Origin of the sequence: Sphingobium quisquiliarum P25, assembly GCF_000445065.1 — a bacterium.
Taxonomy (GTDB): domain Bacteria; phylum Pseudomonadota; class Alphaproteobacteria; order Sphingomonadales; family Sphingomonadaceae; genus Sphingobium; species Sphingobium quisquiliarum.
This window is the reverse complement of record NZ_ATHO01000109.1, coordinates 57,672-98,462: the sequence shown is the minus strand read 5'-3', so window position 1 is coordinate 98,462 and position 40,791 is coordinate 57,672. Positions and strand designations below refer to the sequence as shown.

Below are 40,791 nucleotides of genomic sequence, written 5' to 3'. Positions count from 1 at the left end.
CCGATGTCCGGCAAGGCGCGCAACGCCGCGCGCAATTGATCGCGCAGGATGGGATCGTCGTGGAAAAGCTGGACCAGCCCCAGCCGCGCCTCGATCGCGGCCTGATCCATCAGCGGCGCGGATATGTCCTGCGCCAGCAGCCGCGCGCCCGCGCCCGTCACGGTGCGGTCGATCGCGCCTAGCAGGCTGCCCGCGCGCGCGCCGCTCATGGTCGCGGTGATCTCCAGACTTTCGCGCGTCGCTGCGTCGATCGCCACATGCGCGCCGCTCGCCTTGCGGACCGGCGGCGCCAGGAAGGGCAGGGTGCCCTTGCCCGCATGGTCGAGATAGCCGATCAGCCCGCCCATGGCCGACAATTCGGCCCGGCTGAACTGGCCGAAACCGTCCAGCGTCGCAACGCCGAACAGCTTTTTCAGCGCGGCTTCGGCCCGGCTGCTGGAAAAGGCGGCGCGATCGAACGGATGCGCCTCCGCCAGGCCGATCTCCAGCCCTTCGGGCACCACGATCTCGCTTGGCCGCAATCGCGCCAGTTCGGCGGGTAGGTCAGCCGCCACAAGCGTCAGCGTTTCGAACCGTCCGGTGGAAATGTCGGCAGCGGCGATGCCTACCTCACCGGATGCGTCGCCGCCGGTCCGGCACAGCGCCACCAGCATGTTGTCGCGCCGGGAATCGAGCAGCGTCTCTTCCGTCAGCGTACCCGCCGTCACGTAGCGGACGATGGCGCGGCCGACGAGCGCCTTCGACCCGCGCGCCTTGGCCTGCGCTGGCGTTTCGGTCTGTTCGGCTATGGCGACGCGGTGGCCCGCCTTGATCAGCCGGGCGAGGTAGCTTTCCGCGCTGTGCACCGGCACGCCGCACATGGGGATGGGCGCCCCGCCATGCTCCCCACGGCTGGTCAGCGCGATGTCAAGCGTCGCCGCCGCCGCCTTCGCATCGTCGAAGAACAGTTCGAAAAAATCCCCCATGCGGTAAAAGAGCAGGCAATCCTGCGCCTCCGCCTTGAGCGAAAGATATTGCGCCATCATCGGCGTGGGCTGCGAGGGGGCAAGATCCTTCGGCGCGGGCATCACTCCCAAGCCGATAGCCTTATGCACCCGATGAGGGAAGGCGCGAAAAAAGCCCTTCTCGCGCTTGCCCACAAGCACGCCATGACGCTAGGGCCGGGGAGATCAGAGAAACCGGATGGATGGGACTATGGCCGACAAGTCGAATGTGGAATTTTCAGAGCGCGAGGCGCTGTTCTTCCATTCGACCGGCCGGCCGGGCAAGATCGAGATTATCGCGTCCAAGCCCATGGCGACGCAGCGCGACCTGTCGCTGGCCTATTCCCCCGGCGTCGCCGTGCCGGTGCGCGCCATCGCCGAAGATCCGGCGACCGCCTATGACTATACGGCCAAGGGGAATCTGGTCGCGGTGATCTCCAACGGCACCGCCATTCTGGGCCTGGGCAATCTGGGCGCGCTGGCGTCCAAGCCGGTGATGGAGGGCAAGGCGGTGCTGTTCAAGCGCTTCGCCGACGTTGATTCCATCGACATCGAGCTCAAGACCGAGGATGTCGACAAGTTCATCGACGCGGTCGAACTGATGGAGCCGAGCTTCGGCGGCATCAACCTTGAGGATATCAAGGCGCCCGAATGCTTCATCATCGAACAGACGCTCAAGGAGCGGATGAACATCCCCGTCTTCCACGACGACCAGCATGGCACCGCCATCATCGCGGCGGCAGGCGTCATCAATGCCGCGATGCTGACCGGCCGCGACTTCAAGGACATGAAGGTGGTGGTGAACGGGGCGGGCGCCGCCTCCATTTCCTGCACCGAGCTGATCAAGGCGATCGGCGTGCCCCACGACAATGTCATCATGTGCGACAGCAAGGGCGTCATCTACCAGGGCCGCACCGAAGGCATGAACCAGTGGAAGTCGGCGCATGCGGTGAAGACCGGCGCGCGCACGCTGGGCGAAGCGATCAAGGGCGCGGACGTGTTCCTGGGCCTGTCCGTCGCGGGCGCGGTCAGCCAGGACATGGTGAAGGACATGGCGGACAGGCCGATCATCTTCGCCATGGCCAATCCCGACCCGGAAATCGCGCCGCCCGACGTGCTGGAGGTCCGCCCGGACGCCATCGTCGCCACTGGCCGGTCGGACTATCCCAACCAGGTCAACAATGTGCTTGGCTTCCCCTTCATCTTCCGCGGCGCGCTCGACGTGCGGGCGACCGGGATCAACGAGCCGATGAAAGTCGCCGCCGCCCATGCGATCGCCGAACTGGCGCGCGAGCAGGTGCCGGAGGAAGTGGCGAAGGCCTATGGCCGTTCGCACAGTTTCGGCCCGGACTATATCATCCCCGCGCCCTTCGACCCGCGCCTGATGGAGGTCGTTCCCGCCGCCGTCGCGCAGGCCGCGATGGAAAGCGGCGTCGCGCAAAAGCCGATCGCCGACATGGCCGCCTACCGCCAGTCGCTGAAAGCCCGGCTCAACCCCACCACATCGGTCCTGACCACCGCCTATGAAGTGGCCAAGGCCAACCCCAAGCGCGTGGTCTTCGCCGAAGCGGAGGAGGAAGTGGTGCTACGCGCCGCGATCCAGTTCCGCGACCTTGGCTATGGCACGCCCGTTCTGGTCGGGCGGCATGATGTGGTCGACAAGCTCAGGGCGCTGGGCGTCCGCGACCCGGAAAGCTTCGAACTGCACAACAGCGTCAATTCGCCGCTGGTGCCGGAGATGGTGGACACGCTTTACGCCCGGTTGCAGCGGCGCGGCTATCTGCGCCGCGATTGCGAGCGGATGGTGAACCGGGATCGCAACATCTTCGGCGCGCTGCTGGTCACCATGGGCGTCGCCGATGCGATGATCACCGGCATGACGCGCCCCTTCGCCCAGACGCTGCGCGAGGTGAAGCGGGTGATGGACCCGGCGCCCGGCCGCACGCCCTTCGGCATCCATGTCATCGTGTCCAAGGACAAGACCGTGTTCCTGGCCGACACCACCGTCAATGAACGGCCATCGGCTCACGAACTGGCCGACATCGCGGAGGGCACGGTCGCCGTCGCCCGCCGCATGGGCCATGACCCGCGCGTCGCCTTCCTGTCCTATTCCAATTTCGGCAATCCGCCCGGCGCGCATCTGGAAAATGTGCGCGACGCCATCAAGGTGCTCGACGGGCGCGATGTCGATTTCGAATATGAGGGCGAAATGACGGCCGACGCGGCGCTCAATCCCGCCGTCATGAAAAATTATCCGTTCAGCCGCCTGTCGGGCCCGGCGAACATTCTGGTCATGCCGGGGCTGCAATCGGCCAATATCTCCGCCAAGCTGTTGCGTGAGGTGGGCGGCACGACCATGATCGGCCCGATGCTGGTCGGCATGGACAAGTCCGTGCAGATCGCGACCATGGCGTCGAACGCATCGGAACTGTTGACGCTGGCGGTGCTGGCATCGGCGGGCGTGGCGCTTTAGGTCCGGGAAGACGGGAACAGGCAGGGTAGAATGACGGCAATATCGGCTATCGACAGCGGCACCTTCCGGCGTGTGCTGGGCCATTATCCGACCGGCGTGTGCATCGTGACGGCGCTTGAACCGGGCGGCGCGCCTGTCGGCATGGTGGTGGGTTCCTTCACCTCGGTTTCGCTGGACCCGCCGCTCGTCGCCTTCTTCCCGGCCAAGACATCGACCAGCTGGCCGCAGATCGAACAAGCGGGCCGATTTTGCGTCAATGTGCTGGGCAGCGACCAGCGGCCGCTCTGCCAGCAGTTTTCCGCCAAGGATGGCGACAAGTTCGCCGGAGTGACGCATCGCGCATCGGCGAACGGATCGCCGATCCTGGATGGCGTGGTGGCGTGGATCGATTGCACGCTGGAGGCGGTGCATGAGGCGGGGGATCATTATATCGTCGTCGGCCGCGTCATGGCGCTGGAGGTGGAAAGGCCGGGCAGGCCGCTGCTGTTCTTTCAGGGCGGTTATGGCGAATTCGTCCCCTTCGCCTGATCCGCGCCCGCTTCGTTCAACGGTTACAGCTCCTTAAGACCCGGAAGCTAAGCCATGGGGCATGCTGTCTTCGCCTGCCTCGACCGCCTTGCTGATCACCGTCGACACGGAACTGTCGGCGTTGCTGCACCAGCGCGGCCTAAGCCTGGACGACAATGTCCGCAGCTCCATCTGGGGAGAGGCCAAGGGCGGGGCATACGGCATCGGCTGGCAGATGGGTCAGTTGGAGCAGCATGGATTGAAGGGCGTCTTCTTCCTCGATCCCATGCCTGCCCTTGTTCACGGCCCTGAATTTCTGAAACCTGTCGTCGCCGCGATCGCCGGGCGCGGCCATGAGGTGCAGTTGCACATTCATAGCGAATGGCTGGCATTTGCGGCGCGGTCGCCTGTGGGCGGCCGGACCGGGCGCAACATCGGCGACTTCGCGCTGGATGATCAACTGATCCTTTTGGACATGGGGCGAAAGTGGCTTGAGGCTGCGGGCGCGCCCAGGATCAGCGCCTTTCGCGCGGGCAATTTCGGGGCGAATGACGACACGCTCCGCGCGCTGGCGCAATTGGGCTTCGCCTGGGACAGCAGCGTGAACCCGGCCTATCACCGCCATGGCTGCCGCATCACCGGCGCGCGCGACCTCACTGGACTGACGCGCTGCCAGGGACTGCCGCAGGCTCCGGTAAGCGGCATCAACGATCGCCCCGGCAACTTCCGCCCGGCACAGGTCTGCGCCATGTCGGCCAGCGAGATGCAGCAAGCCGTCAGGCATGCGGCAGGGGAAGGGCATAGCGCCTTCATCGCCGTCACTCACAGCTTTGAAATGCTCTCCCGCGACCGGCAGCGCCCCAACCATGCGGTGATGCGGCGCTTCACCGCGCTCTGCAAGGAAGCGGCGAACCTTCCAGCCATCTGCAGCGCCGGTTTCCACGACCTGTCCACTGAACTGGCATCCGCCGAATCCACCGCGCAGTCGCGCCTCGCCCCCAGCCACGCCCGCACCGCCTCCCGCCGCGTGCAACAGGTGCTGGCCACCTGGCGCTATGAAAGGCGGCTGTTGCCCGCTTGATCTTTTTTCAGCTCTTGAGCGGAGCGAGCGGCAGCAGACCTACAGGGCGAATCTCGCGGACAGATGTGTCTGGACTATGAGGCCGCTCCTTCCGCGGAACCAGCGGCGAAGGCTGCGACCATCATGTCGAGGAGCATGTTCAGGAATGTTTCGCGTGGCAGAAGGGTCTTCCCGGACTTGCGCTCGCTATCCAGCCTGACCATGGACGATACGAACATTCCGTTCAGCACATATAGGCGCGCAAAGGCTTCGTCCTCTCCAAGTCCGGGAACCAGCGCCTTCAGCCGGTTCCACGTCAGGACATGCCCATGGATATCCCAGCCGAAGCCGGACGATTCCGGCTTGAATTCGGGATGATGCATATATTGCAGCAGAAACGCCGCATAGCTGTGATCGCCATGGCTGTCCGTCACTTCCCAAACGGGCAGGAACAGGATCTCGATCAATGCCCTCATGTCGTCGAGACGACCCTGCGTCCCGGCGGCCGCGTACATTTGGTCGATCCTGGGTTCCATCATCTTGGACCGGCGCTGTATGATCGCCTTGGCCAGCCCTTCCTTGCTGCCGAAATGATATTGAATGGCGGTCTTGTTCTTCTGACCGGCGTCTTCGCCAATCTGCCTTAAAGATACGCTGTCGATGCCATGCTGCCCGAACAGGCGTTCAGCGGTGTCGAGGATGCGCTCGCGATTACTGGCGGCCACATTGGGTGAATTGGACACATTTACTCCCTCGACCAGGCATCAATGCAGCCGAGTAACGGCATTTACGCCATTCGCCAACCAGCTTGCCATGGCGGTTCGCGAACAGGCGCTCTGGCGATTGACAGAGATGAGGCAGATGCCTTATTAAGGCGATCACCTTAATTATAAGATATGTTTAGGGGAGAGAGAGTGATGAAATCGCAAAAGGGCAAGCTGCGCATTTGTCTGGGCGTCAGCGTTATCGGGTTGCTGTCGACGGCCGCCCATGGGCAGGAACTGGCACAAACCGATCCATCTCCAGCCATTGCCGACATCGTCGTGACGGCGAACCGGCGTGAGCAGGCGCAGCAGAAGGTGCCGACCGCGATCACGGCCTATGACGCCAACAGGCTGCGCGAACAGAGCGTTGCAACGGCGGCCGATCTGGTCGGCAAGGTGCCGTCAGTGCAGGTAAGCAGCAACGCGTCGCAACGCAGTACCGAAATCATCGTTATTCGCGGGCAAGGGCAGACCTATCTCTCGCCCATCGGCGTGGTCCAATATTTTGGCGAGGTGCCGCTGATCCAGGGCGGGATCGTCGCCGTGCAGGGCGGGCCGGGCACCTTTTTCGACCTTGAATCGCTTCAGGTTCTGAGAGGTCCGCAAGGTACGCTGTTCGGCCGCAATACCACCGGAGGCGCGGTCCTGCTGGGACCGAAAAAGCCCGGCAAGGAGTTTGGCGGCTATGTCCAGGCGCAGTTTGGAAATTACAATGATCGCGAATTTGAAGGCGCGATAGATTTGCCGGTCGTGTCCGATCGCCTGCTCGTCCGCATTGCGGGCAAGAAGGTGGATCGTGACGGCTTCACCAAGGATGTGGGACCTGCGGCCTATGGTCTTTCCGACATATGCATCTCCAACCCGGCCGGTTGCTTCGGGCCGCGTTCGCCGGGTTTTGCGGGGAAGGATTATGACGACAGGCATTATTGGCACGCGCGTATCGGCGTGACTTTCCGGCCGGTGGACGGGGTGGAAAATTATCTGGTCGGCTATTACGCCAAGTCGCACGACAATGGCACCGGCTTCGTATTCGACAATATTTCCACGGTGACGCCGCTAAACGTCACCAATATCGCGGCTAATCTCGCCTATCAGCGGCCGCTGGGAAACATTTTCGACCCCGCCATCGCGGCGCAGGTGCTGGCGGCGCAGAAGAGGCTGGGCGTCCGCAAGACGGCCATGAACACGGATCAATTCACGCGTCTCAAAAGCTGGGGGCTGATAGATACGTTGAGCGTCGATCTGACCGACAGCCTCACCTTCCGTAACATCGTCAGCTACCAACGCCTGACACAGGATTATAATTGGGACCTGGACGGTTCGCTATTGCCCATTCTTTCGCAGCAGGCGCCCACCGTTCCGGCTGGCAGCCCATGGGCGCCGGCCGGATCGAAGGCGCATATCACGAACCTCAGCCAGATCACGGAAGAAGCCCAGATTCAGGGCAAGTTCCTGGACGGCAAGTTGAACACGGTCGTGGGATTCTATTATTCCTATGTGAAGCCGGAAAGCGTGCAAGGGACGGGGTCGTTCAACTCCGCCGACTATAATCCGGGCTCCTTCTACGACATCCGCACGCGAAGCCTGGCCGGTTACGCCCAGGCATCGCTCGACCTCGGCGCCGTCACGCCGGGTCTGGATCGCCTGACGGTGACGGGCGGCATCCGCGTGACCAATGATCGCATCAAGGGATCACGCTATGCCACCAACTTCCTGCTTCTGCCCGGTGGAGCGGCAACGCTCGACACGACGGAGCCGACCTGGACGATCGGACTGGATTATCAGGCGACGTCGCGGGTGCTGCTCTATGGCAAGGTCACGCGTGGCTATAAGGCGGGCAGCTTCAACTATGCGGCGCCCAGTCAGGAATCCCTCACGTCGAAGCCGGAATTCGTGACCAATTACGAAATCGGCGCGAAAACCGATTTCCAGGTCGGCGGCGTTCCGGTGCGTGTCAACGTCAACGGCTATCATCTCGATTACAAGGGACTCCAGCGCGCCCAGGCATTCAGCGTCGCCAACGGCAATCTGGTCAATGGCGTATGCATCGGTTTCGACGGCCAGCCGAACGGCAGTTCAAGCTGCGTCGATCAGGGCGCGATCGTGGTCAACGCCCAGGCCGCCCGCATCAACGGGATCGAGGTGGAGACGGCTATCAGACCGGCTCGCGGGCTGGAGATCGCCGCCAACTATTCCTACATGGACGCCAAATATAAGCGATACGCCCTGCCGCTTGCGCCCGATCCGCTGGCGCGGGTCGTGCAAGGCTGCGGCGGCCCCGTTGCCGTTCCCTTCCCCGGCCAGCCGACGGCTTCGGTGGACCTGAGCTGCGCCCCGTTCCAGTTGGCGCCCAAACATCTGTTCAACCTTAACGGGCGTTACTCCTCGGCCCTGCCGAACAGCGCCGGTACGCTCGTGCTGGCCGCCAGCTACTCCTATGTCGGGCGCACCTATAACAGCTCAAGCACCCTGCCTTCGGACGATCCCAACGTCTGGGTGAAGGCCTATGGGCTGGTCAACGCCTCGGTCGAACTGAACGGCATTGGCGGTTCAGGCCTGGACGCGCGGCTGTTCGTCACGAACCTGACCGATAAGGTCTACCGCGTGAACGCCTATAGCGGCCTCAACACCGCGACGGGCTTCACCAACTCCACTTATGGAGAACCGCGCATGTACGGCGTGTCGCTGCGCTATCGCTTCGGAGGCTGAACGCTTTCTCCAGCCCCGGAGCAGGGACGAGCCTGCTCCGGGCCGGAGAGAAATCATGGAAGAATGCCGCCGGTGATACCGGCCTGGAACAGGATGGATAATGGAAAGCGAAGCAGGAACGATCCTTATCACAGGAGCCGCCTCAGGCATTGGCCTGGCGACACGCCGCCGTTTCGAAGCCAGAGGATGGAAGGTGATCGGTGCGGATCTGCGCGACGCTGAAATATGCGCCGATCTGGGCACGGTCGCCGGAAGGACGCAGATGGTGGAGCGCGCAACCGCTCTGGCGGTTGACGGCCTTGACGCGGTCATCGCCTGCGCTGGGCTTTCCATCCCAAGTACCGCCACATTGGCCGTGAACTATTTCGGCGCGGTCGCCACCCTTGAAGGGCTGCGCCCGCTCCTGCTCCGGTCGCCACGTCCCCGCGCCGTGCTCGTCGCGTCGAGCGTGTCGATCTACCCCGGCAACGAAGCCGTCATGGAAGCCTGCCTCGCTGGCGACGAACAGCGCGCCCTTGCCCTTGCGGAAGATGGCGACCCCTCCATTTACGTCACGTCCAAACGAGCGGTCGCCCGCTGGATGCGCCGGGCAGCGATTTCAGCCGAATGGGGCGGATCGGGCATCCTCCTCAATGGCGTCGCGCCCGGCGTCGTCGAAACGCCCATGGCCCTTTCCACCATGCAGGATCCTGCGATGCGAGAAGTCATCGCGCAGACCAACCCGCAAGTCCCCGATGGCCTTATCCCTGCGGATGAGATCGCGGAACTCATCGAATTCCTGGCTACTTTCAAAGGGCGCTTCCTGATGGGCCAGATCGTTTTCGACGATGGCGGCACGGATGCGATCAAACGGACAGACCTTTTCTAACCAGCCAGGCTTAGCCGGCAAAGGTTGACGTGAGGATTGCCGCTTAGCTCATGGCTGCCACCTGGTGGTGGTTCGTCAAGAATTTATCATCTGGGGGCGCTGATGGCCGTCAATGGAATAAATCGCATAATGATCGCCGTCCACGATCTGGAAAGCGCCAAGAAGAAATATCATGACCTGCTTGGGGCCACTTTCCTGGACGCGCATTGGACTGGCGAACCGTTCGGCATAGCCGTGTCGATCGCGTGGGACGCCGGGATCGAACTGTGCGCACCACTACCCGGCCGAGAAGACAGCAGCGCGGTCTCCGGCTTCCTTGCGGCTCACGGAGAAGGCGTGATGAATGTCTTTTTCAACGTCTCTGATGGGCAGGCCGCGATGGATCGCGCAATCAAGCACGGCTACAATAGCGTGCACTCTCTTGATTATACGCAAGGCGAGATCGACCAGCATCTGGGGGGCTTGTTCGGGCGATATCAGGAGTTCAACCTCGACACGGCCGAGCGCTGCGGATTTACAGTCAGCCTCGCCCGAATTGAAGCCAAGAAACAAATTTAACGGGAAAACGCATTTCCACGGCCGCAATTTCCGGCGGTTGCGGTAATCCGGCGCATGTTTTTCGCCGTGGCATGGTTGCGATTTCGTTGCACGATTGGAACAATGGCCTGAGATTGCGCAGGGGAGCGAGGGGAAGTTCCTTCGCGAGGAAGATCCTTGAACCGGAGCGCTTCGCTGCGGGTGCGCGGAAAGAGGTCTTCGAACCAGCCATGAGGTCGTTCATGCCGTTTACGCGAACATCCCTTGCCTACATCTGCGCCGCAGTTTCCTGCGTTTTGCTTGTGTCACCCGCCAGCCTCGCCGCGCAGGACCGATCCTTCGGCATCTGGCGAAATCCGTCCGGCAGCGTTCATGTCCGCGCTGAACCGTGCGGCGAGCGCATGTGCGGGGTGGTCGTGTGGGCGAATGACAAGGCAAAGAACGATGCCCGGCGCGGCGGCACCGATCCTCTCGTGGGGTTGCGGCTGTTCCGGGATTTCGTGCAGGAACGGCCCGGCGTCTGGCGGGGCCGGGTCTTCGTGCCCGATATCGGCAAAACCTTCTCAGGAACGGTCAGCATCATCGACGATGACACGCTGATCGGGAGGGGGTGTCTCCTCGGCCGCGTCGGATGCCGGTCGCAGCAATGGACCCGGATCGCGCAATGACATGGAAGGGTTTGCAGCCGATGGCGAACATTCCCGATCATCGAACCTGAGCCGTTCGGAAGTGGCTTGTTCGCCGGATCGCTTATCCGATGAATGCTGGACCGGATCGATCCGGGGAGGCGCGGACCTCAGGCTCGCCGGACCCGTCAGCATCATAGCAGCGCCACAAAATCAGAAGCGCCAGCAGCCCGGCCATCCCTGAGGGGAGCGCATAGGACAGCCGGACGGCTGCGCCATCGTCCATACCGGCCGCCACCCAAGAGGCCGGGAGCAGCCCGATCAGGGAGAGCGATGCGAACGCGCCGATGCCGAATGCGAATTTCAGTGTGATATTGCTGACCGCATAGAAGCTGGCGCCATTTCGCACCCCGGCATCGGCCGAGGCGCGGACCATGCCGGCCACAATGGCGCGCAGGAACAGGAAATCGATCCCCGCGAAAAGCCCGCGCAGGACCACGAAAGCCACCGCTCCGCCGAGACTGGCGGCGGGAATGGCCAAGGCTGCCAGGGCCATTGCGGCATTCCAGCCATAACCCGTCATCAGCAGCCTGCGGCGGCCGATGCGTTCGCTCACGGCGCTCCAGAAGGGAAGGGTGGCAAGCGCAAGGACGGCCTGGACGACGATCAGCGTGCTTCCCCACCCTTTGAGGCCAAGCGCGTCATCGATGAAAAAGAGGAAGACGGCGGAAGCGGCCGCCTCCGCGAAGCCGGAGCAAAGATAGAGCAAAAGGACAGGAAGCATCGCCGGCGTGCGAAGGATGCGTGCGAACAGGCGCAGGGGATTGGCGGCCTGGGCCACATCCGCGCTCTGCAACCGCGGTTCGGCTATATTGGTCAGGACCAGCAGCACCGCGAAGGGAAGGAACAGCATGATGAGGACGCCAAGCGCCGCGACCTGCCCCTCGCGTCCGATGCCGAAGCCCCGCTCCAGCAGGGCGGGCACGATCGGGACCAGGATGGCCCCGGCGATCCCGAACCATGTCTTGGCGGCGATGATGCGCAGCCGCGCGGCAGGGTCCGCGCCGAGTTCAAGCGCCCAGCCGCCATGCGGGGTCACCAGCATCATATAGCCAAGATGGGCGAGCAGCGAAAAGGCCGCCAGCGAGATGATGCTGCTCCCCGGCCAGCCAAAGAATACGCCCGGAATGCCGATCAGGACCGGCACGAGCCCTGCGGCCATCCAGGGACGCCGATGTCCGAAGCGCGTGGGAAAGCGATCGCTGGCCCATGCGATGACGGGGTCGATCACGCTGTCGAACAGCCGCAGCGCCATGATGAGAAAGCCGGTGGCGGCAAGCGAAAGCCCGTATGCCGTGGCGATATAGGCTGGCAGATAGACTCGCCAAGCGATTTCGAACGCCTGCACCCCGACCATGGGCGATGAAAAGGCGGCGAGCCTCCAGAGACTGGTGTGGATGTGCGGCTGGGCGCGCAAATGCTTGGTCCCCCTTCGCATCCCCTTTGCGACGAGGTGTTGACATCCACATGACGGCCGGGCCGGTCAGGTCCGGCCAGAGGCGAGCCGCTGGATCAGCGGCGCGAGATCGCCTGGCGATGCCCGGCCGGTGCTGTTGCATGCCTGTCCCCGGCCGCCCAGAACCGCGGAGAGGATCGCGCCGTCGACCGGCGAAATGGCCTGATCGCGGCCCAGCGCGCGTTCAAGGATGCGCGCCGAACCCCGGCCGCGCAGATAGCGCAACTGCGCTGCGAAGGGTTGGAACGCCGGATTGCGCGCGGTGGCGATGCAAAGCTCGCCCGAACCGAGCATGTCGGCGCGGCTTGGCGCGCCCTGCTCGGCCAGGGCGGCGACCTCTTCCATGGTCATCGCCGCGCTCTCGCCCAGCCGGACGGGAGAGCGCGATTGCATTCGCCGGTATATGCCGTCGAATGCGGCGCGCATAAGGTCGGCGCTCGTGCGGAATTTATAGGAGACCGTACCGAGCGTAACGTTCGCCGCGGCGGCAACGGCACGATGGGTCAGCGCTGTTACGCCGCTTTCCGCGACCACCTGCGCGGCGGCGTTGGCGATGGTTTCGGCAACGCTATCGGACGGCTCCGGCGTCGCGGCGAGCATCTGCGCGTCTCTCTGCCCCGTGTCGAACCAACCGCCCTGCGGCGCAAGCTTTCCGCCAAGCCAGGCCGCCCAGCCATTGCAGAGTTCTTCCAGCGCCGAACGATCAAGCGGACGGCGCCATCGCAGTATATGCAGCCCGCTGGCCCCGTCAAAGAACCAGGCGGTCAGCGTCGCGAATTCCGAAAGGCCCATCCCTGCGCACAACTGATCGAAAAATGCCTGCCACATCTGGTCCCACTGCCTGGCCGCCCAGCAGCGATCAGGATCGCGCAGCGCCATCAGCTGCCCCTCACGCCAAGCGAAGGCCAGACCGCGCTGCATTTCGCACCAATCATCGATGAGGCAGGCCAGCAGCGGTCCCAGCATGTCCGGCGATATGGCGGCCTTGCCGATCGCTTCCTGCTGCGCTTCGCACCATGCGCGGGCAGAAGCGATGGCATCTGCCTGCGCTGCGTCCAACAATTGTCCTAATCCACCGAAGTGATAGTGGATCGCAGACACGGGGAGGCCTGCTGCCGACGCCAGCATACGGGCGGAAATCGCTTCCGCGCCATCCCCCTCCCACGCAGACAGCACCGAACTTACCAGCCTTTCCGGCGCTTTTGCGGCTTCTCTACTGGTGTTCGGCATCTTCCTGCTCCTTCGGCTTCGACCCCATTTTGCCGCAGAAAGCGCAAGATACAAGTGTCACATCTATTACATACAAACGGCCTATTTCCGCCGCGACTCAACGGAAAGGGGCTATCGTGAAACCGAATAAACTGAAGCTGCCGCATGGATGGATGCTGACCGGGACGGCGATGGGCATGCTGCTCTGCCCGATCGCTGCCCATGCTCAGATGCAGGCCGCGCCGGACGCCAGGCTGGTCGCGGATGAAACCGGGGCTGGGGGGCTCGACGAGATCGTGGTCACTGCCGAAAAGCGGGAAACCAACCTGCAAAAGACTCCGATCTCGATCTCCGTTCTGGGCGAACAGGCGCTCGCCAACCGCCATGTCCAGAGCCTTCTCGATTTGCAGGACGGCGCTGTTCCGTCACTGCGGATCGGGCCGAACTTCACGCGCAATTCGGCGCTGTCCGTCGGCATCCGCGGCATCACCGGCGGCGATTCCAATCAGCCCAGCCGCGATGCGGGCATCGGCGTCTATATCGACGGCGTCTATCTGGGCCGCGCGCAGGGGCTGGGCATGGCGCTGATGGATATCGAACGGATCGAGGTGCTCAAGGGCCCGCAGGGCACATTGTTCGGCCGCAACTCCGTCGGCGGCGCTGTCAGCATCGTCTCGAAGAAACCATCGGGTGAATTCGGACTGCGCCAGACGCTGGGCCTTCGCAACTATAACGGCTATTCAAGCGAGACCCATCTGGATCTTCCTTCCTTCGCCAATATCGCGCTCAAGTTCGACGCGGTGTTCCTGAAGCGTGACGGCGTGGTGGAAAACAGGCTCGAAGGCGCCGACGATTTCAACCGGTTCGATCGCCGGGGCGTGCATGGCGCGGCGCTTTGGGAGCCGAGCGCCGATTTCAGCGCGCAGATCGATGCAGACTACAGCTATGACGTGACCACGCCTTATTATGTTCAACTGCTGAACCTCAGCCCCACGGCCTATCCGCTCGCGCCGCTCGTCAAGGTGCAGCCTGATCGGGCGAAGACCGCTGATATCGGCGTGCCGCAGCGGGAAAATGTCGGAGAGACCTACGGCGTCAGCCTCCATCTCAAGTGGAAGGTATCGGACGCGGCTGAACTGCGATCGATCAGCGCCTACCGGCATCTGGAGCAGGACCAGTGGGACAATGGCATCGGCGCGCATGCGGGCACCGTTTTCCAGCCCAACGCCACCTTCGCCCGTTACAGCCTCGCCTCGATGAGGCAGGAACAATATAGCCAGGAATTCCAGCTGGTGGGTGATGCCGGCCGGCTGCAATATGTGGCGGGCCTCTTTTATTATCATGAATCCGGTGACGACGACGCCTGGAGCCCCAACACCATGCGCTGGAACGCGGATGGCACCGTGGCAACGCCGTTGCCGTCGCTGGAGGCCGGAGCCAGGGCGCCATTCCCGGACCGCGCCAGCACGGCGAAAGCGGACAGCTATGCCGTTTATGGGCAGGCGAGCTGGAACCCGCCCGTGCTTGACGACATGCTGCGCCTGACGCTGGGCGGGCGTTTCACGCACGACAAGAAAAGCGGCCGCCTCTACAAGGTCAACGGCGCGGATACGCCCTACAGCTTCACCTTCTCCAAGGATCATTTCGATCCGCAGGTGACTGTGACGTTCGACCCCAGCAGGGATGTGCAGCTCTACGGCAAATGGGGGACCGCCTACCGCGCCGGTGGCGCCAACTCGCGGTCGCTGACTTACCGCGCCTATGGCCCGGAAAAGGTCTCGACCTTCGAAGCCGGTCTCAAGACCAGCTTCTGGGACCGGCGCGGACGGTTCAATATCGCCGCCTATACGACCCGCTATACCGATATCCAGATCGACTTCTATGCGCCCAATACCGGAACCAACCGCACCACCACGGAAACCCTGAACGCGCCCGGACATGGCAGGATCAAGGGTATCGAGGTTGACGCGTCGCTGGCCCCGCTTCCCGGCCTAACCCTGTCGGCAAGCTATGCCTATACCGATGCCAGGCTTCCCCAGTCCGTCAATCCGTTCCTGCCCGCAGGGTCGCCGCGCCAGACCATTTACGTGACCAGCACGCCCAAACATGCCGGCAGCGCCGCGATCGACTACACCCTGCCGCTGGCCGGAGAAACCGAACTGCGCATGCATCTCGACGCCAATGCTGCGTCGCGCTTTCACGCGGTCGCAGGGGAGGATACGCTTTCGGACAAATCCTTCATCGTCAATGGCCGCCTAGCGCTGGCCGGAATCGGCCTCAGCCGGGGCGCGAAGCTGGAACTCGCGCTCTGGTCGCGCAACCTCTTCAACGAACAGCATGTCTTTTACCGCAGCCGGGCGGCCTATTCCGTGGCGGGCGAGTATGGGATTTTCAACGAGCCGCGCACCTTCGGCATCGACGGCACGCTGCGCTTCTGACCGGGAGGATAGAGATGACCATCCGCAAACTCATCATCGCGGGCGCGCTCGCATTCACTGCATCGGGGGCTGCTCTGGCGTGGCAGGCCGCGCCCCAGTCGCCCGCCGTTCAGGAGGCGCACAGCCGCCTCCTGCCGCTCCAGGGCGGCCAGAATTTTCGTGACCTCGGCGGCTATCGCACGCGCGATGGGCGCACCGTTCGCTGGGGCGTCCTGTTCCGTTCGGGCGCGATGAATGGCCTGATGCCAACAGATTTCGCCTATCTCGGCAAGCTCGGCATCAGGACCGTCTGCGATTTCCGCAGCACGCAGGAGCGCAATGCCGCGCCAGTCCGCTGGCCCGGCAATATGACGCCCAAGATCCTCGCCGACGATTACAGGATGGACATGGCCGGGCTCGACTTCAGCAATGCGGCTGGCTGGACGGGCGAGCAGGCCCGTGCGGCCATGGCGTCAAGCTATCCGCGCATCCTGGAACAGTTCAACGGCCAGTATCGCCGCATGTTCGAACAGTTGCTGGCCGGGCACGTGCCGCTGGCGTTCAACTGTTCCGCGGGCAAGGACCGCACCGGCGTCGCCGCTGCGCTGATCCTGACGGCGCTCGATGTCCCCCGCGAAACGGTGGTGGAGGATTATCTCCTCAGCAACCGCTATTTCGATCCCAAGAAGGCGGTCGTGGGTGACGGCGCTGCAATGCAGGCATGGAGCAAGCTGCCTCCGCAAGTGCTGCAAGCGCTGACGGGCGTCGATCGCAGCTATATCGAAGCCGTGTTCCGCGTGATCGACGCCCATCCCGGCGGTGCGAAGGGCTACTTGCGGGACAGGCTGGGACTCGGACGGACCGAACTCGCCCGTCTGCGGCAGCGTTACACGGAATAGGCATGGGCGGGCGCCAATCCGATGGGATACGGCGCCCGCAAACTCTTGCGGGATTCGTCCGGGGAAGCGCGGTCGTCCGAAATCAGGTGAGGGCGCGGCTCTTGTCGCGCCTAAACTCCATCCCTGCAAAAAAGCACGTTGGGCGAGCGCCTTCGTTGTACCGAAATTCGATCAAATCGATACTTCAACGGGAAAAATGGCGGTGCTGTCAGACAAAGGCGAACCGCTCTCCACACGATGCACTTCGCATCGCGAGCGAAAAGATTCAGTTCATGAGAGACTGCCACTCCGCTAAGGCAGCCGAGCGTCTCTCCTTGTAGGTCTGTCGATCAATGAGGTGGCGTTCCAGTGAGAAGTGGTTGTGGACGTTGGCATGAACGGACGCGAATTTCTGAAGCGCTCTGATTTGCCTGAAGCGCAGCATCGCCCGCTCTCGTCGTCGAAAAGGGAGGTGACTGTTCTCGGCCCGGTTGTTCGCCCAGCGACCCACCTCCTGCTTTGCCCGATTGCCGAGCTCGCCCATTGCGGCGCCATAGGAGCGGAGGCCATCAGTGGTGATCGCTTCAGGCGATCCATGACGCTTCAGCACCTTCTTCATAAAGGCCAAGGCGGCTGTTTTGTCGCGGGATTTGGTGACATAACTCTCCAGGATCTCGCCTTCCTGATCGACGGCGCGCCAGAGGTAGACCATCTCGCCATTTACCTTCACGTACATCTCGTCAAGATGCCAGCGCCAGTGTTGGAAGCCTCGCATGCGGCTGATCCGGTGCTGCGGATGTCGGCCGCGAACAGCGGACCGAACCTGTTCCACCAGTAGCGGACAGTCTCGTAGCTGATGTCGATGCCGCGCTCGAAGAGCAGTTCCTCCACATTGCGCAGGCTAAGTGGAAAGCGCACGTACATCATCACCGCCAGCCGGATAATCGTAAGACCGTATGTCCGCTCTGTGGCGAGGGTGGCTCGCCCTACACTGTGGTGGCGAGGGTTGCTCGGAGAGGCCGAGCCGATGCGCGCTGCCCATGGTAACCTTGGCCTGCTGCCCTCGCTGGCAAGCCTGCGGACGTGCTCGTCCGCATGGCTGGTCCACCCTTCCATCACGGCAAGGGTTTGTCCGGCATCTTGAGCCAGAAACGGACGAATGGCGAATTCTGCGGACCCAAAGCGGGTCAGATCGGCAAGCGCATTCATAAATTTGTCGAAATCGCCAAGCCCATATCGCGCCAGGAACTCGGTGACAGCGACCGCCTGCAAGCCATGAGTGAGTTGTGGCGCCATGGCGCGGATGATCTCGAGCGCGTCCACATATCGGGCAGGTAGTGCGGCATGGAGGGCGTCAGCGATACGGCGCACGCGCTCCATGATCGACAGCGTATTGAGCCCATCTGACGCGGTCCCAAGAAAGCCACCGCGATCGAAGCGGGATGATACTGATGCTCCAACATCGGCGATAATGGTCAGCGTCTGCAGACCAAGAATGTCTTTAAGCAAGGCAGGTGCAGTCTTGTCCGTCATCGCGAGCCGATTCCAAAATTACCATAGAGCGATACGCCCAGCTTACCGTCATCCAGCGATCTGCCGTGCCATGCCGATCAGTGCCTTGAAAGCAGCCGATGGGTTTCGTCTGCTGGGATAGTAGAGGCACCAAGGCATCAGCGGCGGGGTCCAGTCTTCCAGAACGCGAACGAGACGCCCTGCTTCGATGTCTTCGCGTACGTCAGACTCCATGAAGTAGCCGATGCCGACATCCTCCAATACCGCGATGCGCGACAGACCGGCTTCATGGAGCGTGATCGGGCACGGTCCGCCAGCGATGTCTCGCCCAGACATACTCAGGCACATGTGGTCGCGACAACCACAGGAAACCCCGTAAAAAGCGTGGCGACGAACCCCGTCAGCGCGAGGATCGGCCCGAGCCATTCAAGCAGGGACTCCTTTGTGCGGCCGCGCCACAGTCGCAAGGTCAACCAACTCAGCAGAGCCAGGCAAAGCAGCCAAGTACCGATCAGTAACTCGCGCCCGTCGTAGCGAAGGGCGCTGGTCCAGCCTGACACCTGCGGAGAGCAGAGAAGGCCTTGGAGACCATAGATCAGCGAAAATGCGCCCGCCCAAAGGATGAGCCCTGACAGCGCACGCAGAAGCGCAATCATCGCAGCAGCGCCGGAAGCTGAGACGCCAAAGCGACGACCACTCCAACGCCTGCGGCATAGTCGCTCCACAGCCGCGCGATGCGCGGCTCGCTGCTGCGCGCAGCCGACAGGAAACCGGCGCGGTGACGGAAGCACACAAATACCAGCATCAGAAGCGCAATGGCAATGTGGAGCAAGCCGTAGCCGTTCAGCATGCCGACCAGCGCCCCGGCGGCGCTGCCGCTCGGAGCAGGCGCCTGCCATTGGCTCACGGCCAGCGTGGCTGCGAGCAACAGATGACCGGGAATCGCCCGTTCCACCCGCATGTCCGCGCTCCGAGCGAGGGCTCCGGCGAGCAGTGCTGCCGCGGCGGCTATCGCGATCACCAGCCAGGATCCGACGACCATATGATCCGATCGCCAATTCGGCGCGACGACGATCAGAAACACCTGCCCAAACAGCAGCGAGCCGAACAAGGTGGCATCAGCGAGCAGCAGGAAGCCGCTGCCGAGCCAGCCTGGCGGATCATCGGCTTCGGCATGGGTCGGCGCTGTCTCGCCGCGCCCGATGGGCAAGAGTCCGAGGTCTTCGCAGCGCCCAAGCACCCAGGCCCAGCGCCATCCCAGAAGCGCCACCAGGGCGACAGCGAACGGCGCCAGCCAGTAGAGCTTGAGCAGCAGCGCGACAAAAAAGCACCCCGTCGCCAACGCGGTGCAGATCGGCAGGCGCGTATTGCTCGGCAGCACGATGATATGCCGGATTTGGCCCTTCAAATCCACCGCCAGCGTCTCGCGCCAGCCGTTGCGGGCCGCACCGAGATATCCTTCGCCGCGCGCGAGTTCATTGGCCAGATCGGGCTCACCATATACTGGCTCGCGCGAACCGACCCGGGGCAGGCTGGCGATGTTATAGGGCGCCGGCGGCGTCATCATCGCCCATTCCAGCGTGCCTGCCCCCCACGGATTGCGCGGCGCACGGCGTGCCAGGAACAGCTGCAGCGCGATATCGATCGCAAATAGCGCGAAGCCGATTGCCATCACGAATCCGCCGACCGAGGAGATCAGGTTGATCCAGGTCCACCCCGCTGCCTCGGGATAGCTTTCGATCCGCCGTGGCTGGCCCAGCAAGCCGGCAAGGTGGAGCAGGAAGAAGGTGAGATGGAAGCCGATGAAGATGAGCCAGAACGCGGCCTCGCCCAGCCTGAAGGTGCGCTGCCGCCCGGTGAAGTGCGGCAGCCAGTAATAGGCGCCGGCGAGCATCGGAAAAACAAACCCGCCGACCAGCACATAATGAAGGTGCGCGGTGACGAACGCGGTGTCATGTGCCTGCCAGTCGAACGGCACCACGGCCACCATGACGCCCGTCAGCCCGCCCATGACGAACGTCACGAAGAAGCCGATCAGGTACAGCATCGGCAGCTTCATTTGCGGCCGGCCAGCCCATAGGGTTCCCAGCCAGGCGAAGATCTGCACACCCGTCGGCACCGCCACCAGCGTGGAGGCGGCAGAAAAGAAGGCCAGCGCCATGTGGGGTATGCCGACCGTGAACATGTGGTGGACCCACAGGCCGAAACTGAGGAACGCGAGCGCCAGCACCGACGCGACGATGATCCGATATCCCAGGATCGGCGTGCGGGCCATGACCGGCAGCACCGTCGAAACGACGCCCGCCGCCGGAATGAAGATGATGTAGACCTCTGGATGGCCGAACAGCCAGAACAGGTGCTGCCACAGCAGCGGGTCGCCGCCCCGTGCAGTGTCGAAAAAAGGCCAGCCGAACGCGCGTTCGAGCTCCAGCAGGATCGAGCCCAGGATCAGCGGCGGGAAGCCGATCAGCATCATCAGCGCGGTCGCGAGCAGGTACCACGCGAACAGCGGCATCCGGTCGAGCGACATGCCGGGTGCGCGTACGCGCAGAATCGACACACTTATCTCTACCGCTGCCGCGATCGCGGAAATTTCGACGAAGGTGATGCCGAGCAGCCAGAAGTCAGCGTTGATGCCCGGTGAATAGGGCTTGGAAGACAGCGGCGTGTACATGAACCAGCCGCTGTCGGGCGCCACGCCCAGCAGCAGCGACAGGATGAGCAGGGATCCGCCGAACAGATAGCACCACCAGCCATAAGCGGATAGGCGCGGGAAGGCGAGATCGCGCGTTCCCAGCAATTTGGGCAGCATGTACATCGCCAGCCCCTCGAACATCGGGATCGCAAACAGGAACATCATGATGCTGCCATGCATCGTGAAGAGCTGGTTGTAGATCTCCGGGCCGATGAAGGCGCTGCGGGGGGTCGCCAGCTGGGCGCGGATCAGCATCGCCAGCACGCCGCCGATGGCGAAGAAGGCGAAGGCGGCGAGGATCAGGCGGCGTCCGATATCGCTGTGGTTGACCGTGGAAATCGTGCCTCGCCAGCCCGGCGGCGCTCCCCAGATGGCGCTGAGTTCGCGGTGCAGGCGAAGCGCCTTCATGGCCTGCCTCCGGCGGCAAAGGCCCGCCATTCGGCTGGCGCATGCGCGATCACCTGGAAGCCGTGGCGAGAATGGCCGACGCCGCAATATTCGGCACACAGGCCAAAATAGGTTCCGGGCACCGACGCCTGGATGGTCAGCCGATTCACATGGCCAGGGATCGCGTCCATCTTCCCCCCCAAACGTGGGACCCAGAAACTGTGGATCACGTCTTTCGTGCTGAGCGCAACGGTCACCGGTCGTCCGGCGGGTATGTGAAGCGTTTCGTCCGTCGGCAGCGCGCCCGTGCCTGGATAGGAGAAACGCCACCGATACTGGCTGGATTCAGCCTCCACTTCCATCGCCCCGGCGCGAGCGGGAATGGAACGCTCGCCCAGGACGATGGCGGCCGCGAGGAGGGCGGTGAGCAGCGTGATGGGAAAAATGATACCGCCGCCGATCAACCACAGCCGTTCGGGGGCGGTGCGCGACCTCCGGCGGAAGGAAAGTGCCAGCAGGCCCAGCACGAGCGCCAGGATTCCCGCCGCGCCCGCCAGCATGATCCACCACAGCTCGGCGATAGCCGATGCCGTCGGCCCGGCGGGCGCGAGCGCGGACAGCGGAGCATCGCAGCCGGACAGCGCTGACGCGATGAACATCCATAAGGGGACTGTGAGGGAGCGGACGCTGCGTTTAGAGTAGCCCTGATGACTGAGAAAAAACCGGATACAGAAGCCCAGCTGATCGACCCGATCAGCGCTGCCCCGCACTTCCATCGTTCGGAATCGAAAATCGCGATCGCCGGCCATCCGCTGCATGCGATGCTGGTCGCCTTTCCGATCGCGATGAGCGTCTGCACGCTGGGTGCGGACATATTCTATTGGTGGACCGGCGACGCCTTCTGGGCACGCGCGGCGCTGTGGGCGATCGGCATGGCTTTCTTGATGGGGCTGCTCGCCGGGCTTTCCGGCACGGTAGAGCTGCTGCTCGTGCCCGGTATCCGCGCCCGCTCTGCAAGTTGGACGCACTTCATCATCGCAACCATGTTGCTGGCGCTGCTTGGCGCCAATTGGGGCTATCGGCTGAGCGGCTATGAGGAGGCGGTGCTGCCGCTCGGGATACTCATGTCGCTGCTGGGCGCGGGCTTCACCGGTTTCACCGGGTGGCATGGGGGCAAACTGGTGTTCGATTATCAATTGGGGACCTCGTCCAGCGGCAATTGACGCCCCAACGGTTGTTGCAGGAGTTCAGGCACAAGTTGCGTGTCCAGCGGCGGCTTCAGCAGCACCAGCAATAGGATCGCGGGGATCAGCAGGCACAATGCGGCGACCATGGGCCATGCCGGGGGAGGCTGCCTTTCGCCGGCTTCCTCGCCCATCTTGAGGACAATGTGGCCGACATAGGCATGGACCGTCACCAGCAGCGCGACCAGCGCCAGCTTCGCAAACAGCCAGGGCACGAACAATTCGCGCAGGAAGATCAGCGGCACGCCGGCGGCGATCGCGATCACCGCTGCCGGCGTGATCAGCCGGGTGTAACTATAATGCGTGAACTTGCGGATCCGGGCGTAGCGGAACTGATGCTCCCCCTCCTCATGGCGCGCCAGCATCAGCGGGAGCGAAAGTAGCCCCGCCGTCCACAGCAGGAGCGCCGCGATATGAAGCGCCTTCAGGAGCGTAACGGTCATGCCGGCGACAGCGCCGTGCGCCAGGCGCGGCGCGCCACCAGCCCGCCAAGCAGGAGATAGGGAAGCATCGCGGGCACCCACATGATGAGCCCGGCAAGTTGCTGATCCTGTCGCGGGGAAAGGCCGAACGCAGCGGTCGAGACGATATGTTCGGCATAAAAAGGCGTCGGTGCAAAGGTCAGGACAGCGCCGAGCAGCCCCATCTGCGCCATCGACCCGAGGATTGCCAGCAAGGCGGGCAAGGGTTCGCGTGGGGACAGGAGCACGCCCCACCAGAAGCATGTAGCGCTGATGAGCAGGCTCGCTTGCATCGTCCAATAGATCAGGGTGCTCGAGAGCGCCGCCGAATAGGCCGGCGGCCAGTGCCAGAACCACAGCAGGACGGTGGATGCGAACAGCGCCGCCACCGGGGAGCGCCCCGCGTCACTCCCGGGCGCGAGCGAGAGCGCGAAGAGCGGCGCGGCGACCAGGACCAACAGCAGGTGGTGCACGGTGCGGGCGGCGAACAGCGCGTTGGTCAATGCGCACAGCGGCGACACGAACGCGATCAGGAGCGCGCCGAAACCGGCGATCATGGCCCAGCGGCCCTCCGGCGGGCTTCTGCTCGCCCGCCACATCATCATCGCCGCGGCCGCCATGCCGACGATGAGCATGGGATCAAGGTTCCAGCTTGCCCACAGCTGGTCCGGCATCGGCGGCGCGCCGCAATAGCTGAACTGACGCGTCATAATGGGTGCCCCGCCAGGGTCGCGGCGGCCTGGATCAGCGCGAGATGGGTCAGTCCCTGCGGCAGGTTGCCAAGATATGCGCCCGTATCCGGATCCACCATTTCGGCATATATGCCTTGTCCGCGACCCAGCCGCGCGATCGCGCGGTCGAACTGTGTCCGGGCCTCCGCTTCATGACCCAGCAGGGCCTTGGCCTCGATGATCCAGAAGGTGCAGGCGAGGAAACAGCCCTCCTCGCGCTCGACGCCGGTGTAGCGATAATGGAACGCCCCGGCGCCAAGTTCGCGATCAAGCGCGCGGATTGTCTTTTCCACCCGCCCGTGCGCGCCGAACCGGAAGCGCACCGCCAGCGCGACCGACGCATCCAACATGTCGCTGCCCGGAAATGCGAGATAGGACTGTCGCTCTTCCGACCAGCAATTGTCGTCGATCCACTCGGCGATCCGTTCGCGTTCGCGTGCCCAGCGGTCGCGCGAGGTGGCGGGTATATGGCCGGTGTCCGCCAGTTCCACTGCCCGGGCGAGCGCCTGCCAGCAGCTGATCTTCGAGTTCGTGAAATGCTGCTCTTCCGGCAACTCCCAAATGCCGCTATCCTTCTGCCGCCAATGATCAGCGCACCGGCTGGCCAGCTGCGCCAGCATGTCGGCGGATTGGCGATCGAGGATGTTGCCACACTGGACGAACCGTTCGGCCGTCTCGAAAATATCGCCATAAATGGCATGCTGATGCTGACATGAGGCGACATTGCCGATCCGGACGGGTCGGCTGTTCCGCCAGCCCGGCATGTCCAGTTCGGTCTCGTCCGGCACGATGCGGCCATCGAGCGTGTACATCACGTGTGGTCCGTGCTCGCAAAGCCGGTGCATCAGCCAGGTGAGTGCCGCTTTGGCCTCTGCCTCTGCCCCGATGCGCAGGAACGCCTTGATGGTATAGCCGGCGTCCCTGATCCAGGCGTAGCGATAGTCCCAGTTCTTGGGCTCGCTGATTCCTTCAGGAAGGGATGTCGTCGCTGCCGCGGCGATTGCCCCTGTCGGCGAATAGAGCAGAAGCTTGAGGGCGAGCGCGCTCCGCAGGACAAGATCGCGGTAAGGCCCCTCATGGTGCACGCGCTCCGACCATTCAATCCATTCCTGGTGCGAAACGTCGATGCGGTGATCGATATCGGCGATCTTCGGCAGAACGAGGGGTTCATTCTGGCCGGCGACGATAGCTAGCGTCTCGCGCGCGCCTGGCTGCACCATGAAGTGGCCCTCGGTTTCGCCGTCCTCCTCCCGCGTGATCGTCACGCCACCACTATAACGTAGTGATCCGGTCACATCGCCGGCATGAAACAGGATCCCGTGCGCGTTCTGAGTGACAAAGGGCGAGACCGTGTCGGCGCGCGTTCCGATGCGCATCAGGAAGCGAAAGCGCACCGAGCCTTCCAGTCCCTCCACTCTTCGGGCGAGTTCGCACCAGGGAAGCCGCCCGGCCGTGCTGCTGTTGAGGGACTCCACCAGGCGCGCCCGGCCCCCCGGGGTCGTAAAGATGGTCTCGTGAACGTTGCTGCCGGGGAGATAGCGTTGCTCCGCTGTGAACGGGCTATCCGGCACAATGATGAAGCAGCCCCCCGTTTCCGGCGAGAGCAACCTGTCGAACAGGGGGGGCGAATCGAGATTTGGAACGCACCACCAGTCGATAGATCCATCGGCGCCCGACAGCGCGACCGATCGGCCATCACCCAGAGCCGCGTAATTCTCTAGCGGTAGGTAGCCGCCGCTTCGCCTGCCGTGGTTCCGGTCCGCCGTCCGCGCGGTACGTGGCTCTTCACCAACCTTCATGCGCAGCACCGCACGATGTCGCAGGGATCGTACTCCGAGGAGGCTCGAAGGCCCCCTGCCGTATCTAACGCGATCTTCAGCGCCGTACGCTGGCGGCTCGTCACAATACAGCCTTTGACAGAGGTGGCATCCACTTGCCACGGACCGTCGATCCGGACCGGGCCAGGTAGGGTATCAAACAGATTGCTGAGGCGATTGGCGACCGGTTTGCCGATCTGGTGGCCCGGCCGATAGGCGGGATTATCGCCCACACCCTTGCCATCGCTGTCCTGGAACGATCGGGGATAGATCTGATAGAGAGCGGCCTCGCGCCACCACCGGCTCATCGCGCTTTCCTTCCGAACAGCAGCGCGCTTCCAATTCCGGCTACGGCGCCTGCCAACCCAAGCGCCACGCGATGTTTGCTCATCCACCAGTGTGGGCTGTGCGATCGGGCGATGGCATCGAAACGCCCGTGCGCGCCGTGATCGCCCGGCACCGGCTCATAGAGGTTGTCGCGAGAACCCGGCGGGATCGCGTCTTCATCCTGCTGACCTTCGACGCCCGTTGCTCCGAGATAATAGTCCAGCGCGGGCGAGGCGAGATGGTCTCCCCATATCGCCTCCAATGCAGGCAATCCGACGATGATCTGTTTGCGTCGGTGATGCGCGGCGAAATGGATGGCGTCCGCCGCGACCTCGGGCTGGTAGGGCGGGCTGGCAGGTCGAGCCTTTTTCGGCAGGTTGGTGCGGATCCAGTCGAACTGCGGCGTGTTGACGCCGGGCAGTTGCACCATTGAGACATGCACCCCGCTCTTGGCGTGCAGCAGCTCGGCGCGGATCGAATCCTGGAAGCCCTGCACGGCGTGCTTGGCGCCGCAATAGGCGGACTGGAGCGGGATGCCACGGTAGGCGAGCGCCGAGCCGACAAGCACGATGCTTCCCCGGCCACGCGGGACCATCCGCTTCAGCGCCGCCATCGCGCCATGCACCTGACCGTGATAGGTCACCTCGGTAACGCGGCGATAGTCCTTCATGTCCATGTCGAGGAACCTCGACATCACGCCCGCGAATGCGGCGTTGATCCAAATGTCGATAGGTCCGAAGCGGGATTCGGTCGCCTCCGCGGCGGCTTCGACCGCTTGGGCGTCAGCCACGTCCAGCGGGAGCACGAGCGCCTCTCCGCCTGCCTCCTCCACTTCTCGCGCGGCGGCCGCCAATCCGTCCTTGCCTCGTGCGATGAGCGCAATGCGGGCGCCGTCCCGAGCGAAGCGGCGCACGACGGCCCTGCCGACCCCCGCCGAGGCGCCGGTGACAACAATCGTGGGCCGATGTTTCTTCTTCATAACTCTCCCCTTTTTCCCATCGCGGCGATGCGATCAGCTGTACGGCAGGCGATGGCCTGAATGGTCAGCGAGGGATTGGCTCCGCCTACCGTCGGGAAGACGGAGCCGTCGCAAATCCACAGATTGGGGATGTCCCAGCTCCGGCAATCGGCATTGACGACGCTCGTCGCCGGGTCGTCGCCCATCCGGGCGGTGCCATTGAGATGGCAGGTGTCCTCTTCCTCGCGCCAGAGCTCGTGGGCGCCAACCGCCTCCAGGGCTTGCTCCATGAACGGCAGAGCATGCGCGAGCATCGCATGTTCATTGTCACCGTAGGAGAAGCTGATGCGCGGGATGGGCAGTCCGTACGCATCGACTTCGTTGGCGAGGGTGACGCGATTGTCCGGGGACGGCATCACTTCACCCACCATCTTGAGACCGACTGAATGATTGGCGCGGTTCATCTCGTCGACGAGCGACTGGCCCCACATTCGGCGCCCGCCCGCAACCGTCTGCGCCCAGCCGATCGGCAGCGGTCCCTGGCTCATATAGCACCAGCCGCCATGATAATCCTTGCCGCGATCCTCGTAGTTCCAATGCTCGGTGAGCGCCAGGCTGGGGGGCGCCTTGTACGAGCGCACCTCCTGCTCCATCTGGCCCCAGACGGCCTGGTTGAGCTGAACCATCAGGTTGCGCCCGACCAGCCCCGATGAATTGGCGAGGCCATCGGGGAAAAGCGGGCTGGCCGAATTCAGGAGCAGCCGGGGCGTCTCGATCGCGTAACCGGCGACGACCACGTTGCGCGCCCTCTGGAAGCGCCACTCGCCCCCACGCTGATAATGAACCCCCGTTGCCATGCCGCGCGCGTCGGTTTCGACACGGCCGACCATCGCGAGATCGCGGATCTCTGCGCCAGCCGCCAACGCGCGCGGCAGCCAAGTGTTGAGCACTGACTGCTTGGCATTGGTCGAGCAGCCGATGGTGCACATGCCGCGATAGACGCAAGGGCGCGCCTTGCCGCGCGGCGACGATAATGTGGCGATGGGTGTCTCGCTCCAGCCGATGCCCAGCGCCTCGGCTCCGCGCGCCAGCAGCGCGGCCGGCGCATTGAGGGGGTGCGCCCGCCGGGGGTAGCGCGGCCGCTTTGGGCCCCAAGGGTAGGTCACCGGGCCGGCGATGGCGAGCGCCTGCTCGACCTCGGCATAGTAGGACCACATTTCGCGCCAGTCGATCGGCCAATCGGCGCCATAACCGAGCAAGCTGCGGCTCTTGAACCATTCCGGGCGAAAGCGCAGCGCGACCATGGCGTAGTGAACAGTCGAGCCGCCGACCGACTTGCCGCTGTTGTTCGCGCCCAGCTTCAGCGGGTTCGCGCCTTCGACGATGCGATCATCGTTCCAGTAGAGCTTCGACTGGTGCCGCTCGTCGGATGCGAAATCCTCTAGCGGCCGCCAATAGGCGCCCGCATCGAAAGCGACGACGGAAAAGCCGGCTTCCGCCAGACGGCAGGCCAGGGTCCCACCGCCCGCTCCCGTCCCGACGATCGCGAAATCGACAGCTTCGGTATCGCGATGTTCGCCCATCGGCGTCCAGCCGCCAGGGACGAATACATCGGGCGCGCGGCCGTCCTTCGCGCGCGGCTCAAGCGGCATGACCGCGCCGCTCGACATATTCGCTACTCTCCCAGGGGTCCCGCCGGTCCGCGTCGAGGCGCACATAGCCGCGTGGACTGGCCGGTCCGCCGAAACCCATGGCGCTCCAGGCGGAGGGGTGCGACCAATAGGCCGCGACCACATCGGGCACGAGCCGCCACGAGAAAAAGATGGCGGGCGGCATGTCGCCCCAGGCTGGGTCGGAGGCTTCACCTGCCTCCGCCAAGCGCAGCAATCGGTCCTGCGCGTCGCCATCGAGCGTGTCGAAGGCGCGACCGTGATGCGCGCAAGCCTCGGCTTCGAGAGCGTCCAGCCCTCGCGACCAGGCGGCGCGCAGCGGTGGAAGGCGATGATGCCGGAACCCTTCCCCGTCCGCGCCCGCCATCCTCTCGAGAAGCAGCGCCGTGGCATTGATCGGCGGACGGCCCGGAGGCTGCGGTGTGATGCGGTCGACGACAGCGCGAAGCGTCAGTCGTTGCCGGTCGGACAGCACGTCCCCGCGCTCCGTCAGGACGATCCGCTCTGCGACGATGCGGCGGGTGATCGCATCCCAGCTCTCGCTGTCCGCTTTGGCCAGCACATCATAACCAGGGAAGCGATCAACCACGCACGCGACCTATCAGTATGAGCGCGCCGAGCCCCGCGACAGCGAGCCCGGTGAAAGCAGCGGGTGCCGGAAGTGGAGGACCGGCAAGGATGTTTTGCCGCCAGTTGCGCCAGCCCCCCATGCGCCGCGACACGCCATAGGCGTGGAAAGCCGCGCCCGCGAACCCCAGCGCCGCGGTGACGATCAGAAGCGCGGCGGTGGTCGGCTGCGCTCGTCTGACGACGGCATTGGCTGCAAGGGCCGCAGCCGCGATCGGCGGCACGGCCACGGGAAGCCACATGGCCGGGTTCTGGAACGCGCCTCGAAAGTGAAGCAGCGCCGCCTCGGCCGCCGTGCCTACGATACCAGCGGCGCAAAGCGCGCCAACGGCTCTGCCGTCGGATATGATCGACGCATGGGCGCGATCAGCCGCCGCGCCCAGAGCGCCCGCGAGGACCAGGGCAGCCGGTGCGCCGAGCGGTGCCGCATGAAACAGATTGCCCCAACCGAACCCGCTAGGGCGCTTGCCAATATTGAACAGGTGGAAACCCATGCCGATTAGCCCCACCGCCACGGCGCCGCCTTGCCCTGCCACGCGCAAACTGGAATCCGGCGTGCTGCAGCCTGTGACCAGCCGTGTACCATCTATCGCGATGTTCACTGTTGACGTCGCGAGCGGGAGCAGCATCGCCGGATTGCGGAACGATCCCCGGTAATGTTCAAGGCCACTGTCCAGCAGCACGGCCGAGTGCACCAGTCCCGCACCCGCCGACAGCAGTCGGATCGCGGGATCAGGCCTGCGTATTGCGACGCTCCCCAACTTACTCAGTCCTTCGGCAAAATGCCGGCCAGAACCTGACGCGCGGTGTTCTTGAGCACCGACCCCTGTTCGGGATCGCCCTTGAACAGCAGGGAGGTGAATGCCTTTGCCTGATCCAGGCTGATGTGCGGCGGCAGCGGCGGCACGTTGGGATCTGTCTTCATCTCCAGAACCACCGGTCGGCGCGCGGCGAGCGCACGATCCCAGGCGGCGCCCACCTGCTCGGGATCGTCGCAGAAGATGCCTTCCAGGCCGATCAGCTCCGCAAACTTATGGTAGGGCACGTCGGGGATCCGCTGGGTGGCCTCGAACTTGGGATTGCCCTCCATGGCCCGCTGCTCCCAGGTGACCTGATTGAGATCCTCGTTGTTAAGAACCATGACGATCAGACGCGGGTCCGCCCACTTCTGCCAGTACTTCTGGATGGTGATGAGCTCGGCCATGTTGTTCATCTGCATGGCCCCGTCGCCGATCATCGCGATGACGGGGCGGTCGGGATGGGCGAATTTGCCGGCGATCGCATAGGGCACTGCCGCGCCCATGCAGGCCAGGCCGCCGGACAGCGAGGCCATCATGCCGCGCCTGATCTTGAGATCACGGGCGTACCAGTTGGCGCAGGAGCCACTGTCGCTGGTCAGGATGGCGCGCTCGGGGAGGCGCGGACTCAACTCGGTGAACACCCGCTGTGGATTGATCTTCTCGGCCTTGGCATGCGCCCGATCGATCAGGGTTTCCTGCCAGTCGCTGTTCCATTCGGCGATCGTGTCGCGCCATGCCGTATCGGTTTTTTGCTCGAGCAGTGGCAGCAGCGCTTCTATCGTGGTTTTTACGTCGCCGGTGAGGTTCACCTCCATCGGATAGCGGATCGACAGCATGCCGGGATCGATGTCGACCTGCACGCCGCGCGCCTGTCCTTCCTCGGGCAGGAATTCCGAATAGGGGAACCCCGAGCCGAGCATCAGCAGTGTGTCGCACGCCATCATCAATTCGTAGGATGGCTTCGTTCCCAGCAGGCCGATCGAACCCGTGACCCAGGGGAGGTCGTCGGGCAGCACCTGCTTGCCGAGCAGCGCCTTTGCGCAGCCCGCCTGAAGCACGTCCGCGATGGCGATGATTTCGTCGGTCGCTTCGCGGGCCCCGGCGCCGACGAGGATGGCGACCTTGCTGCCGGCATTCAGCACCTCGGCGGCGCGGCGCAGATCGTCCTGCCGCGGAACGACATGGGGCGGAGTCCAGCCGACGCCGGAGAAGACCGCGCCATGCTTGCGGGGCGGCTCCTCCATTTTCATGTCCTGGAGATCGTTGGGAAAGATGAGCGCCGTAACCCGGCGTTCCGCCATCGCAATGCGCACGGCCCGATCAGTGAGATGGCGCACCTGAGCCGGAACCGTCGCATAACCAGTGAACGCGCCAGCTACGTCCTTGAACATCGACGTGAGGTCCAGCTCCTGTTGATAGTGCGCGCCAACGGCACTGCGCGCTTGTTGCCCAACGATCGCCAGCACCGGCATATGGTCCATTCGCGCATCGTACAGGCCGGTCAGGAGGTGGGACGCCCCCGGCCCCGATGTTGCCAGGCAAACCCCGAGTTCGCCGGTGAACTTCGCATGGGCAGAAGCCATGAAGGCCGCCATCTCTTCATGGCGCACCTGCACGAACTCGAACTTGTCCGGGACCTTCTGCAAGGCGCCGAGCAGGCCATTTATACCGTCTCCGGGATAGCCGAAAATGCGGCGCACGCCCCACTGATGAAGCCGATCCCAGAAGTACTCCCCGACGGTCTGCGCCATGTGCAGCCTCCTCAGTCGTCAGTTTCGAGTGTCCTAGGGTAACCGACCGTGGGCGGGAGCGTTCCAACAGAGCGGAAAAGACATCACTATATAACAATACGTTGCTCGGTGATTGCCCGATGTTAGCCGAACGGCACGCCTTCGCGGCTATCCCGCGGTCGTGGGTGGTCGGAAGCCTTGCTGACGGGAGACAAGCAGCCTGGGCGTCAGGTCGGCTCGGTCGATCGCGCCTAACTGGCCCATCTGGTCAAGTGCCTCCTCCAGAAGCAGTTCGAGCGCGCGCGTCGCTCCGGCCGCCCCGGCAGCGCAGAGTCCGTAAAGCGGAGCGCGGCCGGCGAGCACCGCGTCTGCGCCCAAGGCCAGCGCCTTAAGCATGTCGGTGCCCCGGCGGATGCCGCCGGACATCATCAGTGCGAAGCGGTCGCCGACGATCGCGCGCGCCTGTGGCAGGAGGTCGAGGGCGGAAATGGCCCAATCGGCCTGCCGGCCGCCGTGACTTCCCAGGATCACGCCATCCACGCCGCTGTCGAGCGCACGGTGCAGGTCCTCCAAGTTGAGCAGTCCCTTGAGCAGGAATGGACCGCGCCAGCGCTGCCGGATGCGCGCGACATCGCGCCAGGACAGCGATTGCATCTGCTCGCGAATCCAGAAGGCGCTGTCGAAGAAGCTACGCCGTTCCTTGGGTAAACCATCTCGCCATAATCAATTTACGGGACGACTGCCATTGCGGACACTTCGGAACGGCAAGTGTCAGGCTTGGGCCAAGCTAAGCGGCTGTACATTCAGTCTAAAAACTCAGCCGCACCCATCGGCGTTCGGCAGAGCTGGCGTGGGCTTGGCGGATCAAGCGATTGCGGACGGTCGCGTATTGAATTTTTCTGCCATTGAAACTAGGAAATTAGCGCTTGGCGTGTGCTGCGTGCGCCCGGGTTTGGTGCCCGAATACGGAGATTGGTTAAAACCTCTTTCCGGGAGTGCGCTCTCCAATGGCATCATCGCGTCCCACATCGTCAGCAAACGGCCTGGTTTCCGCCCTTCGGCATTTCATGGAAAGCGCTTCCGCTGGCGGTATCGTACTAATGGTCGCAGCGTTGCTCGCGATGCTGATCGCCAATTCGGCCCTCGCGCAAAGTTACTTCGACACATTGCACAGCTACGTCGGAGGCCTCTCGATCCTGCACTGGATCAACGATGGTTTAATGGCGATCTTCTTCCTGTTCGTTGGGCTGGAAATCAAGCGCGAGCTTGTCGACGGGCGACTTTCGACATGGGATCAGCGGCGGCTTCCCGTTCTGGCGGCAATTGCAGGGATGGCGGCACCAGCGCTTGTCTACCTTGCCGTTATCGGGGGCGATCCTGATCTGGCAAATGGTTGGGCCATTCCGGCTGCTACCGATATCGCCTTCGCGATCGGCGTTCTCGCACTTCTTGGTCCGCGAGCCCCAACCTCGCTCAAGCTGTTTCTGGTGACGGTCGCGATCGTTGACGACATGGGCGCGGTAGCGATCATTGCGCTCTTCTATACCTCGGGTCTCGCCGTTATGCCGCTGGTCGCGGCGGTCGCCATCCTGGCGGCCATGTTCGCCCTCAATCGTTTCGGCGTCCGCGCACTTCCGATCTATCTTGCCGGCTTTGCCCTGCTCTGGTTCGCGGTCCTGCTTTCGGGCGTTCATGCGACGATCGCCGGCGTCCTCGCCGCTTTTACAATCCCGATTGTACGGACGCCTGGCAAGCCCGACGCTCCGCACTCGCCGCTACACAGGCTCGAACATGCGCTGAACCTGCCGGTGGCGTTTTTCATCGTTCCGTTGTTCGGCTTCGCCAATGCCGGCGTGGCCCTGGGTGGCCTGACGATGGATGAGATCTTCTCGCCAATGCCGATCGGAATTGCGGCGGGACTGTTTCTGGGCAAGCAGCTCGGCATCTTTTCCACCGTCTGGCTGGCGGTCCGGACCGGCTTTGCGGTCAAGCCGCGCGGCGCGACCTGGCTCCAGATTTATGCGGTTTCCATCATCTGCGGTATCGGCTTCACGATGAGCCTGTTCATCGGGGGGCTGGCGTTCAGCGACCCGCTGCTAGTCGAGGAAGCCAAGCTGGGAACGCTGGGCGGTTCCTTGCTGGCGGCCATTACCGGCTACGCGCTGCTGCGGTTCGCGCCGCTTCATTCCGAACATATCCATGAAGAGGTCGAGCACGCGCGGGAGATCGAGCAGGACGGCGACGTCGAATCCATTTCAAGCGAACCGCACTGAGCCGCGCGATAGCGCCACCTCATTCATCAAAGGAAATGATCATGCCCCCATTCGAAGTCCTGCTGGCGAGCGACTTTACCGCTCGCTCGGATCGTCCGACGGAACGCGCCATCCAGCTCGCCCGGGAAAAGCAGGGCAACCTCGTCATCGCCCATGTGTTGGAGAAGGATGTAAGTGCCGATGAACCAGCCGTTGTCGACCGGCTGCGAGCGGATCTCCCGGAAGGCGCCAGGAACGCGGAGTTGATCATCCGTAGCGGCTCCGCACCGAAGACGCTTGCAGCGATCGCGGTCGAGCGCGCCAGTGACGTGCTTGTGACGGGGGTGGCGCGGTATAACAGCATCGGTGACTATTTCCTCGGTACGGCCGTGGATCACATCATTCGCAATGCCGAGCAGCCGGTTCTGGTGGTGCGCCGCCGCGTGACGGGTGGCTATGAACGCATCCTGGTTGCGACCGACCTGTCCGAATGCTCACGCGCGGCGTTGCTCGCGGCTGCGGCGTTGTTCCCTGAGGCATCGATCGCAATCGTCCATGCCTTCCATGTCCCCTATGAAAGCTGGCTCAAATCCGACGATGTTACTGCGCATGTAAGAGCGGAGGCGCAGGAAGAACTCGACGCATTCCTGGCAAAGGTCGATCCCGCCATTCGGGCCCGGCTGGAACCCAGGCTCGAAGAAGGAGAAACAGGCACGGTCGTGGTCAATGCGCTGAGCGAAGCGAACGCCGACCTGCTGGTGCTGGGCACGCATGGGCGCAGCGGCTTTGCTCATGCAACGATCGGGAGCCAGGCAGAAGCACTTCTGTCCGCCGTGAACATGGACGTTCTGATGGTTCGCGAACGGGCTTAGCGCCTGGTGCGACGGCGTCAGGGGAAAAAGTTTGAGTGCGTATTTGTCGTGGGTCGAAGCCGCCATCCTGGGGGTCATCCAGGGGCTGACCGAGTTTCTGCCGATTTCATCCAGCGCCCATCTTCGGCTGGCCGGCGAGTTCCTGCCCTCGGGGACGGACCCGGGCGCGGCGTTTACCGCGATCACCCAGATCGGCACGGAGGCGGCCGTTCTGCTGTATTTTCCAGCCGGATCACCTCGGACGACGAGTTGAAGTAGCGAAACGGATTGTCAGGCTCGTCACCGGCTGGTGGCGCGATCACTACAACCGGGCCCGCCCCCATAGCAGCCTCGGTTATCGCCCACCGGCGCCCGAAACGATCAAGATGCCAGCCTGGCCGCTCGGCTCCGCTGCGCTCCGCCTCCCGCCCAGGCCGGCATCGGAGGAGATCTTCAACTAACTATGCAACCGGACCAGCCATCGCGGGCAGTCCATTCGTCTTCACCCCTTCTGCAGGAAATGGGAGGCTATCGCGTCCACCAGCCCGGCAGCAGGTGCAATCATGCCTTAACGCATCTCCGTCACACCCGATCTGCTGAAACAGTCAGGAAGGAAAAGATCATGCATCTGCGGAAGCCTGTACCGGCGATCCTCTGCCTTGTGGCAGCTCTTCCCGCCGAAGCGCAGACGTCGGGCTGGAAGGAGGGGAGAATCGTCAGGATCTGGGCCGATCCATCAGACAGGGTGTGGAGATGAATCTAAACGGCCCATGCGGAAGCGCCTTTTTTCATATCCAGCGTTCCGCAACGAACTTCACGGAGTTCACCGCGCTCATGATGACGGCAGCATCGTCCGGCCGTACGGTCAATCTCCTGGTCACCGGCTGCAATGGAGACCGGAATATGGTCAGTCACGGTGAGGCATACTTCTAGCGCATCTTCCTTCGGCATGCGGCCGGGAAACCGGCGCGTCAGGCTTATCTGAAGGCAGGCTCGAGAATCCTCTCGACTTCACGTCACACTGGAGCGAACAGCGCGTACATGGGTCGCGATCACGATCCATGTACGCAGCCCCGCCCGATGACGGCCGGGGCTGTGGGTGGTGGGAACGGCGCTGACGCCGTTTGCCTCGAAGGAGACCACCATGACAAAACTCAGCGACCTCCAGTATATTCTGCTGTCGGCAGCCTCCCGGCGGGACGACGGCAACCTTTACCCGCTGCCCGCGGGCGTGGATCCGCGCGGTGGGGCGAAGGCTGCCGGCGCACTTGTCCGGCGCCACCTTGCCGAAGAGCGCTCGACGGCAGGCGCTGAGCCATCTCTTCACATTACTGCCGCCGGGCTGAAGCTCATAGGGGTAGAGCCGGATGTCGAAATCGACAGTGGCGGGGCAGGGGATAGCCTGATCACTGACGCGCCTCCGATGCGCCCCAACAAGGCTGCACTGCTGCTGGCGCTGGTCCAGCGCCCCGGCGGCGCGGTAATTGCCGAACTGACGGAGGCGACCGGCTGGCTGCCTCACACCGTTCGCGCGGCTCTGACGGGTCTGCGGAAGAAGGGGCATGCGGTCGAACGTGGTACGCGCGACGGCAAAACCTGTTACCGATGCGGAGCAGCGGCCTGATGAGCCAGACGGAACGCCAGATCGCCGCTCTTGCGGCGATGTCCTCTGCAGCCCTGAAGGCCGAATGGCAGCGCCTGACCGGAACTGCTCCGCCCCGTATCAGCCCCGCCATGATGCGGCTTGCCCTTGCCTGGGAATGGCAGGCGAGGGCGCATGGAGGCCTTTCGCGGCAGACCAGCCAGAAACTTGCGCAGCTCGCTGGCACGAAAAGCCGGACGGCAGAGGCGAGAGCGGGGATGCGGCTGGTCCGCGAATGGAACGGTGCCGCTCATGTGGTCACCGTCGGGGAAGATCGGGTGATCCGCTGGAACGGCAGGGAATGGCGGTCCCTGAGCGAGGTGGCGCGCGCCATCACCGGCACCCGCTGGTCGGGGCCTGCCTTTTTCGGCCTGCGACAGAAGGCTGCAGCATGAAGAAGGTCCGCTGCGCCATTTACACCCGCAAATCGAGCGAGGAGGGGCTGGAACAGGACTTCAATTCTCTCGATGCGCAGCGCGAAGCCTGTGCCGCCTATATCCTCTCGCAGGCAGGCGAGGGATGGAGCCAGCTTGCCGAACGCTATGATGACGGTGGCATTTCGGGTGGGACGCTGGAGCGCGCCGGCCTGAAACGGCTGCTCGAGGCTGTCGCGGACGGGCGCATCGACATCATCGTCGTCTACAAGGTCGATCGCCTGACGCGCTCCCTCCTCGATTTTGCGAAGCTGGTGGAAGCGTTCGATGGGGCAGGCGTCTCGTTCGTGTCGGTGACACAGGCATTCAACACGACGACAAGCATGGGCAGACTTACGCTCAACATGCTGCTGTCCTTCGCCCAGTTCGAGCGGGAAGTGACCGCCGAGCGCATTCGGGACAAGATCGCGGCCTCGAAGGCGAAGGGAATGTGGATGGGCGGCATTCCACCGCTCGGCTATCGACCGGACGGGCGCACCCTCGCCATCGTTCCGGAACATGCCGTAATCGTCACTCACATTTTCCGGCGCTACCTGGAGCTCGGCAATGTGCGTCTGCTGGCCGAGGCACTGAAAAGAGAGGGGGTGCTCGCCCCCGAGCGTCGCACGGCGACCGGAAAGCGTATCGGCGGACGTCCCTTCACACGCGGTCAGCTTTATCTGATGCTGGGCTGCCGAACCTATCTGGGAGAGATATGCCACCACGATACCGTCCATCCGGGACTGCACAGCCCCATCATCGATCCTGGTCTCTGGGAACAGGTGCAGGCAACCCGTGCATTGATCGCGCAGGTCGCACGCGATCTGGCGGACCTGTTCTCCGGCACGGAGGCGGCGCCGGAAATCGTCACAGTGCCGCTGGACGGGGATCAGCCGCTGCCGCCGCGTGCGATATTCGTGATGACACAGGAGCGGACCCAGCTGATGCTGGCGGCGCATCCGGAGTTGAACGCCGGGATCGTCATCGTCGATGAGGCCCACAGCATTGCCGACCAGGGGCGCGGAATCCTGCTGCAGTGGGTCGTGGACGACCTGCTCCGCCGGCGCGCGGATTCGCAGCTGCTTTTCGCCAGCCCTGGCATCCGTAATCTGGACGTGTTCGGCCGCACCTTCGGCCTCGATAGCGTGGAGACGCTACCGTCGACTGAGCCGACGGTAGCGCAAAACTTCCTGATCGTGCGTGTAACCTCGTCGCGCCAAGGCGAATTCTCCGTCTCGAGCATCGAGCCGGGCGGCGAAGAGGCGCTGGTCGGCGAGTTCGCGATCGGACAGACGATCGCGTCGAAGAAGGAGCGCCTCGTCCAGATATCGGCCGCTCTCGGCAAGGGTGCGCCCACCATCGTCTATGCGAACGGTGCCGCCGAGGCGGAGGACTTGGCCATCCAGCTAACCGACCTGCTTGCGGACCGGGAGACGACGCGGCGCCGTGAAGCGGTTGCGCAGCTCATCGCTCAGTCGGTGCACCCCTCCTACGTCCTAGCGGCGGCGGTTCGCAGGGGTGTTGGCTTCCACTACTCCAACATGCCAACGCAGGTCCGGCAGGCGGTAGAGGATGCCTTCGCGGATGGCGCGATCGACTTCCTGGTGTGCACCAGTACGCTTCTACAAGGCGTGAACCTGCCGGCTCGCAACGTCTTCATGTGCAGGCCGGAGAAGGGGAGGCAGCGGCCTCTGGAGGGTACCGATTTCTGGAACCTCGCGGGTCGCGCCGGGCGGCTCCGCCGCGAGTTCCAAGGCAACATCTTCCTGATCGACTATGACGAATGGAAGGCCAAGCCGCTCGATCAGGAGAGGGACAGCGAGATCGTGCCTGCCCTGCAGGACGGTGTCACACAGCGGCTGGAGGATCTAGTCGCGACGATGGCCGACGACGATGGTTACGACAGGAAGCAGGACGGCGACCTCGAGACCCTGTTCATCCGGCTCCTAGACGATCATTCGCGCGGCGAGCTGCCGACCACGCTGTCGCGGCTGACTGCGGTGGGCGTGCCGTCGGCGTCGGCCGAACGGGTCCAGGCGGCTCTCGACGACGTGGTCGAAGTGCTGACGCTGCCCGTCGAGGTCGTGCGCCAGAGTCCGAACCTGTCACCGCACCGGCAGCAGTCGCTTCACGCCGCACTTCTCGCCAGAGCGGGTACGGACAAGGCAAGCGTGCGCGCGCTGATTCCCGCGCATCCGCGCGAGAGCGGAGCATACGCCTCCTACTCATCGCTGCTGAGGCTCTGCCATACACACCTGCTAGGGCTTCCAGAGAGCCACGGATCGCACCGGTACCATGCCCTAATGGCGGTGTTCTGGATGAGCGGCGACCCTCTCCCGAGGATCATCGATAACGCCATCAACTATGACAAGAAGAAAAGCTCCCGAGCGGTGATCCGCAACACGCTCGAGACCATCGAAAAGGTGATCAGGTTCGAGGTGGTAAGGCTGATGTCATGTTACTGCGCCGTCCTCCTCCAGGTTCTAGATGAGATCGGCTTGCCGGAGATGGCCGGCTCGGTCCCGCCGATTTCCCTCTATCTCGAAGTCGGGGCCTCCGACCGGTCGATGATCAGCTTCATGGGCCTCGGCCTCTCCCGCGTTGCCGCAGCCATTCTAAACGATGCTGCTGTCAACAAGAACATGACGATCGCGGAGGCACGAGCATGGCTCAAGGAAGCAACGCTGGACGCGTACGAGCTGTCACCGTTACTGGTCGATGAGATACGCCGCATCGCACGCTGACACCGGGCGAGTTCCAACCCAACTACCGGGGACCTCCACGACAAGATGACGACCATCGTGAAGCCAGTCACGGCTCACGCTGAAATGATCAATCTGACTGGGTCTTAGCGGCTCGAGGGGCTCGCTGAACGAACGGCCGTATCCTATCTCGCACTACCAAGAGCTGAGCGTCAGCAGACGGCCCATTAAGCAGACCATAAACGGGAGAATGGATGCAGCCAAGCGCCCGGCGGCGCTTACCCAAATTCAGCGCCCGCCCGGGCGGCCGTTGGGGCCCGTTCAATTCAGTCCGGCGAGCCGTTCCGCGGTGCGCGCGGTATCGACGAACTTCGCGAGAAAATCCTGCAGGACCGCCGATTTGTATTGGAGGATATAGCGCGGGTGTTCAACTACCAGCACATGCGAGAAGATGCCGAGCTCGTCGTTCAGAGCGTTCAGCACCTTGCTGTTCTCGCCGGATCCGATGATGACCAGCACGCCGCGATGCCCGATCTCGGCCTGCCGCCGGATCTGACCGGGGATTGACGCCATGACCTCTTCGGGAAGATCCTTGTCGTAGTAATTGCAATATTTGTCTTTTTTCAAGATCGAAAGCGGATAGGCCGCGCCAGCATAGTGCCGGGCATAAAAGGGCTCAGCTCCCCCATAGGCGTCGATGAACTGGTAGAAGAAGTCGGCAGTCAATTCCCGGCTCTTGCTAAAGTCGTTCACGATGCTGCACTTCTCGAGCAAGGCAAAGCCGTCTGTATAGGGCACTCCGGTCGAGGTCGGGCGAACCCGGCTCGGGTTGATGCCGAGCCAGAAGACACGGCTCTGGTCGTCATCATAATATGCGCTGCAGAACGCCGCCATGGCTTCGCGGCGTTGATCATCGGCAATCGGAGATAACAATGCGACTTCGGGGGTCGCCCAGCGAAAACGCTCGAGTGATTCATAGAATTCCATAACCCTGGATCCAAAGGTCGATGTCATGCCATAATCCTTGGTGTACTCGATCTTTTGCGCTAGTCGGCGCAACTATTGGCGAGGGATGCCCGCAATGGATGAGTTGGTCAAGGAAGAGCAGCGAGGCTTCTTCAGAGGCAATCGAGCTGGATGCGCCTTCGCGGCTTTCGCGGCGAAGGACCCGGTTAAATATGGGTGGCGATCGCTCGTCATCCCGGTCAGCCCCGATGCGATCGGCCTCCAGCTGCGCAATGCCATCGACAGCCCCGATACGCAGGCGCTGTCGCTGATCTTCCCGTCCGTGCAGAGCGCGAACGATGTGCTGGCGCTAGCGGGCGCCTGCCTGGAGACGGGTCTCTTCCATGACGAGGGGTTCGACCGCGAGACCCTGAAGTTCATCAGGCTGCGCGCGCATGTCGATGAGAACGTGTCGTGGGT

Annotated in this window: 36 protein-coding genes and 3 pseudogenes (1 of these 39 cut by a window edge); 18 read left to right on the top strand and 21 right to left on the bottom strand. The window is 63.5% G+C overall.

Annotated features, from left to right (window positions below):
* Positions 1-1,067, bottom strand: a 1,067-nt coding sequence (locus tag L288_RS34520) for a MutS N-terminal domain-containing protein (RefSeq protein ID WP_031304516.1), incomplete at its 3' end; no start/stop codon positions are given.
* Between the two features lie 127 nt (positions 1,068-1,194).
* Between L288_RS34520 and L288_RS34515 the strand changes: the two genes are divergently transcribed.
* From L288_RS34515 to L288_RS34505, 3 genes are all read left to right on the top strand, one after another.
* Entirely contained in the window at positions 1,195-3,456 is a 2,262-nt protein-coding gene (locus tag L288_RS34515; protein WP_021238789.1) for an NADP-dependent malic enzyme, read from the top strand.
* 30 nt (positions 3,457-3,486) lie between these two features.
* The gene (locus L288_RS34510; RefSeq protein WP_021238788.1) at positions 3,487-3,984 is read left to right on the top strand and encodes a flavin reductase family protein; all 498 of its coding nucleotides are present in this window, start codon (positions 3,487-3,489) and stop codon (positions 3,982-3,984) included.
* A 61-nt stretch (positions 3,985-4,045) separates the two neighbouring features.
* A complete protein-coding gene (locus L288_RS34505) occupies positions 4,046-5,044 on the top strand; it encodes a polysaccharide deacetylase family protein (protein WP_021238787.1) in 999 nt (332 codons plus the stop codon).
* 74 nt (positions 5,045-5,118) lie between these two features.
* Here L288_RS34505 and L288_RS42005 read toward each other — a convergent pair whose 3' ends face one another.
* Complete coding sequence (locus tag L288_RS42005) at positions 5,119-5,766, bottom strand: TetR/AcrR family transcriptional regulator (protein WP_021238786.1); 648 nt, start codon at positions 5,764-5,766, stop codon at positions 5,119-5,121.
* Positions 5,767-5,940: 174 nt separating this feature from the next.
* Here L288_RS42005 and L288_RS34500 point away from each other — a divergent pair, with 174 nt between their 5' ends.
* The 4 genes from L288_RS34500 to L288_RS34485 all read left to right on the top strand — a co-directional run bounded on the left by L288_RS34500 (position 5,941) and on the right by L288_RS34485 (position 10,569).
* Complete coding sequence (locus tag L288_RS34500; RefSeq protein ID WP_021238785.1) at positions 5,941-8,496, top strand: TonB-dependent receptor; 2,556 nt, start codon at positions 5,941-5,943, stop codon at positions 8,494-8,496.
* A 100-nt stretch (positions 8,497-8,596) separates the two neighbouring features.
* Positions 8,597-9,364 carry an SDR family oxidoreductase gene (locus tag L288_RS34495; protein WP_021238784.1) on the top strand — a complete coding sequence of 256 codons (768 nt, stop codon included), beginning with the start codon at positions 8,597-8,599 and terminating at the stop codon, positions 9,362-9,364.
* Positions 9,365-9,466: 102 nt separating this feature from the next.
* Complete coding sequence (locus L288_RS34490) at positions 9,467-9,922, top strand: VOC family protein (protein WP_021238783.1); 456 nt, start codon at positions 9,467-9,469, stop codon at positions 9,920-9,922.
* A gap of 71 nt (positions 9,923-9,993) precedes the next feature.
* Positions 9,994-10,569 (top strand): DUF2147 domain-containing protein, encoded by a 576-nt coding sequence (locus tag L288_RS34485; RefSeq protein WP_236613033.1) that lies wholly within the window; start codon positions 9,994-9,996, stop codon positions 10,567-10,569.
* 82 nt (positions 10,570-10,651) lie between these two features.
* Here the strand turns inward: L288_RS34485 and L288_RS34480 are convergent, their stop codons facing one another.
* A complete protein-coding gene (locus L288_RS34480) occupies positions 10,652-12,025 on the bottom strand; it encodes an MFS transporter (RefSeq protein WP_084465830.1) in 1,374 nt (457 codons plus the stop codon).
* A 45-nt stretch (positions 12,026-12,070) separates the two neighbouring features.
* On the bottom strand, positions 12,071-13,273 hold the full coding sequence (locus L288_RS0121745) for a TetR family transcriptional regulator (protein WP_084465827.1): 1,203 nt from the start codon (positions 13,271-13,273) through the stop codon (positions 12,071-12,073).
* A gap of 116 nt (positions 13,274-13,389) precedes the next feature.
* Here L288_RS0121745 and L288_RS34475 point away from each other — a divergent pair, with 116 nt between their 5' ends.
* Both L288_RS34475 and L288_RS34470 read left to right on the top strand, forming a co-directional pair.
* Entirely contained in the window at positions 13,390-15,690 is a 2,301-nt protein-coding gene (locus L288_RS34475; protein ID WP_021238779.1) for a TonB-dependent receptor, read from the top strand.
* 14 nt (positions 15,691-15,704) lie between these two features.
* A complete protein-coding gene (locus L288_RS34470; RefSeq protein WP_021238778.1) occupies positions 15,705-16,568 on the top strand; it encodes a tyrosine-protein phosphatase in 864 nt (287 codons plus the stop codon).
* A gap of 265 nt (positions 16,569-16,833) precedes the next feature.
* On the opposite strand, the pseudogene L288_RS34465 reads toward L288_RS34470, so the two are convergent.
* The 5 genes and pseudogenes from L288_RS34465 to coxB form a co-directional block, all read right to left on the bottom strand.
* Positions 16,834-17,474, bottom strand: a pseudogene (locus tag L288_RS34465) (IS6 family transposase).
* A gap of 654 nt (positions 17,475-18,128) precedes the next feature.
* Positions 18,129-18,362, bottom strand: a pseudogene (locus L288_RS34460) (LysR substrate-binding domain-containing protein); the annotation flags it as partial.
* 35 nt (positions 18,363-18,397) lie between these two features.
* Positions 18,398-18,715 carry a hypothetical protein gene (locus L288_RS43080; RefSeq protein WP_021238775.1) on the bottom strand — a complete coding sequence of 106 codons (318 nt, stop codon included), beginning with the start codon at positions 18,713-18,715 and terminating at the stop codon, positions 18,398-18,400.
* Positions 18,712-21,162, bottom strand: coding sequence for a cytochrome c oxidase subunit I (gene ctaD, locus L288_RS34450; RefSeq protein WP_021238774.1), 2,451 nt, complete (start codon positions 21,160-21,162; stop codon positions 18,712-18,714). The genes L288_RS43080 and ctaD overlap by 4 nt, the downstream gene beginning before the upstream one ends.
* Positions 21,159-21,959: a cytochrome c oxidase subunit II gene (gene coxB / locus L288_RS34445; RefSeq protein ID WP_084465846.1), complete on the bottom strand. Its 801-nt coding sequence runs from the start codon at positions 21,957-21,959 to the stop codon at positions 21,159-21,161. Before coxB ends, ctaD begins: the two co-directional genes overlap by 4 nt.
* A gap of 3 nt (positions 21,960-21,962) precedes the next feature.
* Between coxB and L288_RS34440 the strand changes: the two genes are divergently transcribed.
* Positions 21,963-22,364, top strand: a complete 402-nt coding sequence (locus tag L288_RS34440) for a DUF2231 domain-containing protein (RefSeq protein ID WP_223308095.1) — start codon at positions 21,963-21,965, stop codon at positions 22,362-22,364.
* Here L288_RS34440 and L288_RS34435 read toward each other — a convergent pair.
* From L288_RS34435 to L288_RS34395, 10 genes are all read right to left on the bottom strand, one after another.
* On the bottom strand, positions 22,334-22,828 hold the full coding sequence (locus tag L288_RS34435) for a CopD family protein (protein WP_021238771.1): 495 nt from the start codon (positions 22,826-22,828) through the stop codon (positions 22,334-22,336). The two genes, L288_RS34440 and L288_RS34435, sit on opposite strands and share 31 nt — an antisense overlap.
* Positions 22,825-23,520, bottom strand: a complete 696-nt coding sequence (locus L288_RS34430; RefSeq protein ID WP_236613032.1) for a cytochrome c oxidase assembly protein — start codon at positions 23,518-23,520, stop codon at positions 22,825-22,827. The genes L288_RS34435 and L288_RS34430 overlap by 4 nt, the downstream gene beginning before the upstream one ends.
* Before the next feature lie 32 nt (positions 23,521-23,552).
* Entirely contained in the window at positions 23,553-25,376 is a 1,824-nt protein-coding gene (locus L288_RS34425) for a glycoside hydrolase family 15 protein (protein ID WP_037484267.1), read from the bottom strand.
* On the bottom strand, positions 25,373-25,702 hold the full coding sequence (locus L288_RS43650) for a hypothetical protein (protein WP_031304507.1): 330 nt from the start codon (positions 25,700-25,702) through the stop codon (positions 25,373-25,375). Before L288_RS43650 ends, L288_RS34425 begins: the two co-directional genes overlap by 4 nt.
* Complete coding sequence (locus tag L288_RS34420) at positions 25,699-26,700, bottom strand: SDR family oxidoreductase (RefSeq protein WP_021238768.1); 1,002 nt, start codon at positions 26,698-26,700, stop codon at positions 25,699-25,701. Before L288_RS34420 ends, L288_RS43650 begins: the two co-directional genes overlap by 4 nt.
* Positions 26,697-28,349 (bottom strand): GMC family oxidoreductase, encoded by a 1,653-nt coding sequence (locus tag L288_RS34415; RefSeq protein ID WP_021238767.1) that lies wholly within the window; start codon positions 28,347-28,349, stop codon positions 26,697-26,699. Before L288_RS34415 ends, L288_RS34420 begins: the two co-directional genes overlap by 4 nt.
* The gene (locus L288_RS34410) at positions 28,321-28,938 is read right to left on the bottom strand and encodes a gluconate 2-dehydrogenase subunit 3 family protein (RefSeq protein WP_021238766.1); all 618 of its coding nucleotides are present in this window, start codon (positions 28,936-28,938) and stop codon (positions 28,321-28,323) included. Before L288_RS34410 ends, L288_RS34415 begins: the two co-directional genes overlap by 29 nt.
* On the bottom strand, positions 28,931-29,737 hold the full coding sequence (locus L288_RS34405; protein ID WP_021238765.1) for a hypothetical protein: 807 nt from the start codon (positions 29,735-29,737) through the stop codon (positions 28,931-28,933). Before L288_RS34405 ends, L288_RS34410 begins: the two co-directional genes overlap by 8 nt.
* Positions 29,738-29,742: 5 nt before the next feature.
* Positions 29,743-31,527, bottom strand: coding sequence for a thiamine pyrophosphate-requiring protein (locus L288_RS34400; RefSeq protein WP_021238764.1), 1,785 nt, complete (start codon positions 31,525-31,527; stop codon positions 29,743-29,745).
* A gap of 147 nt (positions 31,528-31,674) precedes the next feature.
* The gene (locus L288_RS34395; RefSeq protein ID WP_223308103.1) at positions 31,675-32,172 is read right to left on the bottom strand and encodes an alpha-hydroxy acid oxidase; all 498 of its coding nucleotides are present in this window, start codon (positions 32,170-32,172) and stop codon (positions 31,675-31,677) included.
* 341 nt (positions 32,173-32,513) lie between these two features.
* Here L288_RS34395 and nhaA point away from each other — a divergent pair, with 341 nt between their 5' ends.
* The 4 genes and pseudogenes from nhaA to L288_RS43900 form a co-directional block, all read left to right on the top strand.
* Positions 32,514-33,779: a Na+/H+ antiporter NhaA gene (nhaA, locus tag L288_RS34390; RefSeq protein ID WP_051209668.1), complete on the top strand. Its 1,266-nt coding sequence runs from the start codon at positions 32,514-32,516 to the stop codon at positions 33,777-33,779.
* A gap of 41 nt (positions 33,780-33,820) precedes the next feature.
* Positions 33,821-34,630, top strand: a complete 810-nt coding sequence (locus L288_RS34385) for a universal stress protein (protein ID WP_161625662.1) — start codon at positions 33,821-33,823, stop codon at positions 34,628-34,630.
* Positions 34,631-34,673: 43 nt separating this feature from the next.
* Positions 34,674-34,883 carry an undecaprenyl-diphosphate phosphatase gene (locus L288_RS34380; RefSeq protein WP_236613031.1) on the top strand — a complete coding sequence of 70 codons (210 nt, stop codon included), beginning with the start codon at positions 34,674-34,676 and terminating at the stop codon, positions 34,881-34,883.
* Positions 34,884-34,902: 19 nt separating this feature from the next.
* Positions 34,903-35,070: pseudogene (locus L288_RS43900) on the top strand (integrase core domain-containing protein); the annotation flags it as partial.
* Positions 35,071-35,620: 550 nt separating this feature from the next.
* Here the strand turns inward: L288_RS43900 and L288_RS44120 are convergent.
* Positions 35,621-35,755: a hypothetical protein gene (locus tag L288_RS44120; protein ID WP_269077978.1), complete on the bottom strand. Its 135-nt coding sequence runs from the start codon at positions 35,753-35,755 to the stop codon at positions 35,621-35,623.
* Here L288_RS44120 and L288_RS43895 point away from each other — a divergent pair.
* From L288_RS43895 to L288_RS42405, 3 genes are read left to right on the top strand one after another with little or no spacing between them, the layout of a single operon-like run.
* The gene (locus L288_RS43895) at positions 35,754-36,233 is read left to right on the top strand and encodes a DUF3489 domain-containing protein (RefSeq protein ID WP_021238758.1); all 480 of its coding nucleotides are present in this window, start codon (positions 35,754-35,756) and stop codon (positions 36,231-36,233) included. The two genes, L288_RS44120 and L288_RS43895, sit on opposite strands and share 2 nt — an antisense overlap.
* Positions 36,233-36,646, top strand: coding sequence for a DUF2924 domain-containing protein (locus tag L288_RS34365; RefSeq protein WP_041208357.1), 414 nt, complete (start codon positions 36,233-36,235; stop codon positions 36,644-36,646). Before L288_RS43895 ends, L288_RS34365 begins: the two co-directional genes overlap by 1 nt.
* Entirely contained in the window at positions 36,643-39,408 is a 2,766-nt protein-coding gene (locus tag L288_RS42405) for a recombinase family protein (RefSeq protein ID WP_021238756.1), read from the top strand. The genes L288_RS34365 and L288_RS42405 overlap by 4 nt, the downstream gene beginning before the upstream one ends.
* 279 nt (positions 39,409-39,687) lie before the next feature.
* Here L288_RS42405 and L288_RS34360 read toward each other — a convergent pair whose 3' ends face one another.
* A complete protein-coding gene (locus L288_RS34360) occupies positions 39,688-40,380 on the bottom strand; it encodes a uracil-DNA glycosylase family protein (protein WP_084465824.1) in 693 nt (230 codons plus the stop codon).
* A gap of 67 nt (positions 40,381-40,447) precedes the next feature.
* Between L288_RS34360 and L288_RS34355 the strand changes: the two genes are divergently transcribed.
* Positions 40,448-40,791, top strand: the 5' portion of a protein-coding gene (locus L288_RS34355; RefSeq protein WP_021238754.1) for a hypothetical protein. It continues 274 nt past the right edge of the window; 344 of the gene's 618 nt are visible here — the first part of the coding sequence; it begins with the start codon at positions 40,448-40,450; the stop codon falls past the right edge of the window.

Coding starts and splice junctions, on each gene's coding strand:
- L288_RS34510 (WP_021238788.1), top strand. CDS start 3,487: ATGACGGCAATATCGGCTATCGACAGCGGCACCTTCCGGCGTGTGCTG.
- L288_RS34440 (WP_223308095.1), top strand. CDS start 21,963: ATGCTGGTCGCCTTTCCGATCGCGATGAGCGTCTGCACGCTGGGTGCG.
- L288_RS42405 (WP_021238756.1), top strand. CDS start 36,643: ATGAAGAAGGTCCGCTGCGCCATTTACACCCGCAAATCGAGCGAGGAG.
- L288_RS34490 (WP_021238783.1), top strand. CDS start 9,467: ATGGCCGTCAATGGAATAAATCGCATAATGATCGCCGTCCACGATCTG.
- L288_RS34415 (WP_021238767.1), bottom strand. CDS start 28,349: ATGTCGAGCGGCGCGGTCATGCCGCTTGAGCCGCGCGCGAAGGACGGC.
- L288_RS34515 (WP_021238789.1), top strand. CDS start 1,195: ATGGCCGACAAGTCGAATGTGGAATTTTCAGAGCGCGAGGCGCTGTTC.
- L288_RS34480 (WP_084465830.1), bottom strand. CDS start 12,025: ATGCGAAGGGGGACCAAGCATTTGCGCGCCCAGCCGCACATCCACACC.
- L288_RS34425 (WP_037484267.1), bottom strand. CDS start 25,376: ATGAAGGTTGGTGAAGAGCCACGTACCGCGCGGACGGCGGACCGGAAC.
- L288_RS34400 (WP_021238764.1), bottom strand. CDS start 31,527: ATGGCGCAGACCGTCGGGGAGTACTTCTGGGATCGGCTTCATCAGTGG.
- L288_RS34420 (WP_021238768.1), bottom strand. CDS start 26,700: ATGAAGAAGAAACATCGGCCCACGATTGTTGTCACCGGCGCCTCGGCG.
- coxB (WP_084465846.1), bottom strand. CDS start 21,959: ATGCAGCGGATGGCCGGCGATCGCGATTTTCGATTCCGAACGATGGAA.
- L288_RS34365 (WP_041208357.1), top strand. CDS start 36,233: ATGAGCCAGACGGAACGCCAGATCGCCGCTCTTGCGGCGATGTCCTCT.
- L288_RS34495 (WP_021238784.1), top strand. CDS start 8,597: ATGGAAAGCGAAGCAGGAACGATCCTTATCACAGGAGCCGCCTCAGGC.
- L288_RS34435 (WP_021238771.1), bottom strand. CDS start 22,828: ATGACCGTTACGCTCCTGAAGGCGCTTCATATCGCGGCGCTCCTGCTG.
- L288_RS34500 (WP_021238785.1), top strand. CDS start 5,941: ATGAAATCGCAAAAGGGCAAGCTGCGCATTTGTCTGGGCGTCAGCGTT.
- L288_RS34385 (WP_161625662.1), top strand. CDS start 33,821: ATGCCCCCATTCGAAGTCCTGCTGGCGAGCGACTTTACCGCTCGCTCG.
- L288_RS43650 (WP_031304507.1), bottom strand. CDS start 25,702: ATGAGCCGGTGGTGGCGCGAGGCCGCTCTCTATCAGATCTATCCCCGA.
- L288_RS43895 (WP_021238758.1), top strand. CDS start 35,754: ATGACAAAACTCAGCGACCTCCAGTATATTCTGCTGTCGGCAGCCTCC.
- nhaA (WP_051209668.1), top strand. CDS start 32,514: ATGGCATCATCGCGTCCCACATCGTCAGCAAACGGCCTGGTTTCCGCC.
- L288_RS0121745 (WP_084465827.1), bottom strand. CDS start 13,273: ATGCCGAACACCAGTAGAGAAGCCGCAAAAGCGCCGGAAAGGCTGGTA.
- L288_RS34430 (WP_236613032.1), bottom strand. CDS start 23,520: ATGCCGGACCAGCTGTGGGCAAGCTGGAACCTTGATCCCATGCTCATC.
- L288_RS34505 (WP_021238787.1), top strand. CDS start 4,046: ATGCTGTCTTCGCCTGCCTCGACCGCCTTGCTGATCACCGTCGACACG.
- L288_RS44120 (WP_269077978.1), bottom strand. CDS start 35,755: ATGGTGGTCTCCTTCGAGGCAAACGGCGTCAGCGCCGTTCCCACCACC.
- L288_RS43080 (WP_021238775.1), bottom strand. CDS start 18,715: ATGATTGCGCTTCTGCGTGCGCTGTCAGGGCTCATCCTTTGGGCGGGC.
- L288_RS34470 (WP_021238778.1), top strand. CDS start 15,705: ATGACCATCCGCAAACTCATCATCGCGGGCGCGCTCGCATTCACTGCA.
- L288_RS34485 (WP_236613033.1), top strand. CDS start 9,994: ATGGTTGCGATTTCGTTGCACGATTGGAACAATGGCCTGAGATTGCGC.
- L288_RS34360 (WP_084465824.1), bottom strand. CDS start 40,380: ATGACATCGACCTTTGGATCCAGGGTTATGGAATTCTATGAATCACTC.
- ctaD (WP_021238774.1), bottom strand. CDS start 21,162: ATGAAGGCGCTTCGCCTGCACCGCGAACTCAGCGCCATCTGGGGAGCG.